Below are 57,671 nucleotides of genomic sequence, written 5' to 3'. Positions count from 1 at the left end.
ACCTGGAGCAGACGCCGATGGCGCAGCTCGACGGCGCCAACATCCTCGACGCGCAGGGCATTCGTAAGATCACCGAACTGACGGCGATCGAGCACGTGCGCACCAACGAGTACCAGCGCACCGAGCAGAAGGAGATCACCCGGCAGAACGTCGACGCCCGCGAGACCATCCTGGAGCTGGAGCGCCGGCAGGCCGAGGCCGAGATCAAGCAGCGACGCGAGGTCGAGACGCTACGGGCCCGCGAGGAGGCGGCGACCGCCCGGGTCCAGGAGGAGGAACGGCTCGGCGCGCAGGCCGCGTTCATCCGCACCGAGGAGCAGCTCGGCATCCAGCGCGAGAACCAGGCGCGGGAGATCGCCGTTGCGCAGAAGAACCGCGAGCGGGTCATCGCCGTGGAGAACGAGCGCATCGAGAAGGACCGGCTGATCGAGGTCATCGGGCGCGAACGGCAGACCGAACTGAACCGGATCGCCGCGACGAAGGAGGTCGAGGCCGAGCGCCGCGAGGTCGCCGATGTGATCCGGGAGCGGATCGCGGTGGACCGGACGGTCGCCGAGCAGGAGGAGTCCATCAAGACGCTGCGGGCGGTCGAGGAGTCGGAGCGCACCCGCAAGTCGGTGATCATCGCGGCCGAGGCGGAGGCCCAGGAGAAGCTGGTCAAGGACATCAAGGCGGCTGAGGCGGCCGAGGCGGCGGCCACGCACCGGGCGGCGGAGCAGTTGACACTCTCCGAGGCCCGGCTGAAGAGCGCGGACCTCGACGCCCGGGCCAAGCTGCGGCTCGCCGAAGGCGTCCAGGCGGAGTCCGCGGCGCCCGGACTTGCCGAGGTGCAGGTACGGGAGGCGGCCGCCGATGTCATCGAGAAGACCGGTCTTGCCGAGGCCGGGGCCGCGGCCGCCCGGCTCAAGGCCGAGGCCGAGGGTGCGCGGCTGAAGGCTCTCGCCACAGCCGAGGGCACGCAGGCGCAGGCCACGGCGGACGCGGCGATGATCGGCGAGAAGCTGAAGGCGGAGGCAGCCGGGCTCACGGAGAAGGCGGCCGCGATGGCGGCGCTGGACGACGCGTCGCGCGGGCACGAGGAGTACCGGCTGCGGCTCGCCGCCGAGAAGGAGATCCGGCTGGCCGGACTCGATGTGCAGCGGCAGGTCGCCGAGGCGCAGGCGACGGTCCTGGCCACCGGTCTGGAGAACGCGGACATCGACATCGTCGGCGGGGATTCGGTCTTCTTCGACCGGCTCGTCTCGTCGATCTCGCTCGGCAGGAGCGTGGACGGGTTCGTGGAGAACTCGGACACCGCGAAGGCACTCGCAGGCCCGTGGCTGAACGGGTCGTCCTCGTTCACGGACGACCTGACGCGGGTGCTCGGGTCGGTCTCGACGGGCGATGTGCAGAACCTGACGGTGTCGGCGCTGCTGATGCGGATGCTGGCCGCTCCGGGAGTGGGTGCGGATGCCGGACAGGTCCGCCAACTCCTCGACTCGGCGCGAAAGCTCGGTCTGGCGGACCTGCCGGTCGGGGCGCCGGCGGATGCCCCTGATGTACCCGTGTCGCGCAACGGGACGCCGGTGGCGTAGGCGCGGCACGTCGAGCCCGGGCGCCGGGGTGGCCGCTCCGTCCCCGGAGGGCGGACGGGCTCGATGGGACGGCCACCTCCCGAGAGCCCACCCGCGCCTCGGGCCCAACCGGTCCGGTTCCGCCCTCGAACGCCGGACGGGCCCGAAAGGGCGACCACTTCGAGCCCGTCCGGCGTTCGAGGACACAGCGCGGCCGGCGGCCGCGCCACCCGACCCACATCTCGCAGGGAGCCGTACGCATGGACACCGACCCCACCTCCACCGTGGACGGCGGCACCTACGACGTACTGCGGCGCCGCCTCACCGCACAGGCCACCGAGCTCACCCACCGCGCCGAAGCACTCAACACCCATCGCACCGAGGAGTTCGGTTCGACCCGCCTCCGTCTCCTGGCCACCGAGCGGATCCGCACGGAGCACGCCTCCGTGCCCCGCGACCTCGTCGCCGTGGGCGGGCAGTTGCTGTTCGGCTTCGAGCGAGGACCGGGCGCACGCGGCGACGCCGAGGTCGGGGACGTACTCACCCTCCACGGACCCGATCTGTCACCGGGCCGGGACGCTCTCCTCGCCGACGAAGCCTTCGTACGCGAATTCACCACCCTGCACCGCTACTACCGCGACGCCCGCCTGCTCCGTCTCCGCCGCGTCGACGGGCGGCTCCTCGCCGTGTTCCGTACCGGCGAGACCGCCGACGACATCCGCGTACTGCGCTGGGCACTCGCCCCGGACGGTTCCCCCGGCGCGTTCCTCGACGCGCGCGGCGAACGCGACCACGTCTTCCCGCCCTCGCACGACTTCACCTGGACCGTGGCGGGCCGCGAGTCGCACATCCCCGGCCGCCACCCGCACATCGCGATCGGCGGCAGCGGCGCGCTCTTCGTCGACACCCTCGGCGGCACCCTGACCGTCAAGACGGCCGACGACACCGACACACCGCACGGGATCTACGAGGAGCCGGTCACCGAACCCCTCCAGTCCCTTGCCGACGCCGACGTCGAATACGCCGAGGTCGGCCCCCTGATCCTGCTGCGGATCCGCCCGTACAACGAGGATGCCTGGCGTCACCTGGTCTTCAACACGCTGCTCTCCACCGTCCAGCGCCTCGACGCCATCGGGCCCGCCTGCCACCGGCTGCCGGAGGACCAGGGGATCATCTTCCCCGGCGGCACGTACCTCACCACCGGCGCCGCCAAGACCTTCGATCTCGCGGAGCCGCTCGCCGACCCCGTCTTCGAGGGGGCCGTCCACTCCCCCAACGGCGAGGACGTCCTCTACCTCTTCCGGTCCCGGGACGGCGGCCGCGGCCTGCTCCTCCCCTACAACCTGATCCGCCAGGAGGTCGCCGCCCCGCTGCTCTGCCGCGGCCACGCGCTGCTCGACGACGGCACCCTCGTCCTCCTCAAGGACACCGCGTCGACCGAGCCGGTCCGTGTGCACACGGTGCAGCGCTGGCAGACCCCGTACGTCTCCGACACCCATGCCGCTTCCCGCCCGGCCGGGACGGGGCCGCTCGCCCGGGTCGGCAACGCCGATCTGGTACGCGGCATCTCCGACTGTCTCGCGCTGGCGAACAGCGCGACGCGGACCACGCCGACGACGGGCGTGTACGCCCGGCTGGTCGACGACTGCATCCGCACCACCGACCGCTACCACTGGCTCACCGACCCCGAACTCGGCTCACTCAGCGGTCCGTTGACCGCCCTCCACGACACCGCGCAGCAGGTCCTCGCCGAGTTCGAGACGGTGCAGGAGCTGACCCGGCAGGCCGCCGAGGCACTCACCGGCGCGGCGGACCACCTCACCGCGCTCGTCCGCCGCATCCGCGGCGAGGCCCCGCGCTCGGCCGCCGCCTGGGTCTCCCAGCTCACCGAACTGCGTCGCGCGCACGGCCGCTTGGCGACGCTCGGCGAGATGCGGTACGCGGACACCGACCGGATCGCCGAGCTGACGGCGGCCACCGCCGCCGATCTCACCTCCGCCGCCCAGCGCGCGGTCGCGTTCCTGAGCCGGGACGACGCATTCGCGGGCTACCACCACGACATCGAGCAGCTCACCGCCGACGCGTCCGCGCTCACCACCGTCGCGGACGCGACCGCGCTCGACGACCGGCTGACCGAGATGACGGACGGGCTCGCGACGGTCACCGACGTCGTCGCCGGGCTCGACATCGGGGACGCGACCGTCCGCACATCGATCCTGGAACGGATCGCCGAGGTCCTCGGCGGTGTGAACCGGGCCCGGGCCACGCTCGACGCGCGCCGCCGTGAGCTCCTCGATCACGAAGGGCGGGCGGAGTTCGCCGCCGAGTTCGCCCTGCTCGGGCAGGCGGTCACGGGTGCGCTGGCCGTCACGGACTCCCCCGACGCGTGCGACGAACAACTGGCCCGGCTCCTGCTTCAGCTGGAGAACCTGGAGTCCCGGTTCGCCGAGTACGACGGATTCCTCGCCGAGCTGGCCGAGCGGCGGACCGAGGTGTACGAGGCGTTCTCGGCCCGTAAGCAGACGTTGCAGGACGACCGCGCCCGCCGCGCCGAACGGCTGGCGGACTCGGCGGCCCGGGTCCTGGAGACCGTCTCCCGGCGGCTGTCCGCCCTCCCGGACCTGGACGCCGTCCACACGTACTTCGCCTCCGACCCGATGGTCGCCAAGGTCCGGCGCACGGCTGACGAACTGCGCGGGCTCGGCGACCCCGTGCGGGCCGAGGAGCTCGACGGACGGCTGAAGGCGGCCCGCCAGGAGGCGGGGCGGGCCCTGCGCGACCGCAGCGAGCTGTACGCGGACGGCGGGTCGACGATCCGGCTCGGCCGGCACCGGTTCGCCGTGAACACCCGGCCGTTCGACCTGACGCTCGTGCCCTCCGGGGACCGGCTCGCGTTCGCCGTCACCGGAACCGACTACCGGGCTCCGGTCACCGACCCGGCGTTCGAGGCGACCCGCCCGTACTGGGACCAGCTGCTGCCCTCGGAGTCCCCGTCCGTCTACCGCGCCGAACACCTCGCAGCCCGCCTCCTGGACGAGCACGGCGCGGATGCCCTGGCCGCCCGCGAACCGGCCGACCTCACCCTGCTCGTACGGGAGTCGGCTGCGGCCGCGTACGACGAGGGATATCAGCGGGGCGTCCACGACGAGGACGCCGCCGCCATCCTGACCACGCTGCTGCGACTGCGGGCCGATGCCGGCCTGCTGCGTGTCCCGCCCTCGGTACGGGCGACGGCGCAGCTCTTCTGGACGTACGACACGGACGACGTCCTCCGCGCCTCCTGGACGCGCCGGGCCGCCTCCCTCGCCCGGGCCCGGGAGACGTTCGGCCTGGCGCCCGCGATCAACGCGCTCCAGGAGGAATGGGCGACCAGGATCGGGACCGATGACGCGCCTGCCGTCGCCGCGTACCTCTTCGAGGAGCTGACCTCGGGCCCCGCCGGGTTCGTCACGAGCGCGACCGCCCGCACCTTCCTGGACAAGTTCCGCCGCACCACCGGAACTTCGGCGTACGACGAGGATCTGGACGCCCTCCGCGACGACCTTCCGGCGCGCCGCCAGCTCGTCGAGGGCTGGCTGACCGCGTACGCCTCCGCGAGCGGAACGGACCTTCCGAGCGGTGATCTCGCCGAGGCGGTCGCCGTCGAACTCTGTCCGGAACCTGAGCTCACCCGATACGACTGCGAGGCACCGCTCTCGGCGACCGTGGACGGCCTGCTGGGCACCCATCCACGCATCGACCGTGGCCGCCTGACCGTCCGTCTCGACGAACTCCTGGCCCGCACACAGCAGTTCCGTGCGAATACCGTCCCGGGCTTCCGTGCCTACCAGCGAACCCGCACCGCCCTCGTCACCGCCGAACGCGCCCGGCTGCGGCTCGACGACCACAGGCCGCGCGTGATGTCCGTGTTCGTCCGCAATCAGCTCCTCGACGAGGTGTACCTGCCGCTGATCGGCGACAGCCTCGCCAAGCAGCTCGGCACGGCCGACGCCGACCGGCGCACCGACTCGCAGGGCCTCCTGCTGCTCGTCTCGCCGCCCGGCTACGGCAAGACGACACTCATGGAGTACGTCGCCGACCGGCTCGGCCTGGTCCTCGTCAAGATCAGCGGCCCGTCGCTCGGCCGCGACGTGACCTCCCTCGACCCCGCGCAGGCACACAGCGCGACAGCCCGCCGGGAGATCGAAAAGATCAACTTCGCACTGGAGGCGGGCAACAACACACTCCTCTACCTGGACGACATCCAGCACACGTCACCCGAACTGCTCCAGAAGTTCATCCCCCTCTGTGACGCCACCCGCTGTATCGAGGGTGTCCGGGACGGCGAGCCGCGCAGCTACGACCTACGGGGCAAGCGGTTCGCGGTGTGCATGGCGGGCAACCCGTACACCGAGTCCGGCGAACAGTTCCGGATCCCGGACATGCTCGCGAACCGCGCCGACGTGTGGAACCTGGGCGAGGTGCTGAGCGGCCGCGACGACATCTTCGCGCTGAGCTTCATCGAGAACGCGTTGACCGCCAACCCGGTGCTGGCACCCCTCGCCGGCCGCTCCCGCGAGGACCTCGCGCGGCTCGTCCGCCTGGCCTCCGGCACGGCCCCTTCCCCAAGCTCCCGACTCCGTCCGAGCGGGGAAGGCCCCCTCGCCCACGCGGACCGTCTCGACCACCCGTACACCCCCGCCGAGCTGGACAGGATCACCGCGGTCCTGCGCCACCTCGTGACGGCCCGCGAGACCGTTCTCGCCGTGAACGCCGCGTACATCGCCTCGGCCGCGCAGACCGACACGACGCGCACCGAGCCGCCCTTCCGGCTGCAGGGCTCGTACCGCAACATGAACAAGATCGCCGAGCGGATCGTCCCCGTGATGAACGACGCCGAACTGGCCGCCGTCATCGACGACCACTACGCGGGCGAGGCCCAGACGCTCACCACGGGCGCCGAGTCCAACCTGCTGAAACTGGCGGCTCTGCGCGGCACCCTCACCGCCGAACAGGCCGACCGATGGGCGGCGATCACCGCCTCGTACGTACGCACCCAGGCGCTCGGCGCCCCGGACGGCACCCCTTTCCCGAACCCTCGCCCCCGTCCGAGCAGCGCAGACACCGCCTCGCGGGCGGTCGCGGCACTGGACCTGCTCTCCGAACGGATCGCGGCGGTCGAGGCGGCGATCGTCCGCGCATCGGACCCACGTCACCCGCTCGCGGGCCCGGAGCAGTCCGCCCGGCACGCGGCTCCACGCACCCCGACGGCACACGAAGATCACTGACCGGCCGGAATGAGTCGAACAACGGGAGGTGTGCAAGGCATGCTGGGATTCGTGTCCACACTTCCCCAGCAGCCCCAACGCTCCCCCCTCAGCGGCCACATGGTCATCTGCGGCGACGACGCACTGGCCCGGCGGCTGGCGGTGGAGCTGCGGTACGTCTACGGGGAGCGGGTCACACTCCTTCTCCCGCCCGGGCGTGATCCGCGCAGACCTGAGCTGCCGCTGACCCAACGCGGCCGCGCGGCGACACTGTTCGGACGGATGTCGGCGGCGATGAACCGCAACCTGGGCAACGGCGGCAACGGCAGCAACGGGACGACCGGCAGCTCCGACGACGACACGAACGCCGGCGTCGAGGCGGTCCGCATCCTGGAGGCTGCGGAGCCGTCCGACGAGGCCTTCGAGGAAGCGGGCGTGGACACCGCCACCGCACTGGCACTCGTCTACGACGACGACGAGCGCAACATCCGCGCCGCGCTGACCGCCCGTCGCCTCAACCCCCGCGTCCGGCTGGTCATCCGTCTCTACAACCGCAAGCTCGGGCAGTACCTGGAGACCCTTCTCGACCAGGCCGCCGCGGTCGCCGTCCCCGGACTCGACCCGACGGCGCTGGACGCGTCCACCACGGTCCTCTCCGACGCCGACACCGCCGCCCCGGCGCTCGCCGCGACCGCGCTCACCGGTTCCAGCAAGGTCGTCCAGGCGGAGGGCCTGCTCCTGCGGGCCGTCGAACGCACCCCGCCCCGGCAGGGCGAGGTCGCCGACCCCGGACTCTGCACGCTCGCCCTGCTCTCCTCCACCACGCACGACCCGGCGGGCGCCGAAGGATCCGACAGCAGCGGCGCCGAAGGACCCCAACTCCTGCCCGATCACGAACAGGTGGCCGCGGCGACCGGGCGCGGCACGGTGGTCCTGGAAGCCATCCGCGAGGCCGCACCGGACGGTCCGAAGCTGCGCATGGGGGGCCGCGGCGCCCCGCTGAGCCAGATCTTCTCGCGCCGTCTGCGCTGGTCGGCGCTGGGGGTCGGCTCGGCGGTCCTGGCCCTCGCCGTCGCCTCCACCCTCACCACGGGCGACCACCCCCTGCACGCCGCGTACCTGACCCTGCTCGACCTCTTCGCGATGGGTGACCCGGCGATCGGCGACCCCACCGCGCGACAGATCATCCAACTGCTGTCCGGAATCGCCGGCCTGATGCTGCTGCCGCTGCTGGTGGCGGGCGTCCTCGAAGCGTTCGGCTCCCTGCGTACGGCGTCGTCCCTGCGCCGCCCGCCGCGCGGACTCTCCGGCCATGTGGTGCTGCTGGGGCTCGGCAAGATCGGTACGAGGGTGCTGGTCCGGCTCCGCGAGCTCGACATCCCCGTGGTGTGCGTGGAGGACGACCCGGACGCACGCGGTATCCCGGTGGCCCGGCGACTGCACGTACCCGTCGTCCTCGGGGATGTCACCCAGGAGGGCGTCCTGGAAGCCGCGAAGATTCAACGGTCCCGCGCCCTTCTCGCCCTGACCAGCATCGACACCACCAACCTGGAGGCGGCGCTCTACGCCCGCTCGGTCAAGCCCGACCTGCGGGTGGCGCTGCGCCTCTTCGACGACGAGTTCGCCACCGCCGTCTACCGCACCCTGCGCACCGCCCACCCGCAGGCCCTGACCCGCTCCCGGTCCGTCTCCCATCTGGCCGCCCCGTCCTTCGCCGTCGCGATGATGGGACGGCAGATCCTGGGCGCGATCCCGGTCGAGCGGAAGGTGATGCTGTTCGCCGCGATCGAGGTGGCGGGCCACCCGCAGTTGGAGGGCCGGACGGTCGAGCAGGCGTTCCGGGCGGGGGCATGGAGAGTGCTGGCCCTGGACGCGACCCCGCGCGAGGACCGCCACCCCGACCTGACGACCGTCGCACCCGCCTCCCCGGACCACCCGTCGGGCCTGATCTGGAACCTGCACCCGGGGTACGTGCTGCGCGCCGAGGACCGCGTGGTGATCGCGGCGACCCGGCGCGGACTCGCGGAACTGCTGCGCCGACGAAGGGCAGTGACGCTGCATTAGGCCGACCGGCACACGGGGGCGGCGTCGGCCTCGAGGGCGTCCACGCCCTGGCCGAGGGTGCCGGTGCGCGCGGGCGAGGGCGTCGGGCGAACGTGCCGGACGCGGGCCGGGGGGACATTGGCCCAGACGGTGCGTACGACCGCCCTGCCGCGCTGCCGGTAGCCGGCGAGCACGGACTCGACGGCTCGGTGACGGGCCGCTTCGCCCACCGAGGCGACGAGTCTGCGCCAGGTCGTCAGGGCGGCGCCGACGACGCCTGGAACATCGCGGCACTGCTCCCGGACGTGTCGGCACGCAACGCCTGCCCCGGAGCCGACCCGGTCCGGCCCGGTCCGGCTGCCCCGACCTGGCCGGAATCGCTACAGCAGGCCCCCCATCACCCCCCGTACCTCCGCCAGCGTGGCCTCGGCGACGGCATTGGCTCGCTCGTTGCCGGCCCGCAGGACCGACCGTACGTACGCCATGTCCTGCGCGTACTCCGCCCGCCGCGCCCGCACCGGCGCCAGCCGCTCGTTGACGGCGTCCGTCACGGTCCGCTTGAGCACGGCGCCACCCCCGTCCCCGATCTCCTCGGCGACCTCGTACGGGTCGCGGTCGAGGCAGAGCGCGGCGAGGAGTACGAGCCCCGACACTTCGGGCCGGGTCTCCGGTTCGTACGTGATGTGCCGGTCGGTGTCCGTCTTCGCCCCGCGGATCATCCGGGCGGTCTCGTCGGCGGTGGCGCCGAGCGCGATGGAGTTGCCCCGGCTCTTGCTCATCTTGCCGCCGTCGGTGCCGAGCAGGAGAGGCGCGGCGGAGAGCAGGGCGTCCGGCTCCGGGAAGACCGTCCCGTACCGCTCGTTGAAGCGGCGGGCGACGCTCCGGGTCACCTCGAGGTGCGGCAGCTGGTCCTGTCCGACGGGGACGAGGTTGCCCTTGCAGAACAGGATGTCGGCGGCCTGATGCACGGGATACGTGAACATCAGCCCGCTGACGGCGGACTGCCGCGAGTGTGCGATCTCGTCCTTGACCGTGGGATTGCGGTTCAGCTCGGCAACGGAGACGAGGCTGAGGAACGGCAGCATCAGCTGGTTCAGCGCGGGCACGGCGCTGTGGTTGAAGATCGTGGTGCGGGCCGGGTCGATGCCGATGGCCAGGTAGTCCAGCAGCATCCCCTCCATGTGCTCGGTGAGCCGGTCGGCGACGTCCCGGTCGGTGAGCACCTGGTAGTCGGCGATGATCACGAAGACGTCCACGCCGAGGTCCTGGAGCCGGACACGGTTGTGGAGGGTCCCGAAGTAGTGCCCGAGGTGCAGTGCCCCGGTGGGCCGGTCCCCGGTCATCACCCGGAACCGCCCGGGATCCTGCTGGATCTGCTGCTCCAGCTCGGCACTGCGGCGCTGGGCGGGGGTGGTGACGGGTGCGGCGGCGGCGATGGCGGTGGCGGTCATGGTCTCTCCTCGCGGGTGCTGGTTGCGTGGAGGACGGCCCGCCGGGAGCGGCATCCGTACCCGTACGAGGGCAGAGAAGAGGGCCGTCCATATCGAACGGCCCTGGTTCCGTGCAGATGAGGCGGCCGCTCCTAAGTGGAGCGCCACCAGTTTCGGCACGGTACGGAGGTCATGCGCCGAGTGTAACGCGGTCGGGCTCCGCCCACCCGGCCTTGGCGGCCCCGTGCCGCTTCCCGTACGGGACAGCCTCGGGCCGAACGCGGGCCCCGTCCCTGTGCACACAGCTCGATGCACCTGTGCGGCATACGGCTGGTGATCGTGTGGTGCCGCCGGGCGGTGGCCATTACCCGCTCCGGGAACCGGAGCCCCTTTGGACATGCCGAGCAACAGGGTCGCCTTCTCCCGGGCTCACCGCCCCGCATGTCGCGAGGGGAACCGTCGGATCCCGAGCCCACGGCGGTGGGGGTTCCTGCCGCCGTCACGGCGAGGGCCCTCGCGGCCGTCGGCGTTCCGCCCGGCGGGCGACTCACTTGTGGGCGTGCTCGCCCACGTAGAACAGCAGGTAGACGAAGCCCGCGAAGAGATGCGTGGCGAAGACGTAGACGAAGACGCGCAGCGCGACACCGCGTTCCTTCCAGCTCTCGCTCTCGCTCACGGGCCCTGCCTCCTTCGGGCCGGCGCGTTGCCGGCCTGTCTCCCCGTCCAGATTACGCACCGCCGGGATCCCCGCTCCGGGCGGCGGAATAGGGAGAACGGGTGCCCCGTTGTAGGGTGTGCCAGGTAGTTCAAGGTTCAACCATCACCCCCACGGAGGCGGGCGCCATGGAGTTCGGGATCTTCACCGTCGGAGACGTCACCACCGACCCCACCACCGGCAGGACACCGACCGAGCACGAGCGGATCAAGGCGACCCTCGCGATCGCCCTGAAGGCCGAGGAAGTGGGCCTGGACGTCTTCGCGACCGGCGAGCACCACAACCCGCCGTTCGTCCCGTCCTCGCCGACGACCACGCTCGGCTACATCGCCGCCCGCACCGAGAACCTGATCCTCTCGACGTCCACGACGCTGATCACCACCAATGACCCGGTGAAGATCGCCGAGGACTACGCGACGCTGCAGCACCTCGCGGACGGCCGGGTCGACCTGATGATGGGGCGCGGGAACACCGGGCCGGTCTACCCGTGGTTCGGCAAGGACATCCGCCAGGGCATCCCGCTCGCCATCGAGAACTACGCCCTGCTGCACAAGCTGTGGCGGGAGGACGTCGTCGACTGGGAGGGCAAGTTCCGTACACCCCTGCAGTCCTTCACCGCGACCCCGCGCCCGCTGGACGGCGTCCCGCCGTTCGTCTGGCACGGTTCCATCCGCTCCCCGGAGATCGCGGAGCAGGCCGCGTACTACGGCGACGGGTTCTTCCACAACAACATCTTCTGGCCCATCGAGCACACCAAGAAGATGGTGAACCTCTACCGGCAGCGGTACGCGCACTACGGGCACGGCACCGCCGAGCAGGCCATCGTCGGCCTCGGCGGCCAGGTGTTCATGCGGAAGAACTCGCAGGACGCGGTACGGGAGTTCCGCCCGTACTTCGACAACGCGCCGGTCTACGGACACGGGCCCTCACTGGAGGACTTCTCGCAGCAGACACCGCTGACCGTCGGCTCCCCGCAGGAGGTCATCGAACGGACCCTGTCGTTCCGTGACGCCGTCGGCGACTACCAGCGCCAGCTGTTCCTGATGGACCACGCCGGACTCCCCCTGAAGACGGTGCTGGAGCAGCTCGACATCCTCGGCGAGGAGGTCGTCCCGGTGCTGCGCAAGGAGTTCGCCAACATGCGGCCGGCCGGAGTGCCGGAGTCCGCCCCCGTCCACCCGGCCGTCGCCGCCCGCACGAAGGAGATCTGACCCACCATGCAGAACGAGGCTCTGAAGATCGTCGCGGTGTCCGCAGGGCTGAGCCAGCCGTCGTCGACCCGGCTCCTGGCCGACCGGCTGGCGGCCGCCGCCCGGGAGCGGCTGGCCGCCGAGCAGGACCGGCCGGTGGAGGTCCGGGTGATCGAGCTGCGCGATCTCGCCGTCGACATCGCGAACCACCTGGTGACGGGGTTCCCGCCGCGGGCGCTGGGCGAGGCGATCGACGCGGTGACGGCGGCGGACGGCCTGATAGCCGTGTCGCCGGTCTTCACCGCCTCGTACAGCGGGCTGTTCAAGTCGTTCTTCGACCTGATCGACAACACGGCGCTGACCGGCAAGCCCGTCCTCGTCGCGGCGACCGGCGGCACCGGCCGGCACTCGCTCGTCCTGGAGCACGCGATGCGGCCGCTCTTCGCCTACCTGCGAGCCACCGTCGTGCCGACGTCCGTGTACGCAGCGTCGGAGGACTGGGGCTCGTCCGGTGACGAGTACACCGAGGGGCTGCCGTCCCGGATCCGGCGCGCGGGCGGCGAACTCGCGGGGATGATCGCGGGCGGCCGGGCGGTCTCCGGGGCGTCCAGGGCACCGGGGCTCGACGACGAGGTGGTGCCGTTCGAGCAGCAACTCGCCGACCTGCGGCTGGACTGACCTGCCGCCGCCCGAGCGGGGCGGACCCACCCGGAGAACCTCTGTCCGGTTTGATTACAGTTATCCGTAAAAGTGCACCGTGAGGTGCATCACGCAGATGTGAGCTGAACCGAGCTGGAGGCAGAGATGGGCAGGATCGTGGTGGGCGTGGACGGCTCCGAGTCGTCGATCAAGGCGCTGCACTGGGCCGTACGCCAGGCCGAGCTGACCGGTGACTCGGTGGAGGCCGTCAACAGCTGGGAGTACCCCGCGACCAGCTGGGCGTCCATGATGCCGGGTATGCCGGAGGACTTCGATCCGCAGGCTCTGGCGACCGTCTCGCTCACCGAAGCGCTGGAGGAGGCCCTCGGCGCCGAGGGCGCGGCCGCGGTCAGCAAGATCGTGGTGATCGGCAACCCCGCACAGGCCCTGCTGGACCGCGCGAAGGGCGCGAACCTGCTGGTCGTCGGGGCACGCGGATACAGCGGCTTCAAGGCGACCCTGCTCGGGTCGGTCAGCCTCCATGTCACCCAGCACGCGCCGTGCCCGGTGACGGTCGTCCGCGACTGACCGGGTGAACTCGAGGAACGAAAAGGAGGGGCGGTCCCGTTCGGGGCCGCCCCTCCTCGAATCCTTTCCTACAGCTCCACCACGTCCGCGACGACACACATCACGTTGTCCGGGGCCCCCGCCACACCCGCCAGGGCGACCAGCTCCCGTACGGCCGTGTCGGGGCCGTCCGCCGCGCCGAGTTCCCGGGCCAGATCCGCACCGTCGACCACCGCCGACAGGCCGTCCGAGCAGAGCAGATAGCGGTCGCCGGACCGGACTTCCCGCAGGTGTACATCCGGGCGCACCGGGGCATGGTCCTGCGCGGTGCCGCCCATCAGGGCGCCCAGCAGCAGGGCGCGCTGCGGATGCGAGGCGGCTTCCTCCTCGGTGAGCGAACCGTCGTCGATCATCGACTGGACCAAGCTGTGGTCGTGCGTGATCCGGAACAGCTCACCACCGCGCAGCAGATACGCCCGCGAGTCCTCGCGTTCCACCGCAGACCTCCTCGTACCGGACGGTCCCGCCCGGCCCCGCCGATGCTGGGGCTTCCCCCGCGGAGAAGGTCAAGGATGAAGGAGGAGACGGGGCGCGGAGTCAGTCCTCCGTCACGTGGAACGCGTAGAAGGCGCACACCCACATCGCGGCTCCCGTCACCAGGGCCAGGACGGAGGACGCGAGCACGCTCTTGTCGGACAGGCTGTACAGGAAGCCGACCGTACCGCCGAACAGCACGCCGTACGCGGTGGCCTTGGTTCCCGTCGGCAGTCGCTTCTGTACCCGGCCGAGGCCGTAGCAGAGCGCCGCCAGCACGGCGCCGGTGATCAGACCGAGCGCGAGCTGCGTGCCGGTGAGCACACCGCCGCCGCGCACGATGGACGTCGCCCACCAGCCCGCGATCACACCGAGGGCGACAGGCATGGCCCAGCTGAGTGTGCTGGGGCGGTGGGGGCGCGCCCGCGTGCGCCGCCGCGTCGGCATCGAAGCGTGTGTCGTCATGGCCGAAAGCTCCTTCCGTCACCCCGTTCACTCCAGGGCACACCCCGTCGTGGGGCCCGGCAACTCGAATGGCGCACCGCCCGGAGCGCACCGCTGCCGTCCGGGATTCCCTTGAGGGGTGCGGACCTCTCTCTCGGTGGCGTTGTCGACGGTTCTGCTTGTGCTGCTCGCCGTCCTCGTCCCGCTGAGTGCGCTGGCCGCCTGGGTCGATCTGGAGATCGACAACACGGACCGATACGTCGCCGCGGTGGAACCGCTCGCCTCCGACCCCGATGTACAGGCCATCGTGGCCGGTCTGATCACCGACGAGGCGATGAAGCAGATCGACGCCGGGCCGCTCCAGGACACCGTGCGGGGCTTCCTGTACGAGGCGGTGCAGTCGTTCGCCACCACCAATGCCTTCCGTATCGCCTGGGACGCCGCCAACCGCACCGCCCACCAGGCGGTCACCGCCGCGCTGAACGGAAACACCGGCGAGGCAGTGACCATCGATCTGGCGCCGGTGTCGGAGCAGGTCAAACACAATCTGCTGGACAGCGGGGTGCCGCTCGCCGACCGGATTCCGGTCCAGCACACCGAGATCACGCTGATCTCCGCCGACCGCGCCGACCAGCTGCGCCACACCTTCCGCCTGCTCCGCGCCGGCAGCATCTGGCCCGCGGTCGGGACCGTGCTGTTCGCTCTCGCGTCCGTGGCCGTCGCGGCGGTGCGTGGCCTGCCGGGACGCCGGGGCGCCGCCCTTTCCGCACTGACGGCCACGGCGCTCGTCGGGCTCGGATTCGCCCTCGGCGCGCTCGTGCTGCGCGCACTGATCGCGATCGCCCGGAACCGGGTGCTGGCCGGGGTGCCGGGCAGCGACCACGACGCGGCGGCGGCGGTCTACGACGCGCTGACGGCTTCGCTCCGTACGACGGTGTGGATCGTTCTCGGTGCGGGGCTGGCAGTGGCGCTGTGTGCGATGGTCGCGCGGGGATGGACGGGGCGGGGATCCGCCGTACGGGCTTGATCCGGCACGCCCCGCCCCGGGAGAGGATGCGGGCAGCCCTCTGCCCGGTCCTCGCGAAAGGCCCCCTGTGAACAGCACCGAACCCGCCGGTACGGCTATACGCAGGCGACCCGCGCTCTGGGGTGCGGCTCTCACGCTGGTGGTGGTGAGCGTCGTCGTCGGGTTCAGGGCAGTCGGCGCCGACGGTATGACGCCCGTGCCGCAGGCTCTCGCCTTCCTGCCCTGGCTGCTGGTGCCGGGCGGGGTCGGCCTGGGGCTCGCCGCACTGGCCCGGTGGCGTACGGGAATGGTGTGGGCGGCCGTCGTGCTCGCCCTGATCGTGTGGTTCCTGCGCCCCTACGGGCCCGGTTCCACGGGCGCGCACGGTCCGGTCCTCGCCCGGCTGAGCGTGCTCACCTCCAATGTGGAGTTCGGTGGCGCCACCGACGCACTGATCACCACGGTCCGCCGTGCACGGCCCGACATCGTCTTCGTCGAGGAGTGCGACTTCCACTGCGCCGACGCCCTCGCCGCCCGGGTCCCGCACACCGCGTACCCGTACCGCAATGTCGTCCGGCTCGACGGCTCGCTCGGTTCGGCGATCCTCAGCCGTCATCCGCTGCGCTTGACGGGCGGGATCGACGGGGTGATGGCGATGCCGGGTTCGGTGGCCGTCGTGGCGGGCCAGGACGTCCGGTTGCAGCTCGCGCATCCGATGCCACCGATCCCCGGCATGGTCGGCGGGTGGCGCACGGAACTCGGCCGGGTCCGGGACTTCGCGGCAGGCTCGAAGGGGAGCCCCACCATCGTGGCGGGTGACTTCAACGCCTCCCAGGACCATGCCGCGTTCCGCGCCGTCCTCGACGCGGGCGGCCTCCACGACAGCGCCCGCGTCGCCGGCGCCTCCCGTACGTACTCCTGGCCCGCGGACCGCTCCACCCCACTGCGCACCCAGATCGACCATGTGCTGGTCAGCGACGACTTCTCGGTACGGTCCGCCCGCTTCCTGCGCCTCGACGGCACCGACCACCGGGCGCTCCACGTCGGGCTCGACCTGCACGCCGGCTGAGCGCCGGGCGCCGCGCCCGGTTCGACGTGCGGCGTCGAGCGGGCCGGGCAAGAGTGGAGTCCAGGACTGCGTGACCGTCGGGGTCGACTGAGAGGTCTTCCGTATGCGAGCCATAGCCGTCAGCGCGTTCCGGGCCGATCCTTCACTGATCGAGCTTCCCAAGCCGGATCCCCGGGCCGGCGAGGTGCGGGTGAAGATCGTGTACGCCGCGCTCAACCCGTGCGACTGGCAGATCGCGGACAACGCCCGGGAAGGTTCTGCGGAGCCGGTGTTCCCGCTGGTCGTCGGCGTGGACTACGCAGGCCGGGTGGACATGATCGGCAGCGGCGAGAACCGCTTCCGGGTCGGCGACGAGGTCTTCGGCCGGGTGAGCGGATCACCGGCCGGCGCGGGCACGTACTGCGACTACGTGTCCGTCCCGCAGGACTCCACGATCACCCTGGTCCCGGACGGTCTCCCGCTCCGGACCGCTGCGGCGCTGCCGTCCGCCGGGATGGCCGCGGCGCAGCTCCTGGAGACCGTGGTGCTCCGCGGCCACGAGAGTCTGCTCGTCATCGGGGCGGCGGGCGGCGTCGGCAGCTATCTGACCCAGCTCGCGTCCGCCCGGGACCTGCGCGTCCTCGCCGCCGTGCGCGGCGAGGAGCGCGGGCGGATGAGGGCGCTCGGCGCCGCGGTCACGATCGACACGACGGCCCTTCCGCTCGAAGCGGCGGTGCGGGAGGCGTGCCCGGAAGGCGTCGACGCGCTCGTCGACCTGGTGTCCACCACCCCGGACGGCTTCGTGGCGCATGCGGCACTGGTACGGGCCGGGGGTGTGGCCGTCTCCACACGGGGCGTCGCCTGGCGGGCCGCCCTTCCCGCCGGTGTCAGCGGTATCGACTTCCACCTGGAGCCGACACCTGTGCTGCTCGACGTCCTGGCGACGGGGGCCCTGGAGGGCGTACTCAAGGTGCCCATCGACATCGAACTCCCGCTGGAGAAGGCCCCGCAGGCGCTCGACCGGAACCGCACGGGCGGCGCCCGTGGCAAGACCCTGTTCGCGCTCTGACCCGCGTTCAGAATTTCCGGGGGGAGACGACAGGGACGGGCAGGAGATCTTCGACAACATCGGCGGCCTGATCTCCGAGGAGCGGACCCTTCGCGAACGCTCCACCCGGAACGGGGCCTCCGGGCCCACGAGAGGTCGCGCCTGCGTACCGTGGAGGTCCAACTCGATCAGTACTGGGACCTGCTGCGGCAGCGTCGCGCCCTCGGCGAGTTCGGCGACGACCCGAACGCGGCAAGGATCCGTCCCGCCGACGAAGCAGAGGGCTACCAGAGCTGACCGTACGTCGTCGTAGGGGGAGCCCGTTGACAGAGGCCGAGGCGGAACGGAAGCGTGCCGCACCACCGAGCTGGCTGCTGAGCGGGCTCCGTCCGCTCTCCGCTCCCATCCCGTGGGCCGCCGCCGTCCGCGCCTCCATCGCCATGGCCGGACCACTGGCCGTCGGCTTCGCGCTCGACCGGCCGGCCTACGGCGCGCTCGTCTCCATGGGCGCGCTCTCCGGTGTCATCGGCGACACCGCCGACGCGTACCGGATGCGAGTCCTGAACATCGCCGTGCCCCAGCTGTTCGGAGCGGTCGGCATCATGCTCGGCACGCTGGTGTACGGGACCGGCTGGGCCGCCGTCGCCGTGCTGACCGCCGTCGGGCTGCTCTCCGGGATGATGTCGACGATCGGCGCGGTCGCGTCCGTTTCAGGGCTGCTGCTCCTGCTCAACTCGGTCGTCGGAGCCGGACTGCCCCTGCCGGCCCCCTGGTGGGTGGCGCCGCTGCTGCTGACACTCGGTGGACTGTTCGTGCTCGCCCTGACGCTGCTGGCCTGGCCGATGCGGCGGAAACTGCCGGAGCGGGTCGCGGTCGCGGACACGTACCTCGCCGTCGCCGATCTGCTGGCCGCCGCGGGCACCGACGCGTACGAGAAGCGGCGGCAGGCGGTCACCCAGTCGCTGAACACCTCGTACGACCTGATCCTCGCCCGCCGGGCCCGCTACCACGGGCGCAGCGGCGCGATGGTGCGGCTGCTCGCCCAGCTCAATGTGGTCATCCCGCTCGTCGAGGCGGCGCCCGCGGTGCATGTGCGGCGGTCCCGGCTGCCCGACGCGATCCCGGCGGCGGTACGGGAACTGGCGGCGGCCGTCGAGGAGAGCCGCACCGGGGGCGCCGAACCGGAGCTGCCCGCGCCCGACTCGCCCGCCACCCGGGCCGTGGACGGCGCGCTGCGTCACGCGGCGGCCGTCGTGCACAACGCCGACGTCGATCCGTACAACGTCGACGACCGGCTCGGACGCCCCGCCGCGCTGGGGGTACGAATGCGGCGGGCGACCCGGACCGTGCTGTTCTCCAGGACGTCCTGGCGGTACGGACTGCGACTGGCCCTCTGCATCGGCCTGGCCCAGGCGCTGACCTCGCTGGTCGCCGTGGACCGCTCCTACTGGGTGGCACTGACCGTCACGTTCGTGCTGAAGCCGGACTTCGGCTCGGTCTTCTCGCGTGCGGTGCTGCGCGCCGTGGGCACGGCGGCCGGTCTCGTCATCGCCACGCCGATCCTCGCCGCGGTGCCGATCGGGTGGTGGGACGTGCTCGTGATGGTGGTGCTGGCCGCGCTGATCCCGGCGTTCACGGCCAAGGGGTACGCATTCCAGACCGCGGCCATCACGCCGGTCATCCTGCTGCTGTCCGACGTGCTGAACCACCAGGGCGTCGCCCTGGTCGAGCCGCGCCTGGTGGACAGTCTCCTCGGCTGCGCGATCGTGCTCGTGGCGGGTTATCTGCTGTGGCCGGAGAGCTGGCACACCCGGATCGGACACCGGCTCGCCAACGCGGTCACGGACATCGCCGACTATGTGGCGTGCGCCTTCGACCCCGGCAGTGACGGTCGCGGGGGCGAGCGGACATCCCCCGTCGACCAGGCGGAACGGGTACGGGCGCGGCGGCGCATCTACCGCGATCTGTCCTCCGTACGGTCCGAGTTCCAGCGCGCCCTCACGGAACCGCCCCCGGTCGGCACCCGGGCCGCCGCCTGGTGGCCCCTGGTCGTCGCGGTCGAGCGAATCGTGGACGCGGCGACGGCGGCACGGGTCCGGGTCGACCACGGTGCACCGGAACCGGCACCGGAGGAAGTGGCCGAGATCCAGCAGCAGCTCCGCGAATTGGCGGAGGGGCTGCGGGCGAGCGAGGACCTGGTGAGCGTACGGACCGAGCTGCCGGGCGACGAGGAGGGAGTGCTTGCGCCGCTGCGCCAGGAGGTCGCGGCGGCGCGGGCGATCGCCTCCCCGCAGCCGTAGACGCAGGCGGACGCGGGCTCGGACGAACGCGTCACGCCCGCCGTCCGGGGGGACGGGAGGCTCAGGCCGGCCGGTCCCCGTGGCCGCGGCTCTGCAGGCGTTCCATCTCGCGGCGGTCGCGCTTGGTCGGGCGGCCCGTGCCGCGGTCGCGGACCGGCACCTGGATGACCGCTTCGCGCGGCGGTGGGGGCGGGCTGTTGTCGACGAAGCACTCCGCCGCAACCGGCGGGCCGACCCGCTTCTTCACGATCCTGGACACGACGACGATCCGGTCGCGGCCGGCGTGCCGGAGCCGTACCTCGTCCCCCACATGCAGGTTCTGCGCCGGCTTGGCACGGTCCCCGTTGACCTTGACGTGCCCCGCGCGGCAGGCGGCAGCGGCCTGCGAGCGGGTCTTGGTCAGCCGTACCGACCAGATCCAGCTGTCGACGCGGACGCTTCCCTCCGCCTGCGGTGCCTCACCCGAAACCATGTCTCCGACTGTAGGCCTTCCGCCCGAACTCTGAACCTCGTACGGGAGTCACGTAACACTCGTACCGCTCAAGCCGACACAGCTGTAACCACGGGACTACGATGCGGACGATCTTCTCGAACGGACCGACCACATCCGTTCGGAGTTTCGGAGATCTGTTTCTGACATGCCGCCACATGTCGTGCCGCTGAAGGATGTACGGGGACTCCGCCGGGCACGCCGTACCTCCGGAAGCAGTTGAGACATCGATGCACAGCACGCCCGCCCGGCCCGGCCGTGGGCTCCAGCCCAATGTCCTCGGTACGTTCAACACGATCGTGATGGCGGTCGCGGGCAGCGCCCCCGCCTATTCGCTGGCCGCCACCAGTGCCGTGCTCGTCGGCACGGTCGGTCTCGGCGCGCCCGCCGCCCTGCTGTACTGCGCGATACCGATGCTCGGCATCGCCCTCGCCTACCGGCAGCTCGGCCGGATCGATGTCAACGCGGGCGCCGGCTACTCCTGGGTCGGCAGGACCCTGCACCCGTTCCTCGGTTTCCTCAGCGGCTGGGCGCTGGTCGTCGCGGCGACCCTGTTCATGGTCGCCGGATCGCTGCCCGCGGGGACGATGACGCTGACCGTCATCGACTCGCGCTTCGCCGACAACACGACACTCGCCACCCTCATCGGGGCGGGCTGGTTCCTGCTGATGCTGCTCGTCGTGCTCGGCGGTGCCCGGCTCAGCGCCCGAACGCAGCTGCTCATCTCCGGCGTCGAGCTGGTGATCCTGCTGCTCTTCGCGGTCGTCGCGCTGGTCCGCGGCTCCTCGGGCACCGGGGCCGGTGCCGCACATGCCTTCGAATGGTCCTGGCTCGGCTTCGGGCACTTCGACGGGGTCTCCGGCTTCGCCTCCGGCGCGCTGATCGCCGCGTTCTACTACTGGGGCTGGGACGTCACCGGCAACCTCAGCGAGGAGACCCGCGACAGCCGCCGCACCGCGGGGCTGGCCGGGATCATCGGCGTGCTCACCGTCTTCGCGCTCGTCGAAGTGTTCGCGATCGCGGTGAACGTGATCCTCTCCGTCGACGACATCCAGCAGCACAGCGCCAACGTGCTGACCGTGCTCGGGGAGCAGGTGTGGCCCGGCGTCGGCGGAAAGCTCCTGGTGGTGGCGGTGATGCTGTCCACCGTCGCGACCCTGCAGACCACGCTCATCCAGGTCACGCGCTCCCTGTTCGCGATGGGCCGCGACCGCACGATGCCCGCCGCGTTCGGCCGGGTGCACCGCAGCTGGAACACGCCGTGGGTGGCTGTCGCTGCCGTGGGCGGGGTCGCCCTCGTCCTGATTCTCTCCTCGCTCGCCCTCGGCCGCGTGCAACGGATCCTGGGGGTGGCCGTGCAGGCCATCGGGCTGCAGATCGCCGTGTACTACGGGCTCGCGGGGCTGGCCGCCGTCGTCGCGTACCGCAAACTGCTCCTCCGCTCGGTCCCGGACTTCGTCCTCGGCGGGCTCTGGCCGCTGACCGGCTCGCTCTTCATGTTCTGGATCTTCTTCGAGGCGCTCGGCGACTTCAGCAGAACGGCGCTCACGCTCGGCCTCGGCGGTCTTGCCGTGGGTGTCGTCCCGATGCTCCGGTACCGGCGGCGCGGCAGCTCGTACTACCGTCCGGCGAAACTCGATGCCTCACGGACCGTGCAGGCCGAGGATTCGTCCGGCTACACCGATTCCGCCACGATCGTCACCGACTTCTGATCCCCGGCCCCTCTCCCCACCAGCCCCGAGAGGAGACGACTCTCCGAGCATGGCTGCACGCCGACGTCGCACCCCCCCACCCGTGCGCTTCGACCCGGATTTCGGCGACCGGTCGCTCACCGCGGCCCGCCAGGACATCGTCATCGGCCGCTGGCAGGGCGTACGCGATCTGCTGCAGACCACCGGCAACGCGTGGGCCCTGCGCACCCACCGGACCCGGCTGCTCGCCCACGCCGCCGCGGGCAGCTCCACCGTGGAGACCTGGCTCGCCGCAGAACCGAAGAACGCCGACGCGCACGTGCTGAAGGCGGCGACCGACGTCGTACGGCTCTTCGGGCGGGCCGTCATGGCGGGCCGCGGCATCGCCGTCGACCAGGACCGGGTGGACCGGGTCGTCCGGTGCTGCCTGCGGGCCACCGAGGCCTGCCCGTCCGACCCGATGCCGTGGGCTTCACTGCTGACCGTGGCGCGGCTGTACGAGGACGGGGCCCGGTGCCGGATCACGCAGTGGTGGGACGAACTGCTGCGCCGCGACCCCCACCACATGGAGGGGCATACACAGCTGCTGCGCTACTACTCGGCGCGCTGGCACGGCACCCACGGCACCATGTACGACTTCGCGCGCGACGCGGCGGGCGCGGCGCCGCCCGGTTCGTCGCTTCCGGTGCTGGTGCAGGTCGCCAGGGTCGAGGAGTACCGGTACGTCTCCGATGCCACGCACGGGCGGCCCGTCGTGGCGCCGCGCACCGGGCAGCAGCACTGGGACCACGAGCTTGCGGTGACCGAGGTGTGCCGCACCTGGGAGCGGTGGCTCGGGATGCGCGCGGCGGGGCCGGTGCCCCCCGAGGAGGTCGGTGAGCTGAACTACCTGGCGCACGCGGCCTGTTACGCGGGACGGCCCGCGGAGGCCGCGGACGCGTTCCGGCTGCTGGACGGGCGGGCGGTGCGGGTGCCGTGGTCCTACACGGGGGACGCGGAGGCGCAGTTCACGCGGTGGCGCCGCCAGGTCGCCACCGCGTGAACGCTTGCGCGGGTGGGGCTCAGACGCCGATGTCGCGGCCGTCGTTGCGCCAGACAGCGACGACCGACGGGCGCACGATCCTGCCCGGGCCGTCCGGCCAGCTGCTCGCCGGCTTCTCGACGGACGCTCCGTCGATCTCGCCCGGGTGCTGCACCGCGACGAGCACGCGGCGGTCCTGCACCACCGGACCGCAGGTCTCGGCACCGCTCGGCACGGTCAGGAACTGCTTGAGCTCACCACACCGCTCGCCCTGGGTGGCAACCCCGAACAGGCCGTCGTGCGAGCCGAGCTGGTTGCCGTCCGTGGCGATCCACAGGTTGCCGTGCGGGTCGAACGCCACGTTGTCCGGGCAGGAGATGGGGCTGACCTTCTCCTTGGGGAAGCCGGAGAAGTACGTCGCCGGGTCGTTCGGGTCGCCCGCGACGAGGAACAGCCGCCAGGCGAACCCGTCGCCCGCCGGGTCGTCCCCGTACTCCGCGAGCTCCAGGATCTGGCCGTGCTTGTTCAGGTTGCGCGGGTTCGCCTCGTCGACGCCCGCCTTGCCCGGCTTGCCGCGGTCGGTGTTGTTCGTCAGCACGACATAGACCCGGCCGGTGCGCGGCGACGGCTCGACGTCCTCGGGGCGGTCCATCTTCGTGGCGCCGACCTTGTCACCGGCCAGCCGCGTGAAGACGTACACCTCCTCGGCGGTCATCCCGGGCACGTGGGAGGTGTTGCCCGTCGCCAGTGGGATCCAGACGCCACTGCCGTCGAACTCACCGTCGGAGGGAAGCTTCCCGGTGCCGTCGATCTCGGCGGCCGGGGAGTCGCCGGTCAACCTGGCGACGTACAGAGTCCCCTCGTCCAGGAGGGTGAGGTTGTGCTCGCGGGCGGCCCGCGAGTTCCCCTTCTTCATCCTCTTCGACGATACGAACTTGTAGAAGTAGTCGAAGCGTTCGTCGTCGCCCATGTAGACGACCGGCCGGCCGTCGGCGGTCAGGCGGGGCTGTGCGGCCTCGTGCTTGAAGCGGCCCAGCGCGGTGCGCTTGCGCGGCGTCGCGTCCGGGTCGTACGGGTCGAGCTCGACCACATAGCCGAAGCGGTGCGCCTCGTTCGGCTCCTGCGCCAGGTCGAACCGCTTGTCGAAACGCTCCCACTTGCGCTCGGTGGCACCGGCCGCGATGCCGTACCGCTTGTCGGTGTCGCTGGAGCCGTTGGCGAAGTACTGGTTGAAGTTCTCCTCGCCGTGCAGCGTGGTGCCCCACGGGGTCGTGCCGCCCGCGCAGTTGTTGAGCGTGCCGAGCACCTTGCGGCCGGTGCGGTCGGCGGACGTACGGAGCAGGGGACTGCCCGCGGCCGGGCCGGTGACCTCGAACTCACTGGTCGCGGTGAGGCGGCGGTTCAGCGGGTGGCGGCTGACCGGCGACAGCTTGCCGGTGCGGCTCTCGTCCTGGACGACGACTACGGACAGTCCGTGCGCGGCCCAGGCGATCTCGACCTGCTCGCGGGTCGGGTTGGCCGGATCGTAGCCACGGAACATGAGGTTCTCGTCCGTGTACTCATGATTGGCGACCAGGACCTGGCGGCCGTGCTCACCGCGGAGCGGGAGCAGGGAGAGGAAGTCGTTGTTGTAACCGAACTGGCCCGCCTGCGCCTTCGCGGACTGCTTGTCCGGGTCGAAGGCGGGCGCACCGCGCAGAATCGGCTCGCCCCAACGGATCACGACGTTCTGGCCGTAGCCGTCAGGGACGGTGACCTTGTCGTCCTTGTTCGGCGCGACGGGCGCGAAGCGCAGGCCACGGGCGCCGGAGGCGGCGGGATTCGTCGACCCGTCCGGCGTGTGCCCCTGGCCCGCGAGCGCGGCGGCCTCGGCCTGCGGCGCGGCCGGGCCGGCCAGAACGGTCGTCCCGGCGGCCGCGGCAACGGTCACCACGGCTGCGGCACGCATCATCGAACGGCGCGAAAGGGCACCGGCGATGACATCGCCGACGTATTCGTTGTCGCTGGTGTTCGGAATCTCCTGGAAGCAGGCGTCGCCACAGCGGTAGCGGCAGGTCATCGCAGAGCGCCCGCCCGGGTGCGAACTGATGAGCGGCAGCAGGTTGCGCACGTGTTTTCCCTCCATATGTGTGTCTCGCGTGACGGTAGGTGCGCAGTCACGCTGTAGGAGGGACTCCTCATGAACGGGGAGTGAAGTCAGGGCCACCGCTGCCCGTTTGACACGGGTGCGGGCCGCACCAACGAACGGCGGGATCCGGCCGCTAACCTTACGTATCCGCCCTGGCCAGGGATAAATTCCCGCAGTACGGACATTCATCGCACCCAACTCATGCGAAAGGCCTCGCCCATGGGCATTCGGAGCTTGCTGCGCAAGGTGTTCGGCCGCGACCGCGCGGAGCAGGACGAACCGACGACGGCCACGGTCCCGCCCCAGACGGAGCGCACCGGGCCGACGGAGTCGGAGCCCGTCGCGGTGACGGTGACGGCGGACGAGACGGTGGCGGCGTCCACCCCGCCCGCCAAGGTCTCGGTGCCCGCTCCCGCCTCACGCCGGTCCACCTCGCCCGAGAGCGGGCTGGCGGCGGACCTGGTGGCGGAGGCCTTCGACAAGGCATCGGCCCCCACCCCGAAGTCCACGCCCACCGTCCCGGCCCAGGGCTCGGCCCCGGAGCCGGCCGCGGCCCCGGTGGAGCCGGCCGCGGAGGCAATCGCTGCGGAGCCGGAGGTGGAGCCGGTCGCTGCCGAGGTCGAGGTCGAGCCGGTCGCCGCCGCAGCGGAGCCGGTTGTTGTCGTGCCCGAAGCCGAGCAGGTCGCCGCCGAGGCCGAGCCCGTTGCTGCCGAGGTGGAAGTCGAAGCCGAGCCGGTCGCCGCCGAGGCCATGCCGGGGGACGCCGCGGAGGTCGAGCCGGTCGCCGCCGAAGTTGAGCCGGAGGCTGCTGCCGAGGCTGCGGTGGAGCCGGAAGCGGAGGCGGTCACTGCGGTGCCCGAGGCCGAGCCGGCCACCGCCAAGGCTGAGCCGGTCGCCGCGGAGGCCACGGTCGAGGCCGAGCCGGTCGCCGCGGAGGCCACGGTCGAGGCCGAGCCTGCCGCAGCCGAGTTCGGGGCCGAGGTCGAGCCGGTCACTGCCAAGGGCGAGGACGAGGTCGCGCCGGCCGCAGCCGAGGCTCAGCAGGAGGCCACCGCCGAGACCGAGCCGGTCGCCGCCGAGGCCCAGCCCGAACCCGAGGCCGAGCCGGTCGCCGTGGCCGAGGTTGAGCCCGCGCCTGCTGCAACCGAGGTCGAGCCCGCGGCCGAGCCGGTCGCCGTGGCCGCCGCGCCGGAGACGCCCGCCGAGCCCGAGCCGACCGCACCGGAGACCCCGGCCGAGCCGGAGACGGTCGTCGTGGCGGCCGTGGCCGAGCCGGAGACGCCGGCCGACAGCGAGCCGACCGCTCCCGCCTCCGCACCCGAGCCCGCACCGGTTGCCGCCGCGGTCGACCCAGAGCCCGCACCGGAACCGGCCGCAGAGGCCCCCGTCACCGACACGCCCGCCGAGGCCCCCGCACCCGCCTCCGACGGGCCCACGCCCGCCCTCCCCCTCGCCCGGGTCGCGTCCAGTGCGCCTGCGCTCGCCGAGCCGTACAAGGCTGCCCAGGCCGCGCTGGAGGCGCACGGGCTGACCGGCCTCCGCGCCACCGTCTATCTGGTGCTCGACCGTTCCGGCTCCATGCGGCCGTTCTACAAGGACGGCAGCGCCCAGCACCTGGGCGACCGCACGCTCGCGCTCGCCGCGCACCTGGACGAGAACGCGACCGTGCCCGTCGTCTTCTTCTCGACCGACATCGACGGCACGGGCACGGTCGATCTCACCGCTCACGAGGGCCGGATCGACGAACTGCACGCGGGACTCGGCCGCCTGGGCCGTACCAGCTACCACCGCGCCGTCGAGGAGGTCGTCGCGCACTACGAGAAGTCGGAGGCCACCGGCCCCGCCCTGGTGATCTTCCAGACGGACGGCCCGCCGGACACCAAGCAGCCCGCCAAGCAGGCGCTCGTCGAGGCCGCGCGGCTGCCGCTGTTCTTCCAGTTCGTCGCGTTCGGCGAGGAGGACGCGAAGGGCTTCGGCTTCCTGCGGAAGCTGGACGCCCCGAACGCCGCGTTCTTCCACGCGGGCCCCGCCCCGCGCGAGGTGCCGGACGCCACGCTCTACCAGGAGCTGCTTGCCGCGCTCCCCGCCTGGCTCGCCTCCCGCGAGGTCTCCGCCGACAAGGGCTGACCAGGCAGTTCGACCGGCAGACGTACGGTCACGGCGAGCCCGCCCCCGGGGCGCGGCACCGCCGTGACCGTGCCGTCGTGCGCCACCGCTATGGAACGCACGATCGAAAGACCGAGTCCGGAGCCCGGACCCATCCGGTCGCGGCCCTCGCCCCGCCGGAACGGCTCGAAGAACCCCGGGATGTCCGTCTCCGCCACCACCGGCCCGGTGTTGCGCACCTCCAGGACCCCCTCACCGGCCCCGCCCCGCGCGAGGGACACCTCCACCGTCCCGTCGGGCACGTTGTACGTCACCGCGTTGGCCAGCAGGTTGGCCACCAGCTGGGCCAGCAGCAGCCGGTTCCCCCGTATCCCGCACGGCTGCGCGGAGACCTGCACACTCGGATAACGGGCCGCCTCCTCCGCCACCACCTGCGCGAGATCGACCGCGTCCCGCTCGCCCGCCGCGAGCCCCCGCTCGCTGCGCGCCAGCACCAGCAGCCCCTCGATGAGCCGCTCGCTGCGCCGGTTGTTGGCGAGGAGCGTCTCCCGGGTCCGTACAAGATCCTCAGGGGTCGGGTCGTCCAGTCCGATCTGGATCGCGGCCCGCTGGGTGGCCAGCGGTGTCCGCAACTCGTGCGAGGCGTTGGCGATGAACCGCCGCTGGCTGTCGAAGGCCTTCTGCAGCCGGGCCAGCAGCGCGTCCAGCGTGTCGCCGAGCTCCTTCAGCTCGTCGTCGGGTCCGCTCGACGCGATCCGTTCGTGCAGCGTGTGCTCGGAGAGGCGGCGCGCCTTCGCGGTCATCGCGTGGACGGGCCGCAGCACCCGCCCCGCGGTCCACCAGCCCACCCCGACCGCGCACGCCGTCATCACGAGCAGCGCGGCCGCGGACCAGATCAGCAGTTGGTGGCCGGCCGCGTCGCTGACGTGGTCGGTGAGGTCGTAGACGGTGGGCGGGCCGAGGCTCCGCCGGGTGATGAGCGGACCGTTCACCGCGTAACCCGGCTGGATGACGGCGGCGGTGGCGGCGATCGCGCGGGCCTGGGCGTCCGTACCGGCGCGGGAGGCAAGGTTGACGGTGACGAGCAGCGCGGTCCCGAGAACCAGGAACACCCCGCCGTACACGAGCGCGATCCGCGTCCGGATGGTGGCGTGCCGGACGGCCCATGGTCGCTTCACAGGGCGTACCCCACGCCCTGCACCGTACGGATCAGGGCGGGCTCCCCGAGCTTCCCGCGCAGCTTGCTCATGCAGACGCGGACGGCGCCGGTGAACGGGTCGGCATTGGCGTCCCAGGCGCGCTCCAGGAGCTCCTCCGCGCTGACCGTCCCGCCGTCCGCCTCCAGCAGCAGTTGCAGCACGGTGAACTCCTTCGGTGAGAGATCCAGCTCCCGGCCGTCACGGGACGCGGTGCGCCGTACGGAGTCGAGCCGCACTCCGTACCGCTGCAGCTGCGGCGGCACCGGCCGGGCACTGCGCCGCCGCAGCGCCCGTACCCGCGACACCAGCTCCGGGAACTCGAAGGGCTTGCCCAGATAGTCGTCCGCGCCTAGGTCGAGACCCGAGACGCGGTCCTCCATGGAACCGGCAGCGGTGAGCATCAGGATCCGGGTGCGCGAGCCGGAGGCGACGAGTCCGCGCGCCACGTCGTCACCGTGCACCCGAGGCAGATCACGGTCGAGCACGACGACGTCGTAGTCGTGGAGCCCCAGGTAGGCGACGGCCGCGTCCCCGCTGTAGACGGTGTCGACGGCGAAACCCGCCCGCCGCAGACCGGTGGCGACGAGCTCCGCAAGGATCTCCTCGTCCTCGGCGACCAGTACCCGCATCGTGATGTCCCCTGCCTCGTACATGCGTGTCCACTCCCTCCCAGGATGGGACATTGCTACCGGAAGGCATGTTTCGCAAAGGTCTCCACCGACCGGGCGCCCGTTATCGGTGTGAGTGGATCACCCTCGGGCCGTTAGGATTTCGACCATGGCGGCCACTGGATCCGAGAAGCAGGGGGCGACGGCGTACTACGTCTCGACCCCCATTTACTACGTCAACGACGCTCCTCACCTGGGCCACGCCTACACGACCGTCGCAGGCGACGTGCTCTCCCGCTGGCACCGCCAGCGCGGCGAGAAGGTGTGGTACCTCACCGGCACGGACGAGCACGGTCAGAAGATCATGCGCACTGCCGAGGCGAACAACGTCACCCCGCAGGAATGGTGCGACAAGCTCGTCGAGGAGGCCTGGAAGCCCCTCTGGGAGCACCTGAACATCGCGAACGACGACTTCATCCGGACGACGGAGAAGCGGCACACCGACCGGGTTCAGGAGTTCGTGCAGGACCTGTACGACAAGGACGAGATCTACAAGGGCGGGTACGAAGGCCCGTACTGCGTGGGCTGCGAGGAGTACAAGCTCCCCGGCGACCTCATCGAGGCCGAGGACGGCACGAAACTGTGCGCGGTCCACAAGAAGCCGGTGGAGATCCTCAAGGAGGAGAACTACTTCTTCAAGCTGAGCGAGTACGGTCCGAGGCTGCTGGAGTTCTACGCGAACAACCCCGGCTTCATCCAGCCCGAGTCCGCCCGCAACGAGGTCGTGAACTTCGTCAGGCAGGGGCTGCAGGACCTGTCGATCTCGCGCTCGACCTTCGACTGGGGCGTCCCGGTGCCGTGGGACGAGAAGCACGTCATCTACGTATGGGTCGACGCGCTGCTCAACTACGCGACGGCGGTCGGCTACGGCGCCAACCAGGAGAAGTTCGACGAGACGTTCCCGGCCAATGTGCACCTGGTCGGCAAGGACATCCTCCGCTTCCACGCCGTCATCTGGCCCGCGATGCTGATGGCGCAGGGTCTGCCGCTGCCCGGCAGGGTCGCGGCCAACGGCTGGCTGATGGTCGGCGGCGAGAAGATGTCGAAGTCGAACCTGACCGGCATCAAGCCGCAGGACCTGACCTCGCACTTCGGTGTGGACGCGTATCGCTGGTACTTCCTGCGGGCGATCGCGTTCGGCAGCGACGGCTCGTTCTCCTGGGAGGACTTCACCGCCCGCTACACCTCCGAGCTCGCCAACGACTACGGCAACCTCGCCTCGCGCGTCGCCGCCATGGTCGGCAAGTACTTCGGCGGGGCGCTGCCGGAGGCCACGGCCACCGGTGAGGCCGAGAAGGCCGTCCAGGAGGGTCTCGCGAAGGCCGCCGCCACGGCCGACCGGAAGATCGGCGAGGAGCTGGACTTCCAGGCCGGCATCCTGGCGATCTTCGACTTCGTGAAGCAGGTCAACGGCTACATCACGGAGCAGGAGCCGTGGAAGGTCGCCAAGGACGAGTCCCCCGAGGGCCGGGCCCGCCTCGCGACGATCCTGTACACGGCCGCCGAGGCGCTGCGCGGTGTCGCGGTCCTGCTCAACTCGGTGATGCCGGAGACCTCGCAGAAGCTGTGGGAGTCCCTCGGCGCCGAGGCGTCCCTGGGTGCTCTGCCCGACCAGCTCGTGCAGGACGCGGGCAACTGGGGTCAGCTGCCGGCGGGCGCGACGGTGACGAAGGGTGCGGTGCTGTTCCCGCGCCTGGAGGAGAAGCCCGCGTAGGTCTCGCGACGTAGCAGAGGGGCCCGGACCGGTGACGGTGCGGGCCCCTCGCGCATGCGGGCCCCTCGGGTGCCTGGTGCCGTGACCGGAGGTCTCCGCCCCGTGAGGAGCGTCGTCCGGTGCGTGCGATCGCACGGCTGAGGGTCGTCCTCGTACCGGACGTACTCGGGCGAGCCCGACAACGCAGCGAGCGTGCGTGCCGGGCGTCGCGGGGCAGGCGGGACTTCCGACACACGCCCTGGGTCGTCAGCGGGCCAGGGCCGCGGCGTCGCCCATCACGACCACCGGCACCTTTGCCGGGTCGAGGGCGCGCAGCAGTTCTCTCATCCGGTCCGCGGGGAGCGAGATGCAGCCCTGGGTCGGTCCGCCGTGGTCGACATGGAGCCAGATGCCGCCTCCCCGCTCCTCGCCGAGCGGGCGGGTCGGGTCCAGCGGGGAGGCGCCGGGAATGCGGTTGTAGTCGATGGCGATGACGTAGTCGAAGGACCCCTCCAGAGAGTCCCCCTGGAACCCTTCTCCGCTGACTTTGAAGAGCGGGTTCTGCTCGTACGGGAACGCGGTGCCCGGGGCGGCGAGCAGACCGCCCGCGGCCGTCAGCCCGTAGACCCCGATGGGGGTCCGGAGGTCACCCGCCCGGTGCTCGTCGGTCCAGCCCTTAAGGGCGTTGTGGGCGGGCCACGGGCCCATGGCCTGCTGCCAGCCCGCCATGGGGTCCTCACGGGTGTAGAGGACGGCGGTGGCCAGGCTGGAGTCGGCCGAGTCCCCGGTGACGACCAGTGCCTGCAGGGAAACGGCCGGGATCGCCGCCCTGATCCCCTGCCCCAGCAACCGGATCCCGCGAGGACGCGTGGGGGCGGCCGGTCCACGGGCGGCGGCGACCGGGCCCGCCGCACCGGTGGTACCGGGGGACGCGGGGGCTCGGGAGCCGGCGCCGGGGACAGCGGTGGGTCCGGTGCCTGAGACACCGCACCCGGTCAACACGAGGAACAGTGCGGCACAGACGGCGTACGGCGGACGTCTGGACCTGCGTGGACGTGACACACGTTCGGGCACGGGGGTCTCCTAGGGGGCGGTGTCGAAGGCGGCGGAGGCGAGTCCCCGCGCCGAAGTCCCCGAGCCAGTCTTTGCCGACTCCGATCCCGACTAATCAGACAAAGCGGCCATCCGGCCGCACCCGATCAGGTTCTCTCTGTCGCCACGGGCGTGTCCCGCTGTTCAGATGCCGTCGCTCAGGCACGGCAGGGCCCGGAACCGTGCCCTGCCGAACCGGTTCCGGGCCCTTCCACTCCGCGGAGGAACGGAGAGTCAGAGGTCTGTGCCGTCGTGCGTCTCGTCCGGGTCCACACCCATCGTGATCGAGCCGACGACGCCACGCGCCATGTGGTTCTTGCGGTACGAGAGCTTCATCAGCCCGCCCGTGACACCGCTCTGGTCGTAGATCGTGTCCTCGGTGAGGGTCGTACGCGTGGTCGTGCTGGTCGAATACGGCGCGACCTTCGCCGAGTCGAGCACCGCGGACTCCGCGAAGAAGAACTGACCGGTGTGACAGGTGCGCCCGCCCTCGTATCCGGCGTCGGTCATCTTGCCGCCGACGTGGACCTTGGTGTGGATGTGCACACAGCGGCCCTGGTACCAGCCCGGGAAGATCGTCTTGAATTCCACGTACCCGTGCTTGTCGGTGAGCTGGGTACCCCGCAGGTAGCGCTTGTCGTCGGTGGGCTCCGAGTGCCCGCCACCACCACCGGGACCTCCGGACGGGGGCGTGCCGGTCGGGGCGTCGGTGGGAACGCCGGTCGGGGCATCCGTCGGAGCACCGCTCGGCGGGGTGCCGCCGCCGGGGCCGCCCGAGCTCATGGACTCGTAACCGGAGTAGATGCCCAGCGCGTCGCAGTGCCAGATGTCGACGGCCGCGTGCTTCAGCGGCTTGCAGGTGTCCGAGTCGATCACCTTGAGGCGGAGGGTCATCGGGATGCCCTCCCTGTCCTCGGTGATGTCCTTCCTGATCTTGTCGGCATCGATGTAGTACGGCCCCTCGGTGGTCTCCGAGGTCAGGCGGTAGCACTCCTCGCCCTGCCCGCCGGCGGACTTCTTCCCGGTGCCGCTGCTCGTGGTCTCGGCCGAGGCGCTGGCGACGACGCCCGCCCCGACACCGGCGGCGATGATGGCCGCACCACCGGCGAGGACCGCCCGGCGACGCGTCATGTCCTTCTTGTGTGCAGGTCCCTGAGTCTCTGTCATGGAGAGTGAGGCTAGGCAGGGGAGCTGGCAGGGGCGTGTGTGTGAGCTGTGCGTTGCTGTGCAGGACTGCCGACCAGGGGCAGAACGCGGCACAGCCCCCGGCCGGTGGCCGGGGGCTGTTTCACGTGGAACGGAAGCGGACCTCGGTGGTCCGGGACCGGCCTACTTCTCGGTCTTGTCCTTCGCTGCCGCGACGGGCTTGCGCAGCTGGATGTTCAGCTCACGCAGACGACCCTCGTCCAGCTCGGTGGGCGCGCCCATCATCAGGTCCTGCGCGTTGCCGTTGAGCGGGAAGGCGATCGTCTCGCGGATGTTCGGCTCGTCTGCCAGCAGCATCACGATGCGGTCGACGCCGGGCGCGATGCCACCGTGCGGCGGGGCGCCGAGACGGAACGCGCGGAGCATGCCCGCGAACTCGTGCTCGACGGTCTCACGGTCGTAACCGGCGATCTCGAACGCCTTGAGCATCAGCTCGGGCTCGTGGTTACGGATGGCACCGGAGGACAGCTCGATGCCGTTGCAGACGATGTCGTACTGCCAGGCGAGGATGTCCAGCGGGTCCTTCGTCTCCAGGTCCTCCAGGCCTCCCTGGGGCATGGAGAACGGGTTGTGCGAGAAGTCGATCTTGCCGGTCTCCTCGTCCTTCTCGTACATCGGGAAGTCGACGATCCAGCAGAACCGGAAGACGCCCTCCTCGAAGTGGCCGGCGCGCTTGGCGGCCTCGACACGGACGGCCGACATGATCTTGGAAACCTCGTCGAACTCGCCGGCGCCGAAGAAGACGGCGTGGCCCGGAACGAGCGACAGGCGCTCGGTGAGGGTCTTGATGTCCGCCTCGGTGAGGAACTTGGCGATCGGACCGGCGAGGGTGCCGTCCTCGCCGACGCGGACCCAGGCGAGACCCTTGGCACCGTGCTCGACGGCGTACTCACCCAGACCGTCGAAGAACTTGCGGGACTGGCCCGCGGTGTCCGGCACCGGAAGGGCGCGGACGTGCTTGCCGGCGAACGCCTTGAACTCCGAGTCCGCGAAGACGTCGGAGATGTCGACGAGCTCCAGCTTGGCGCGCAGGTCCGGCTTGTCGTTGCCGTACTTCAGCATCGACTCGCGGAACGGGATCCGCGGGAACGGCGACGTGACGTGGCGGCCGTTGCCGAACTCCTCGAAGAGCTCGGTCATCAGCTTCTCGATCGGCCGGAAGACGTCCTCCTGCTCGACGAACGACATCTCGACGTCGAGCTGGTAGAACTCGCCGGGGGAGCGGTCGGCGCGGGCGTCCTCGTCGCGGAAGCACGGCGCGATCTGGAAGTAGCGGTCGAAGCCGGAGATCATCAGCAGCTGCTTGAACTGCTGCGGGGCCTGCGGCAGCGCGTAGAACTTGCCGGGGTTCAGCCGGGACGGGACGACGAAGTCACGGGCGCCCTCGGGGGAGGTCGCGGTGAGGATCGGGGTCGCCATCTCGTTGAAGCCGAGGGCCACCATCTTCGAGCGGATCGAGGCGATGACGGCGGAGCGCAGCATGATGTTGCGGTGCATGCGCTCGCGACGCAGGTCGAGGAAGCGGTACTCCAGGCGCCGCTCCTCGTTGACCCCGTCCTCGGTGTTGATCGTGAAGGGCAGCGGCGCTGCCTCGCCGAGCACCTCGACCTCGGCGACCTCGATCTCGATCTCGCCGGTCGGGAGCTCCGGGTTGACGTTGTCGGCGCCGCGCGCGGAGACCTTGCCGTCGATCCGGACGACGGTCTCCTTGGTGAGCTTCGACAGGGCTTCGTTGCCGGGCGTGCCGGGACGGGCGACGAGCTGCACCAGACCGTAGTGGTCGCGCAGATCGATGAAGAGGATGCCGCCCAGGTCTCGACGATTGTGCAGCCAGCCGCTCAGCCGGACGTCGGTGCCGACGTCAGAGGCGCGGAGCTCGCCGCAGGTGTGGGACCTGTACCGATGCATCGTCGTTCATCCAGTCTTCGCGGTTGGGGTGGATTCAGCCTCCCCAGGCTACCGCCCAAGCCCGCACCACTTCATTGCCATAACCCCAGGCAAGATCATCCGGTGTGGTCGGGCGCTGCGCGGGAGCCCGCCGGCGGCCGTCCTCGGTGGCGTCAGCCGAGTACATCTTCCTAAAGTAGGGCAATGCGCACCGAGGACGTCCTGGCCGCGACGGCGACCGGCCTGTGGCGCTGGGACAGCGGAGCCGGGACCGTCACGCTCGATGCGGAGGCGGCCCGGCTGCTGGAGCTGCCCGCCGAAGCCGGCGTCTTCCGGGAGGCGGCGGTGCGCGCGCGTTTCCATCCGGTCGACTGGAACGAGATCTACGGGGTGGTGAACCTCGCGGTCCTCGAGGGCACCCTGGCCGAGGCTCGGCTGCGGATCGTGGACGACCGCGGGCGGGTGCTCCGTACCGTACGCAGCCGTTCCAAACCACTGCCGACCGGCAGCGAGGGCTACCTGCTGGTCGGCACGCTCCAGGAGGTCGCCGAGCCGCAGCCGGGCACCACCGGCGCGCACACCCCCATCACCGGGGACTGGCGCCGCTCCCGGGAGGCATTCCTCCTGGACGCGGGGAGGGCGCTGGCCGAGGCCCGGTCGACCGCCGAGGTGCTGCGGGTCGCCGCGTCGCTCTCCATGCCCGGGTTCTCGCCGGACGGGCTCGCCGTCTTCGGTGTCGCGGGCGACCGCCTGACGATCATCGGGCACCACGGGCACACCATGGGCGACGAGGACCCGTTCACCGACATGACGCTGGAGACGGACTATCCGGCCGCGGAGGTCGTACGGACGGGGCGGGCGATCTATCTCCCCTCACCGGAGGAGTACCACCGCCGCTTCCCGGCCACCTGGCCGCTCGCCAGCCGCTTCGGACGCCGCTCCTGGGCCTTTCTCCCGCTGATCGTGTCGGGCCGCACGATAGGCGCCTGGATGGCAGGGTTCCGGCACCCGGTGTCGTTCTCCCCGGACGAGCGGTCGGTGCTGACGACCGTCGCCAGGATGCTCGCCCAGGCTCTGGCACGGGCCGGGGTGGCCGAGACCGAGCGGGAGCTCTCGCAGGGGCTCCAGCGGTCGATGATGCCGTCTCTGGGCCCCGACATCCCCGGCATGACGGTCGCCGCCCGGTACGTACCGACCGGCGGCGGGCTCCAGGTGGGCGGCGACTGGTACGACATGATCCCGCTCCCCAACGGCCGTATCGCCCTGGTCATCGGCGACGTCCAGGGCCATGACGTGCGGGCGGCCGGGCTGATGGGGCAGTTGCGGATCGCTCTGCGCGCGTACGCCTCCGAAGGGCACCGCCCGGACGCGGTGCTCTCCCGCGCCTCCCGGTTCCTCTCCGGGCTCACCGACGCGTACGACGACGGGGAGGAGACCGGGCCGCGCTTCGCGACGTGTCTGTACGCGGAGGCCGACCCCGAGACCGGCACGCTCGACATCGCCCGGGCCGGACACCCCGACCCGGTGGTGATCAGCGCGGACGGGACCGCGGTGATCCGGCAGACCGGCGGCGGGCTGCCGCTCGGCGTCGAGACGGACGCCGACTATCCGACGACCCAGATCGTCCTGGAGACCGGCGAGACGATCATGTTGTGCACGGACGGGCTGATCGAGACCGGTGGCCACGACATGGCGACCGGCTGGGTGCGGCTCCGGCCGGTCCTGGAGGAGCAGACCGGCGACCTGGAGAAGCTCGCCGACGCGCTGGTGCAGGCGGTGCACGGCCCGGGCTCGCACTACACGACAGGTCCGCTCGTCGACCGCCGCGAGGACGACATCGCGGTGCTGCTGCTGCGGCGCGAGTCGGGTGCCCCGCGGCAGGCGGCGCCGCGCCGCGCCGCACTGACCATCGCGCAGGCCGAGCCCGAGCGGATCGCGGCGGCCCGGCAACAGCTGCGGGAGCTGCTGCACGACTGGTCGGACCCGGAGCAGGTCGATGCGGCGGTGCTGATGATCTCCGAGATGGCGACCAACGTGCTCCTTCACACGGACGGGGACGCGCTGGTGGTCGCCGAGGCGACCGGAGAGCGGGGAAAACGGCGGCTGCGGGTGGATGTGGCGGACGGCAGCGACGAGCTGCCGCACATGCGGCGGCCCGGCGAGATGGCCTCCAGTGGGCGGGGGCTGGTGCTGATGGAGATGCTGGCCGACGCGTGGGGGGTGGATCCGCAGGGCGCCGGGAAGTCGATCTGGTTCGAGTTGTACGAGGCCGAGCCGGTGAATGCGGCCGGGGCCTAGGGCATGTGCCGTTCCGTCCTCAGTCGCCGGACGGGTCCGGCGGGGCGGACGGGCTCGGTGGGGCTGATGGCGGTTCGTCCGGGGCGTGGCGCGTGCGGAGTTCGCCGAGGACGCCGAACGCCGCCGCGCACACCGGTACCGCCAGCAGCATGCCGAGCACGCCCGCCACACTCGCGCCCGCGGTCAGCGCGATCATGATCATGGCCGGGTGCATCTGGACCGTACGGCTCTGGATCAACGGCTGGAGCACGTGCCCCTCCAGCACCTGGACCGCGAGCACCACCCCGAGCGCCCAGAGCGCGATCACGACCCCCCGGTCGGCGAGCGCCACCAGAACGGCGACGGCACCCGAGATGAACGCCCCGAGGTACGGGATGTACGCGCCGACGAAGACCAGCGCCCCCAGCCCCACCGCCCCGGGCACCCGCAGGATCAGCAGACCCACGGTGATGCAGATGGCATCGATCAGCGCGATGAACGTCGTGCCGCGCATGAATCCCTCGACCGCTTCGAACGCCCGCCGGCCCATCGCCTCGACCAGGTCACCGGTGCCGCGCGGGGCGACGGAGTGCGCGAAGTTCGCGGCCCGGTCCGAGTCGCGCAGGAAGAAGAAGGTCAGCAACAGGGCGAGAACGCCGGTCGCGATGAGTGAGCCGATCAGGCTGATCCCGGTGAGCACTCCGCCCGCGGCGCTCGCGCCGAATTTCTCGACGAGCTTCCGGGCATTGGCGACGAGGTCGTTCACATTGGTGTTCCGGGCGATCCCGAAGTGGTCGACGACCCACTGCCCGGCGTCCTTCAGTGAATGGATGATCTGGTCGCCGGTGTCGATGAATGCGGTGACGACGATGTACCCGGCGCCGCCTCCGATCGCGACGAGCAGCACGCAGGTGAGCCCGGCGGCCACCGACCGGTTCACCCCTCGGGCGGCCAGCCAGCGGTGGACGGGACCGAGCAGCGCCGTACCGAGCAGTGCGAGCAGCACCGGGGTGACGGCCGTCTTGAAGATGATGCACAGCCAGATGGCGACCGCGGCTACGCCGGTGACCAGCAGAAGCACCGCGCACCAGGCAGCTGTTCGCCGGGCAGTGTCGGGCAGGAGGGGTTTCCGGGTATCCACCCTCCCACCCGATCACGGTGCGGGAGCCATGTCCCGCTTGTACGACCGAACGGGTGACGGGCCGTCAGGGCGGCCCGTCACGCAGATCACTCACCCATGCCGTGGACTGCGGGCACGGTGCCGAGGCGGCCGGCCTGGAAGTCCTCGAAGGCCTGCTTCAGTTCGGCCTGGCTGTTCATGACGAACGGCCCGTAGTGCGCCATCGGCTCCCGGATCGGGCGGCCGCCGAGCAGGACGACCTCCAGGTCCGGGGTGTGGCCGTCCTGCTTCTCGTCCGCACGGACGGTCAGCGAGGAGCCGGTGCCGAAGACGGCGGTCTGCCCCATGTGGATGGGACGGCGCTCCTGACCGACCGTGCCGCGACCGGCCAGCACGTACGCGAGTCCGTTGAAGTCCTCGCGCCACGGCAGGGTCACCTCGGCGCCGGGGCGCACGGTGGCGTGGACCATCGTGATCGGGGTGTGGGTGACGCCCGGGCCCTCGTGCCCGTCGAGCTCACCGGCGATGACGCGGAGCAGCGCGCCGCCGTCCGGGGAGGCGAGGAGCTGGACCTGGCCGCCGCGGATGTCCTGGTAGCGGGGGGCCATCATCTTGTCGGCCTTGGGCAGGTTCACCCAGAGCTGGAGGCCGTGGAAGAGGCCGCCCGACATGACGAGGGACTCCGGCGGGGCCTCGATGTGGAGGAGGCCGGATCCGGCCGTCATCCACTGGGTGTCACCGTTGCGGATGGTGCCGCCGCCACCGTTGCTGTCCTGGTGGATGAAGGTGCCGTCGATGATGTACGTGACGGTCTCGAAGCCGCGGTGGGGGTGCCAGGGAGTGCCCTTGGGCTCGCCCGGCGCGTACTCCACCTCGCCCATCTGGTCCATCATGATGAACGGGTCGAGGTACTTGTAGTTGATCCCGGCGAACGCACGGCGAACCGGGAAGCCTTCGCCCTCGAATCCGCTCGGCGCCGTCGTGACGGTGAGAACGGGGCGGGCCGTGGCGTCGCCGGAGACGGCGACCTTGGGCAGGGTCAGCGGGTTTTCGACGGTCACTGCGGGCATGGGAGCCACCTCCGGGATTGTCCTGATCTCAATTTAGTTGAACAGTGAACATCTTGCAAGGGCTGCGGCATTCCCGCACCGCCGCACCCCCTCCCCGGACAACGGGAAGGGGTCCGCACCCGACAGGCACGGACCCCTTCTCGAAGGCCAGGAATCAGACAGCTGCGAAGCAAAGGCGTCTAGTGCCCCTCCCGGCAAGCTTTGCCCCGTCGCACCGCCCGGCACGCGCTCCCCCAAGGCCTCAAGGGCCAGGGGGGACCCCCTTCCGCGTTGGCCAAAAGCCCTGGTAGCTCCTTCCCCAAGCTCTCAACTCCGTTCGAGCAGGGGAGACCCCATCCAAGGACTTCCGGCCGCCTTGCGATCACACGCACCGGACGGCGCTCCTCATGGGGCAAACATTGCCGGTCAAGGCACTAGCCGTACATGCGACGCATCGCAAAGTCGACCATCTGCTCCACGGCCTTGGCATCGAAGACCATGCGGTGCTCGCCCTCCATGTCGAGGACGAAGCCGTAGCCGGTCGGCAGCAGATCGATCACCTCGGCACCGGTGATCACGAAGTACTTGGACTCCTTGCCCGCGTAGAGCCGCAGCTCCTTGAGCGTGGTGAACATGGGGATCACCGGTTGCTGGGTGTTGTGCAGGGCGAGGAAGCCGGGGTTGTCGCCGCGCGGGCAGTAGACCTTCGACGACGCGAAGATCTGCTGGAAGTCCTCGGCGGACAGAGAACCCGTGGTGAAGGCCCGTACCGCATCACCGAGGGAGGGCGGCGAGGGCTCGGGATACAGCGGCTGCCCGCCGTAGCCGCCACCCATCTGCTGCTGTGCGCCCTGGTTCTGGTCGTAGCCGTACATGCCGCAAAGAGTAATCGGACACATCAGGCCCTTGAGGGGTTGCGTCTTATTACTGACGGGTAGCATCATCGGGGAGGTCAGCTGATATACGGACCGCCAGCTCGTCGCCCGCCCGGCCCTCACCCCTCCCCGGGGCGCTGTGCGCCACTGCTATTGATTACGGAGCCTTCCCATGGGGCACTACAAGTCGAATCTCCGCGACATCGAGTTCAACCTCTTCGAGGTCCTCGGGCGCGACAAGCTGTACGGCACCGGACCGTTCGCGGAGATGGACGTCGAGACCGCGAAGAGCATCCTCGACGAGGTCAACCGCCTCGCGGAGAACGAGCTCGCCGACTCGTTCGCCGACGCCGACCGCAACCCGCCGGTCTTCGACCCGGAGACCAACACCGCACCGGTCCCGGCCTCCTTCAAGAAGTCCTACCAGGCCTTCATGGACTCCGAGTACTGGCGCCTGGGCCTGCCCGAGGAGATCGGCGGCACCACCTCGCCGCGCTCCCTGATCTGGGCCTACGCGGAGCTGCTCCTGGGCTCGAACCCGGCCGTGTGGATGTACTCCTCCGGTCCGGCGTTCGCCGGAATCCTCTTCGAGGAGGGCAATGAGGCGCAGAAGAAGATCGCCGAGATCGCCGTCGAGAAGCAGTGGGGCTCGACGATGGTGCTGACCGAGCCGGACGCCGGTTCGGACGTCGGCGCAGGCCGCACGAAGGCCGTCGAGCAGGAGGACGGCTCCTGGCACATCGAGGGCGTGAAGCGCTTCATCACCTCGGGCGAGCACGACATGTCCGAGAACATCATTCACTACGTGCTGGCCCGCCCCGAGGGCGCAGGCCCCGGCACGAAGGGCCTGTCGCTCTTCATGGTCCCGAAGTTCCACTTCGACTGGACCACCGGCGAGTTGGGCGAGCGCAACGGCGTGTACGCGACGAACGTCGAGCACAAGATGGGCCTCAAGGCGTCCAACACGTGCGAGATGACGTTCGGCGACCAGCACCCCGCCAAGGGCTGGCTGATCGGTGACAGGCACGACGGCATCCGCCAGATGTTCCGCATCATCGAGTTCGCCCGGATGATGGTCGGCACGAAGGCCATCGCCACCCTCTCGACGGGTTACCTGAACGCGCTGGAGTACGCCAAGGAGCGCGTCCAGGGCACCGACCTGGCGAACTTCATGGACAAGACCGCGCCGAAGGTCACCATCACGCACCACCCCGACGTGCGCCGTTCGCTGATGACGCAGAAGGCGTACGCGGAGGGCATGCGCTCCCTGGTGCTGTACACCGCCTCCGTCCAGGACGCGATCCAGGAGAAGGAGGCCGCGGGCGAGGACGCGAAGGCGCTGCACGGCCTCAACGACCTGCTGCTCCCGATCGTGAAGGGCTACGGCTCGGAGAAGTCGTACGAGCAGCTGGCGCAGTCGCTCCAGACGTTCGGCGGCTCCGGGTACCTCCAGGAGTACCCGATCGAGCAGTACATCCGGGACGCCAAGATCGACACCCTCTACGAGGGCACGACGGCCATCCAGGGCCAGGACTTCTTCTTCCGGAAGATCGTCCGTGACCAGGGTGCCTCGCTCAACGCGCTGTCCGAGGAGATCAAGAAGTTCCTCGCGGGCGCCCAGGGCAACGAGGAGCTGTCCAGCGCGCTGGACTCGCTCGCCAAGGCGGCCGTCGACCTGGAGGCGATAGTCGGCACGATGATCACCGACCTCACCGCGACCGGCGAGGACGTCAAGAACATCTACAAGGTGGGCCTCAACACCACCCGCCTGCTGCTGGCCTCCGGCGATGTCGTCGTCGGCTACCTGCTGCTGAAGGGCGCGGCCGTGGCGGCCGAGAAGCTGCCGACCGCCTCCACGAAGGACGTCGCCTTCTACCAGGGCAAGATCGCCGCCGCGAAGTTCTTCGCCGCGAACGTCCTGCCGGGCGTCTCGGCCGAGCGCGCGCTCGCCGAGGCGGTCGACGGTTCGCTGATGGAGCTGGACGAGGCCGCGTTCTAGTGCCTTGACCGGCAATGTTTGCCCCATGAGGAGCGTCGTCCGGTGCGTGCGATCGCAAGGCGGCCGGAGCTGCCAGGGCTTTTGGCCGATGCGGCGGACGGGCGTGCCGGGCGGTGCGACAGAGCAAGGCTCGCCGGTAGGGGCATTGGCCTTCGGCCCGCAGCACTGGTCGACGAGGCGCCGCCACTCGAATTCGTTCGGGTGGCGGCGCTGTCGTGTCAGCGGCGAGGAGCCGACCGCGGTGCGGGCGTCCGTACCGCCCGCGGGACAGCCACACGCCGGGGCGGCGGTACCCCGGATTTCTACCGCGCCATCGTCGTTACAGTGAAGAACATGAGTTCTTCCCTCCGCTTCGACCGCGGTCACACCGACGACCTGATGGCCTTCCTGATGGCCAGCCCCTCCCCGTACCACGCCGTGGCCACCGCCGCGGCGCGGCTGGAGAAGGCCGGCTTCCGGCAGGTCCAGGAGACCGCGGCCTGGGACGCTTCCACCGGTGGGAAGTACGTGCTGCGCGGCGGGGCGATCGTCGCCTGGTACGTGCCGGAGGGCGCCGGGGCGCACACCCCGTTCCGGATCGCCGGGGCGCACACCGACTCGCCGAATCTGCGGGTGAAGCCACTGCCCGACACGGGCTCGTACGGCTGGCGGCAGATCGCCGTCGAGGTGTACGGCGGCACGCTGCTCAACACCTGGCTGGACCGGGACCTCGGTCTCGCGGGCCGGATCAGCCTGCGCGACGGCACGCACCGGCTGGTCAACATCGACCGGCCGCTGCTGCGCGTGCCTCAGCTGGCCGTGCATCTGGACCGGTCGGCCAACACCGACGGCCTCAAGCTCGACCGGCAGAAGCACATGCAGCCGATCTGGGGGCTCGGGGACGTCGAGGAGGGCGACCTGATCCGGTTCGTCGCCGAGGAGGCGGGTGTCGCCGCCGACGACGTGACCGGCTGGGACCTGATGCCGCACGCCGTGGAGCCGCCGGCCTACCTGGGCCGGGACCGCGAGCTGCTGGCCGGGCCGCGGATGGACAACCTGCTCTCCGTGCACGCGGCGACGGCCGCGCTCGCCGCCGTCGCAGGACAGCCGGACGACCAGATTCCGTACATCCCGGTGCTGGCCGCGTTCGACCACGAGGAGAACGGTTCGCAGTCCGACACCGGCGCCGACGGCCCGCTGCTCGGCACGGTGCTGGAGCGCTCCGTCTTCGCCCGCGGCGGTACGTACGAGGACCGCGCCCGGGCGTTCGCGGGGACCGTCTGCCTCTCCTCCGACACCGGTCACGCGATCCACCCCAACTACGGTGAGCGCCACGACCCGACGCACCACCCGGTGGCGAACGGCGGGCCGATCCTCAAGGTCAACGTCAATATGCGGTACGCGACGGACGGCAGCGGCCGGGCCGTGTTCGCGGCGGCGTGCGAGAAGGCGGGCGTGCCGTGGCAGACGTTCGTCTCCAACAACTCGATGCCGTGCGGCACGACGATCGGCCCGATCACCGCGGCCCGGCACGGCATCCAGACCGTGGACGTCGGCGTCGCGATCCTGTCGATGCACAGTGCGCGTGAGCTGTGCGGCGCGGACGACCCGTATCTGCTGGCGAACGCGCTGGCATCGTTCCTGGCGGGCTGATCGGCCTCCACACATGGTTGTTGCCGGGCCGGGTACGCGATCCGTACACCGGCCCGGAGCCTCCGGGCCGCCGAGGAGGCGTGACCCATGGGACTCGGAGGATGCATCATCCTCGTCGCCGTCGGGGCGGTACTCACCTTCGCCACCGACTGGAAGACGGACACCGTCAATGTCGACCTGGTCGGCTGGATCATGATGATCGTCGGCGTCATCGGCGTCTTCGTCTACGCGAGCATCGCGCGGCGCCGCCGACTGGTCGTACCGCCCAGCACCACGGTCGTGTCCGACGACGACCGCCGCGGCCTCTGAACCGATTCCGGCCTCTTTTCTGTTGCGGCGCAGCTCACAGCGGTTCCTCGTAACCCGGGCGGTAATCTCAGTTCTTTGCCCGGGGAGGAGTATCAGTGGAGTTCCGCCTGCTCGGTGCGGTGTCCGTAGCCACCGAAACCGGTGATCTGCCGCTCGGCCCCGCCAAGCGCCGCAGTCTGCTCGCCACGCTGCTCCTGCACCCCAACACCCCCGTCCCCATGAGCCACTTCATGGACGCCCTGTGGGAGGACGAACCACCGGCACATGCCCGCACGGTCGTACAGGGGCATGTCTCGCGGCTGCGCGCCCTGCTCACCGGCGACCGTGCGGACGAGTACGGGGTCGTCCTGGACACTCACGGGTCCTCGTACGTCCTGCGGATGCCGGAAAGTCTGCTGGACGCCCACCGGTTCGAGGAACTGCTCATGCTGGCGCGGGAGCAGCGCAGCCCCGCCGACGCCATAGTGATGCTGAAGGAGGCGCTGTCGCTGTGGCAGGGGCCCGCGCTCACCGGCGCGTTCCCCAGTCCACCGCTGCAGGCGGCCGCACAGGCGATGGAGGAGTCGCGGCTGGCGGCGGTCGAGCACATGGCGCGCGCGTACGCCACGCTGGGCGAACACCACCGGGCCGCCGCCGTGCTGAAGGCCCAGGCCGTGATGCATCCGATGCGGGAATCGTTGGCTGCGGCCCTGATGACGGCGCTGTACCGGGCAGGACGGCAGTCGGAGGCGCTGGACTGGTTCCACCGCACACGGCGGCTGCTCGCCGACGAGCTGGGGGTCGACCCGGGGCGGGAACTGGCCGACGCGTACACGCTGATCCTGCAGGGCGAGATGCCTGCGGAGGATGTCGGGACGGATCGACCGACCGGCCGTGACAGGCCGCCGGCAGCCGGCACGGCCGGGCGGCCGGCCCGGAACGGTGATCAGCCCCCCGCCCCGGCCCGGGACCTGGACCGTGCCACCCCCGGCGGCGGGTCCGTCCCCGTCCCTGCGGTGGCCGAGACCCTGCAAGGCACCGGCCGGACCGGCAGGCACCCCCTGACCGTGACGCACCACACGGATCTGCTGCCCCGCGCGCCCCGCGGCTTCCACGGGCGCGTCGCCGAACTGGCCGCGCTCTCCCGGGCCACGGCGGGCGAGGCACCGGTCTGCCTGATCACCGGACCCGCCGGGGTGGGGAAGACCGCGCTGGCCCTGCAGTGGGCGCACCGCAGCCCCGGGGCCTTCACGGACGGACGGCTCTTCGCCGACCTGCGCGGGTTCAGCGACACCGGCGAGCCCACCCCCCTCGAAGTCCTCCGTGAGTTCCTGCTCACGCTCGGCGTCGCACCACGCCGCATCCCCGAGTCCGTCGCGGCCGCCGCCGCGCTCTTCCGTTCCCTGACCGACCGGCGCCGTCTGCTCGTCATCCTCGACAACGTCCGTGAATCCGCCCAGATCCGGCCACTGCTGCCGGGCGGCACCGACTGCGTCACGGTCGTCACCAGCCGGAACAGGCTGGAGGGCCTCATCGCCTCGGACGCGGCCCGTCCCGTCCCGCTGAACGTTCTCGGGTCCCCGGACAGCACGGCCCTGCTCGCCGGTGTTCTCGGGGAGGAGCGGGTCCTCGCGGAACCCGTGGCGGCCAAGCGGCTCGCCGAACTCTGCGGCGGGCTGCCGCTCGCCCTGCGGGTCACGGCGGCCCGGCTGGCAGGACGTCCGCAGTGGACGCTCGCCCGGATGGCCACCGAACTGGCCGACGAGCGCAGCAGGCTGAGCTACCTCGATGTGGAGGACACCGGGGTCTCGGCGGCGCTGCGACTGACCGTGCAGCAACTGCCGCCCGACGCGGTCCACCAGTTCACCCGGCTCGGCCACCATCCCGGCAGCCACTTCGACCAGTACTCCGCGGCTGCTCTCGCCGGTACGGACCCGGTCACGGCCGCCGCCGCGCTGGAACGGCTCGCCGCCGCCCATCTCGTCACCGAAACGGCGCCCGGGCGCTGGGGGTTGCACGACCTGGTACGCCTCTACGCCCGTGGTCTCGATCCCGCGTCCGGAACCGAGGCCCTCGTCGGTGTTCTCGACCACTACATCGCCACCGCGCTCGCCGCCGCCGACACGGCCGAACCCGGCGGTGAGCCCTGCTTCGTCCTGCCGGACGACTACCACCACCCCGCCGCCGTAAGGGATTTCACCGACCGGGCGGCGGCGATGCACTGGCTGGCCACCGAACGCGACGATCTGGCGCACGCGGCCGTCGCGGCCCGGACCGCCGGGTTCGACGACCGGGCCTGGCGGATCATCCTGCTCCAGTGGCCCCAAGTGGTCTGGCGGGTCCGGGACAGCTGGACACCGCTCCTGGAGCTCGCGCTGGACGCCGCTCGTACCCGCAGCGATCCGTACGCCGAGTCACGGGTGATCAACCTGCTGGGCTGGGTGCTGACCGAGGAGGGCAGGACCGCCGAGGCCCTCGCCCTGCTGGAACGCTCTCCCGGCCTCGCCCGGCAGGCAGGTGACCGGCTCGGTGAGGCGACCGCACTGATCAACCTGGCCGTCGTCCAGGCCGAACAAGGCGGACTCGAAGCGGCGTTGGAGGACTGCGAGAGGGCCGTCGGCCTGGCCCGTGAGGAGCGCGACGCGCACACCGAGATGCTCGCCCTGCAACACCTCGCCCGGATGCAGCTCGACGCGAACCGCCCGCAGGACGCCCTCGACTCCGCGCGGACGGCGCTCGACCTGGGGCCCGAGCACGAGGAGGCCGCACGCCGGGTACTGCTGCTGACCGTCAGCGGCCGGGCGCGCCTGGCCCTCGGCGAGGAGAGCGACGGCATCCGGCTGCTCGACCGGGCGGCCGACGAGGCGGAGCGCGCCGGTTACGACGAGGGCGCGGTACGGGCCCTCGAAGCGCTGCTGCGGGTGACGGCGGAGACGGAGTACCGCGAACGCCACGAGCGGGCGGTACAACGGCTCAGCGACGACGGGTGAACGCGCGTCGCAGGGCACGGCAGCGCGTTCCCGAGGCGGGCGGCGCACCCCGCGCCGGGGCAGGGCGCGGACGTCAGCGGGACGTTAGCGGCGCGGCAGCGGAACGTGAGCGCCAGGCGGAAGACTGAGGGATGTCAGCAGGTCAGGGGCGGTTCGCCGCAGGAATCCCGGCCTTCGCATCACTGTCGTATTCGGGGGAATCTCCATGCGTACGTTCCGCAGCCGCACCACGGTCCTCGGCGCCGCCGCCACCGCCGTGCTCGCCCTGGCACTCACCGCCTGCGGCGGGGAGGACACCGGCACGAAGTCCGCCGGCCCGGCGGACAACTCCGCACCGGCCGCGGAATCGGCGGGGTCCTCGCAGTCCACCGGCACCGCGAGGACCAGTGGTGCCGTGAAGGACGCCGCCGCGAAGGGAACCGGCAGCGCGAAGGGAAGTGCCGCGAAGGGATCCACCGGCACGTCCTCCTCGTCCGCCGCCACGTGCACCACCAAGGACGTGACCATCAGCGCCGCCTACCAGGGCGGCCCGCCCTACACACACATCGTCCTGACCGCGAAGAACACCTCGGGTCACAGCTGCCGGCTGAACGGCTTCCCGGAGATCCAGTTCCTGGAGAGCCACAAGGAGAACGTGCCGGCGGTCGCCAAGAGCAAGCCGGCCGCGCCCGTCGTGCTCACCTCCGGCGCCCCCGCCTATGCGCTGGTGAAGCTGTCGGACGGCGGCGTCGACGAGGACAACGAGCCCGTGACCGCGTTCTCCGTCACGCTCACGGGAGGCGGCGGCACGGCCGCCGTGAAGGCGCCCGGCAGCGAGGGCATCGCCGTCGACCCGGCGAAGTCGGCGACCGGCTACTGGACGTACGAGCTGCGCAACGGCGCGGACGACTTCTGAGCCCGTCAGCCCGTCAGGCCTGCTCGTCCATTCCCGCGAGCACCAGCGGCAGCCGCGGCGTTCCCTGCGCACTCACGCGGACGGGGACGCCCCAGTCCTGCTGGTGGACGTGGCAGGCCGGGTACTCGTTCTCCGGGTCGTCGTCGCAGGACGCGGCCATGGCGGACACATGCAGGACACCTTCGGTGACGCCGTCGGCCAGGACCAGGTCGCGGAAGAGATCGGTGCCGGGCCCCGCACCCTCCGCCAGCAGCTCGGGCGGGGTCGACGAGACCAGCAGCCGGGTCGAGGGACCGTACCGGGTGTCCAGCTTCTGCCCGGCGGGCGCCTGGAAGACCACGTCGAGCCGGAGCGTGCCGGGGGAGATCTCGGTGGCCGCGCGCTGGGTGCGGTGCGCCTGGTCGGCGACGCGCACGGCTTCCTCGGGCAGCCGCAGCCGGGTCAGCCGGTGCCGGGCGGATTCGACGACGACGAGATCGCCGTCGACCAGCACCGCGTCACTCGGCTCGCGCAGATCCGTGGCCAGCGTGGTGACCTCGCCACGGGCGGGGTCGTAACGGCGCAGGGCATGGTTGTACGTGTCGCTGATGGCGACGGACCCGTCCGGCAGCGCGGTGACGCCCAGCGGGTGCTGGAAGAGCGCCTGGCCGGCGGCGCCGTCGCGATGGCCGAAGTCGAAGAGTCCGGTGCCGACGGCGGTGTGCACGGTCCCGTCCCGGTCCACGTACCGCAGCGCGGACGTCTCCGAGTCGGCGACCCAGAGCCGGTCGCCGTCGGCCGAGGCGGCAAGTCCGGACGGCTGGGCGAACCAGGCCTCGTCGGCCGGACCGTCGACCAGTCCTTCGTTGGTCGTGCCCGCGGCGACCTGCACCGTTCCGGACCCGGGGTCGTACGACCACAGCTGGTGCACGCCCGCCATGGCGATCCACAGCCGGTCCGCGAACCAGGCGACGTCCCACGGGGAGGAGAGGGCGACCTCGTGGGCCGGGCCGGACGTCGGGGAGCCCTGCCACCACTGGCGGCCGGTACCGGCGAGGGTCGTCGTCACCCCGGTCGTGAGGTCGAGGGCGCGGAGGGAGTGGTTGACGGTGTCGGCGACCGCGATCCGGCCGTCGGGCAGCACGGCCAGCCCCTGCGGCTCGCTGAACCGGACCTCGTCGGGCCCGCCGTCCGCGAACCCGCGGTCCCCGGTGCCGAAGTGGCGGCGCACCGTTTCACCGTCGGGGTCGAGCTCGACGAGGCGGTGCCGGGTGGTGTCGGAGACCAGGAAGCCGCCGTCGGCCAGCAGCAGGGCCTTGCCGGGGAAGCGCAGATGCGTGGCGACGGGCTCGGGCGCCACGTACGGGCCGTCGCCGCGGCGCAGCGTGCCCTTCGCGGCGTGCTCGGCCTCCAGCTCCTCGACGAGCTTCTCGATGGCGTGCGCATGGCCCTCGCCGGCGTGCTGGGCGACGACATAGCCCTCGGGATCGATGACGACGAGCGTCGGCCAGGCCCGTACGGCGTACTGCTTCCAGGTGGCGAGTTCGGGGTCGTCGAGGACGGGGTGGTGGACCTCGTACCGCTCGACGGCGTCGACGACGGCCTGGTGCTCGGCCTCGTGGACGAACTTCGGCGAGTGCACGCCGATGATCACCACGGTGTCGCGGTGCTTCTCCTCCAGCTCGCGCAGCTCATCGAGGACATGCAGACAGTTCACACAGCAGAACGTCCAAAAATCCAGAATGACGATGCGCCCTCGCAGGTCAGCGAGGGTGTACTGCTGATCGCCGGTATTGAGCCAGCCGCCCTTGCCGACCAGCTCGGGGGCCCTGACGCGCGCACGTGTTGCCATGTGAACAGTCAACATCACCGTGGTGCGTCCGCATTCCGGAGGGTCGTGGGGGAATCTGTGAGTCATGAGATTCCTGGTGCGTGAGCGACTGTTCGCCGTCGGCGACGACTACTGGATCGAGGATGCGGACGGGCGCAAGATCTTCCTCGTCGACGGCAAGGCGATGCGGGTGCGCGACACCTTCGAGTTGAAGGACGCGCAGGGCCGGACCCTGGTAGAGATCCGGCAGAAGCTGCTCAGCCTGCGCGACACGATGCTCATCGAGCGCGACGGCGAGCAGCTCGCCAGGGTCAAGCGGAAGCGGCTCTCGCTGCTGCGCAACCATTACCGGGTGACGCTGGTCGACGGCACCGAGCTCGATGTCAGCGGCAAGATCCTGGACCGCGAGTTCGCCATCGACTACGACGGCGAACTCCTGGCCCAGATCTCACGGCGTTGGCTGACCGTACGGGACACGTACGGCATCGATGTCGTACGGGAGGACGCCGACGCGGCACTGCTCATCGCCGTCTCGGTGTGCGTCATCGTGCTCGCGGACAAGGAGCACGACGACTGACCGGGACGTTTCACGTGAAACCGGACCGCGCCCGAAGGTGGGGCGAGGCCCGGTTCGACGGATACGCCGGCGGACGCCCGGCGGTGGCGCGAAGTCGGTCCGACCGATGCGTCAGCCGCCGCTCGGCGGCGGGGCGAGACCGAGCCGCCGGTCCTTGAGTGCCGGGAACTGCTCGCGGGTGGCGACGACCTTCGCCGGGTCGAACTCCACGGTGAGCACCTCCTCGTCCGCGCCCGCCTCGGCGAGCACCTCGCCCCACGGGTCGACGGCGATGCTGTGCCCGGCCTGCTGGACCCCGGCATGGGTGCCGGCGGTGCCGACGGCCAGGACATACGCCTGGTTCTCCACGGCACGCGCCTGGGCGAGCAGCGTCCAGTGGGCGCGGCGCCGCTCCGGCCACCCCGCCGGGACGACGAGCGTCTGCGCACCGGCGTCGACAAGGCCGCGGAACAGTTCGGGGAAGCGCAGGTCGTAGCAGGTGGCGAGGCCGAGCGTGGTCTGCGGCAGGGCGACCGTGACCAGGTCCTCGCCGGCGCCCATCATCACCGCCTCGCCCTTGTCGAAGCCGAAGCGGTGAATCTTGCGGTACGCGGCAGCGCGCTCGCCCTCGGGCGTGAAGACCAGCGAGGTGTTGTAGAGCGTGCCGTCGTCGGCGCGCTCCACGAAGGAGCCCGCGTGCAGCCAGACCCCGGCGTCGGCCGCGGCCTTCGCCATCAGGTCATGGGTGGGCCCCTGGAGCGGTTCCGCCTCGTCGGCGAAGGCGGTGTACGCGAACGCGCCGACCGGCCAGAGCTCGGGAAGGACCACCAGATCGGCACCGCGCTGACCCGCGACCAGGGAAGCGGCTCGGTCCCTGCGGGAATTGACGGATTCGTCCGGGTCTACTGCGATCTGGATGAGGGAGGCGCGCACACTACCACCGTCCTGGCATTCGAGTCGTCAACACGGGCCTACGATCGTCACACGAAAGCACTGCCGGGGTGCCTGCTCGCAGCGTAACTTAGCGATCGAACCTCCCACGCAGCCCGCAGCCGCCGCCCGCCGACCGCGCCAGCAGTCCAGCCCATGCACCGCAGAACCGCACGAGGGGTCCCGTGACCGTCCATCCCAGCCTCCAGACCTACGCCGATGCCTGGACCCACTCCATCGAGTCGATAGCCGAGCTGGTGACGCCGCTCGCCGAGGGGGAGTGGAATCGCCGTACACCGTGCCCCGGTTGGTCGGTGCGCGACATCGTCTCGCACATCATCGGCATGGAGTGCGAGCAGCTCGGCGATCCGCGGCCGATCCACACGCTGCCGCGCGATCTCTACCACGTACAGAACGACTTCACCCGCTACATGGAGATGCAGGTCGATGTGCGGCGCCACCACACCGCACCCGAGATGACCTCCGAGCTGGAGTACACGATCATCCGCCGCTCGCGTCAGCTGCGGAACGAGTCGCGTGCCCCGGAGACCATGACCCGCGCGCCGCTCGGCGCCGAGCAGACCCTCGAACTGGCACTGCGGATGCGGGCCGTCGACGTCTGGGTGCACGAGCAGGATCTGCGTACGGCGCTGGGCAGGCCCGGCAATCTCGACTCCCCCGGCGCCACCATCACCCGGGACACGCTCCTCGACGCGCTGCCGAAGGTGGTCGCCAAGGACGCGGGCGCACCGCCGAATTCGGCGATCGTGCTCGATGTGCACGGACCGATGGAGTTCCTGCGCACGGTCAGGGTCGACGCGGACGGCCGTGGTTCGGTGGACGGTTCGCCGTCGCTGGGGCCCGCGGTGACGCTGGCGATGGACTGGGAGACGTACGTCCGGCTGGCCTGTGGGCGGGTCCGGGCGACGGCGGTCGAGGACCGGATCAAGGTCGAGGGCGACCAGGAGCTGGCGACGGCGATCCTGCAGAACTTCGCCGTCACGCCGTAACGGCACGGTCGGCGGCGCCCGTCCTCGTGGGATGAAGAGACGGGCGCGCCGCCGGGCCGGCCGCGGCAGGTGTCACGCGGGCACGTGCACGGCCTCCACGCGGCTGACCACATGGTGGTTCCGCTCGCGAAGCGTGGCGCGGGCATGCAACCGCAGGATCTGTACGACCCCGAGCGCCTCCAGGACGAAGACCGAGGCGAACGCGATGCGGTAGTTGTCCCCCGTCGCGTCGAGCAGCACACCGACGGCGAACAATGTCGTCATCGAGGCGATGAAGCCACCCATGTTGACGATCCCCGATGCGGTGCCCTGGCGCTGCGGCGGGTTGGCCGGGCGTGCGAAGTCGAAGCCGATCATCGAAGCGGGTCCGCAGGCGCCGAGCACCGCGCAGAGCGTGATCAGCAGCCACATCGGCGCATGGTCGCCCGGGTACAGGATCGTCGACGCCCACGCGACGGCCGTCACCGCGACCGTGCCGAGGGCGAGTGGGGCGCGCGCGGCGTGGTGGCGGGCGATGACCTGTCCGTAGACGAGGCCGACGGCCATGTTGGAGAGCACCACCAGGGTGAGCAGCTCCCCGGCGGTGGACCGGCTCAGCCCCTGTGCCTCCACCAGGAACGGCATCCCCCACAGCAGCAGGAACACCATCGCCGGGAACTGCGTGGTGAAGTGCACCCACATCCCGAGCCGGGTGCCGGGCTCCCTCCACGAGGCGGCGATCTGCTTGCGTACGTAGGCGGCGCCCGCGTGTTCGACGGGCGGCGGCTCGTGCCCTTCGGGGTGGTCCTTCAGGAAGAGGAGGAGCAGGACGAGGACCACGCCCCCGGCGGCCGCGCTGCCCGCGAACGTGGCGGTCCAGCCGAACCCGTGCAGGGCGCGGGCGATGAAGAGTGTGGAGACGAGGTTGCCCGCCATGCCGAAGAGCGCGGCGATCTGGCCGATCAGCGGTCCGCGCCGGGCCGGGAACCAGCGGGCGCCGAGCCGCAGCACGCTGATGAACGTCATGGCGTCGCCGCAGCCGAGCAGGGCCCGGGAGGCCAGCGCCATGCCGTACGACGGGGAGAGCGCGAAACCGAGCTGCCCGACGGTGAACAGGACGGCCCCGAGGGTGAGGACCTTCTTGGTGCCGAGCCGGTCGACCATCAGGCCGACAGGTATCTGCATGCCCGCGTAGACGAGCAGCTGAAGGATGGAGAACGTCGACAGCGCGGAGGCGTTGACGTCGAACCGGTCGGCGGCGTCGAGACCGGCGACCCCGAGGCTCGTACGGAAGATGATGGCGACGAAGTAGACGGCGACGCCGATGCCCCAGACCCAGGCGGCCCGTCGGCCGCCGGGCGGGTCACCGGGCAGGGACAGGGTGGGAGCGGCGGCGGAACTCACCGGTCCTCACCCCGGACCAGCACCTTGACCCGGCTGACATGGCGTCGTACGACCTGCGCGGCACCGTCCGCGTCCCCGGCCCTGATGGCCTCCAGCAGTTCGGTGTGCTCGGTGATGTTGGCGGCGATCCTGCCGGGATGCGCCTCCATCACGGCGACGCCCATCCGCAACTGCCGGTCGCGCAGCTGGTCGTAGAGGCGCGACAGGATCTCGTTGCCCGCGTTGCGGACGATCTCGGCGTGGAAGCAGCGGTCCGCGACCGACACGGCGGCCAGATCCCCGGCCGCCACCTGCCGCCGCTGCTCGTCGAGCAGTTCCTCCAGGCGGGCGATCAGCTTCGCCGAGGCGGGCACTGCCTTGCGGGCGGCGAACTCCTCCACGAGCAGCCGGGTCTCCACCACGTCCGCGATCTCCTGCGCGGAGACGGCGAGCACCAGGGCCCCCTTCTTCGGATAGAGCTTGATCAGCCCTTCGACCTCCAGCCGCAGCAGCGCCTCGCGCACGGGTGTACGGGAGACGCCGACGGCCTCCGCGAGGTCGCCCTCGGTGAGGAGCGTGCCCCCCTCGTAACGGCGGTCGAGGACCGCCTGCTTGATGTGGGTGTAGACGCGTTCGGCGGCGGGCGGCTGCTTGGCGGGCGGGTGTGTCACGGCAGGGGGTGCGGCAGGCATGCACACAGCATAGATACAACATGCACGCATGCGTGGCACCGTCCGGAATCTGGACGGTAAAACCCCGGAAATTACCGCGGGATTCGGCACATCCATTCACGCACCTCGTGAGTCTCACCACCGAGCGGCACCGTCATGCGGCCGCATTCCAGGGGCATTTGGAGCGTTCAAGTTGAAAATCGGCATTAAGGGCATAAACCGCGTTTCCGCCACTGCCACCGTGGCCCTCACCGCGGGTGCCGTCATCGCGGGCAGCGTCTTCGCCTCCGGGGCGCAGGCTGCCACGCTGCCCGTCCCCACGATCGCCGCCAAGGGCGGCTACGTGATGAACAACGGAACCGCGAAGACCCTCTACTCGAAGGCTGCGGACACCCGTCGCGCCACCGGCTCGACCACCAAGATCATGACGGCCAAGGTGGTACTGGCTCAGGCGAACCTCAACCTGGATTCCAAGGTCACGATCCAGAAGGCGTACAGCGACTACATCGTCGCCAAGGGCGCCTCGTCGGCACGCCTGATCGTCGGGGACAAGGTCACCGTCCGCCAGCTCCTCTACGGTCTGATGCTGCCGTCCGGCTGCGACGCCGCGTACGCGCTCGCCGACAAGTTCGGCACCGGCACCACCCGCGCGGCCCGTGTGAAGTCGTTCATCGGGAAGATGAACGCCTCCGCCAAGTCCCTCGGTCTGACGAACACCCACTTCGACTCGTTCGACGGCATAAGCAATGGCTCGAACTACTCGACGCCGCGCGACCTGACGAAGATCGCCAGCAGTGCGATGAAGAACTCCACGTTCCGCGCGGTCGTGAAGACCAAGTCGACCACGCAGAAGGTCACCACGAGCAACGGTGGCTACCGCTACATGTCGTGGACCAACACCAACAAGCTGCTCGGCAGCTACACCGGTGCGATCGGTGTGAAGACCGGTTCCGGTCCGACGGCCGGGTACTGCCTGGTGTTCGCCGCGACCCGTGACGGCAAGACGGTCATCGGCACCGTCCTGGCGTCCACCTCCGAGACGACCCGGACGGCGGACGCGAAGAAGCTCATGGACTACGGCTTCTCGAAGTAGTTCCCCGCCCCGCTCCCGGGGCCACGAGGAGGGGTCCGCCGCACAGTACGGCGGGCCCCTTCCTGCGCCCGGCAGCGGATCCCCCTGCCACTCGGCCTGAAAGGGCAACGCACAGTTGAGCACCATGTCCCGCGGGCGGCTCCGCTCCCTCGCCGCGCTGTCGGTCGCCGCGACCTCCTGCAGTCTGCTCACCGCCGTGAGTGCCACGCCCGCTGCTGCGGCGACCAGTTGCGCCTCGCCGGTCTTCAAGCGGCAGTTCTTCGCGAACACGTCGTTCTCCGGTACGCCGAAGAAGACCGACTGCGACTCGGTCATCGACCAGAACTGGGGCACCGGCGCCCCCGCCTCCGGCCTGCCGAAGGACAACTTCGGTGTCCGCTGGTCGATGACCCGGGACTTCGGCTCCGGCGGCCCCTTCGCGTTCACCGTGGCGACCCGTGACGGCATTCGCGTCTACGTCGACGGGGCGCGCAAGGTCGACATCTGGAAGAACGTCTCCACCACCCAGAAGAAGACGGTCAACGTCACCGTCCCTGCCGGGAAGCACTCCCTGCGCATCGACTTCGTCAACTGGACGGGCTCGGCCGACGTCAAGTTCGGTTACGCACCGAGGACGTCGGCCACCGTCGACAAGGTCAAGCCGCTCAGCCCGGTCGGCGTGAAGGCGGTTCTCGACAACGCCACGGCGAACGCCAAGGTGACCTGGTCCGCGAACAAGGAGATGGACCTCGCCGGCTACCGCGTCTACCGCCGGCTCAAGGGGTCCAGCACCTTCGCCCTCGTGAAGACGACCACCGCAACCTCGTACGCGGGGGTCCCGCCCGAGGGCGGGAAGACGTACTACTTCGAGGTCCGCGCCTATGACAAGGCCGGGAACGTCTCCACGGGCAGTACGGACATACCGCTGACCACCATCGCCGTCATCCCCCCGGCGGACTTCGCTGCGAAGGGCATCGACACCGGGATCGCGCTGACCTGGAAGCCGGTCCCGGGCGCGGTCCGCTACAACCTGAAGCGCGACGACCGGCACGGTCACGTGTCGGTCCGTTCCGTCACCGCCACGGCCTTCACCGACACCACGGTGAAGCGCTCCGAGAAGTGGACCTACCAGGTGGCCGCCGTGGACGGCGCCGGGCGCGCCTCCGCGTACGGCCCCGCCGTCGCGGCCTACCGTCCGGTCGCGGCGCCGCGGGACATCGTCGCGACGCCGGGGATCAGCAGTGCGACCTTCACCTGGACCACCGATCACTCCGTCGACGGCGATGTGTACGACTTCCACGTCTACCGTTCCGAGACGCTCCCCGTGGACACCTCGGCCACGCCGATCCGCTGCAGCACCACCTGGAAGACGCTCGGCGACGGGCGGCTCCAGTACACCTGCACCGACACCTCCCCGGCCGACGGCCTCACCTACCACTACGTGATCAAGGCCTACGACAACTCGGGCAGGGAGTCGGTCCCTTCGGCCACGGTCGAGGTCACCACGCTCGCCAGGGACGTGACCCCGCCCGCGCCGGTCACCGGGCTCACCGCCGAGGCCACCGAGTACGGCATCGAGCTGCACTGGAACGCCAACACCGAGCCCGATCTCAAGCGGTACGTGGTGTACCGCGGAGAGCTGATCGACGGCGAGGACGAGCGGGTCTGCTACGGCACCTCGTCCGAGTACCTCGACGCGGCCACCACGTCCTACACCGACGAGCGGCTGCCCGACGGTGAGGAGCGGTGCTACTTCATCGACGTCGAGGACACCTCCGGCAACTCCAGCTTCCGGATGACGCACAGCGCCGAGATCGCCGTCGTCACCGAGCTGGACCTGACCCCGTCCGTCGAGACCCCGGCGGGCTCCCCGCTCACGCTCACCGCGACCCGGGGCACCGCCGGCACCTCGGTGGACCTGTCCTGGAACACGGTCGCCGACGCGACGGGCTACCTGGTCGAACGGTGGGACCCGGCCACGGGCGCGTACGAGAAGCTGACCGCCGGCCCCGTCACGGACGTGTCGTACACGGACACCACCGCTCCGACCGGCACCACCCACTTCTACCGGGTGACCGCCGTGTACGCCGACGACACCCGGTCGGCGCCCGCCGCGGACTGGGTGATCCTGGCCCCCGCCGAGTGACCTGACCCGACAGAGAGAAGCGGGCCTGCGCGGAAGGAATCCCCG

43 protein-coding genes and 1 pseudogene (1 of these 44 running past the window's edge) are annotated in these 57,671 nt (G+C 70.9%); 25 read left to right on the top strand and 19 right to left on the bottom strand.

Features of this window, described 5'->3' with window-relative positions; all coding sequences use genetic code 11:
• From ACFU6I_RS12555 to ACFU6I_RS12545, 3 genes are all read left to right on the top strand, one after another.
• A protein-coding gene (locus tag ACFU6I_RS12555; protein ID WP_384364437.1) for a flotillin family protein crosses the window boundary here: on the top strand, positions 1-1,574 show its 3' portion. It extends 541 nt beyond the left edge of the window; 1,574 of the gene's 2,115 nt are visible here — the last part of the coding sequence; the start codon falls outside the window, past its left edge; its stop codon occupies positions 1,572-1,574.
• 239 nt (positions 1,575-1,813) lie between these two features.
• A complete protein-coding gene (locus ACFU6I_RS12550) occupies positions 1,814-6,820 on the top strand; it encodes a DNA repair ATPase (RefSeq protein ID WP_384364434.1) in 5,007 nt (1,668 codons plus the stop codon).
• Positions 6,821-6,859: 39 nt separating this feature from the next.
• Positions 6,860-8,863, top strand: a complete 2,004-nt coding sequence (locus ACFU6I_RS12545) for an NAD-binding protein (protein ID WP_384364431.1) — start codon at positions 6,860-6,862, stop codon at positions 8,861-8,863.
• Here ACFU6I_RS12545 and ACFU6I_RS12540 read toward each other — a convergent pair.
• The 3 genes from ACFU6I_RS12540 to ACFU6I_RS12530 all read right to left on the bottom strand — a co-directional run bounded on the left by ACFU6I_RS12540 (position 8,860) and on the right by ACFU6I_RS12530 (position 10,948).
• Positions 8,860-9,072 carry a hypothetical protein gene (locus tag ACFU6I_RS12540; RefSeq protein ID WP_384364428.1) on the bottom strand — a complete coding sequence of 71 codons (213 nt, stop codon included), beginning with the start codon at positions 9,070-9,072 and terminating at the stop codon, positions 8,860-8,862. The genes ACFU6I_RS12545 and ACFU6I_RS12540 overlap by 4 nt on opposite strands.
• A gap of 150 nt (positions 9,073-9,222) precedes the next feature.
• The gene (gene trpS / locus ACFU6I_RS12535) at positions 9,223-10,293 is read right to left on the bottom strand and encodes a tryptophan--tRNA ligase (protein ID WP_384364425.1); all 1,071 of its coding nucleotides are present in this window, start codon (positions 10,291-10,293) and stop codon (positions 9,223-9,225) included.
• Between the two features lie 526 nt (positions 10,294-10,819).
• Positions 10,820-10,948 carry a DUF6126 family protein gene (locus ACFU6I_RS12530; protein WP_234432866.1) on the bottom strand — a complete coding sequence of 43 codons (129 nt, stop codon included), beginning with the start codon at positions 10,946-10,948 and terminating at the stop codon, positions 10,820-10,822.
• Between the two features lie 167 nt (positions 10,949-11,115).
• On the opposite strand from ACFU6I_RS12530, the gene ACFU6I_RS12525 reads away from it, so the two are divergent.
• The 3 genes from ACFU6I_RS12525 (at position 11,116) to ACFU6I_RS12515 (ending at position 13,404) form a co-directional block, all read left to right on the top strand.
• On the top strand, positions 11,116-12,198 hold the full coding sequence (locus ACFU6I_RS12525; RefSeq protein ID WP_345517276.1) for an LLM class flavin-dependent oxidoreductase: 1,083 nt from the start codon (positions 11,116-11,118) through the stop codon (positions 12,196-12,198).
• A 6-nt stretch (positions 12,199-12,204) separates the two neighbouring features.
• Positions 12,205-12,855 carry an FMN reductase gene (locus ACFU6I_RS12520; RefSeq protein WP_345517275.1) on the top strand — a complete coding sequence of 217 codons (651 nt, stop codon included), beginning with the start codon at positions 12,205-12,207 and terminating at the stop codon, positions 12,853-12,855.
• A gap of 126 nt (positions 12,856-12,981) precedes the next feature.
• Positions 12,982-13,404: a universal stress protein gene (locus ACFU6I_RS12515; RefSeq protein ID WP_358860868.1), complete on the top strand. Its 423-nt coding sequence runs from the start codon at positions 12,982-12,984 to the stop codon at positions 13,402-13,404.
• Positions 13,405-13,472: 68 nt separating this feature from the next.
• On the opposite strand, the pseudogene ACFU6I_RS12510 reads toward ACFU6I_RS12515, so the two are convergent.
• Positions 13,473-13,898: pseudogene (locus ACFU6I_RS12510) on the bottom strand (PP2C family protein-serine/threonine phosphatase); the annotation flags it as partial.
• A gap of 82 nt (positions 13,899-13,980) precedes the next feature.
• On the bottom strand, positions 13,981-14,382 hold the full coding sequence (locus tag ACFU6I_RS12505; protein WP_327245491.1) for a hypothetical protein: 402 nt from the start codon (positions 14,380-14,382) through the stop codon (positions 13,981-13,983).
• A 118-nt stretch (positions 14,383-14,500) separates the two neighbouring features.
• Between ACFU6I_RS12505 and ACFU6I_RS12500 the strand changes: the two genes are divergently transcribed.
• The 5 genes from ACFU6I_RS12500 to ACFU6I_RS12480 all read left to right on the top strand — a co-directional run bounded on the left by ACFU6I_RS12500 (position 14,501) and on the right by ACFU6I_RS12480 (position 19,763).
• A complete protein-coding gene (locus tag ACFU6I_RS12500; protein WP_384364423.1) occupies positions 14,501-15,388 on the top strand; it encodes a hypothetical protein in 888 nt (295 codons plus the stop codon).
• Positions 15,389-15,455: 67 nt separating this feature from the next.
• Positions 15,456-16,436, top strand: coding sequence for an endonuclease/exonuclease/phosphatase family protein (locus ACFU6I_RS12495; protein ID WP_384364421.1), 981 nt, complete (start codon positions 15,456-15,458; stop codon positions 16,434-16,436).
• 103 nt (positions 16,437-16,539) lie between these two features.
• Complete coding sequence (locus tag ACFU6I_RS12490) at positions 16,540-17,484, top strand: NADP-dependent oxidoreductase (RefSeq protein WP_384364419.1); 945 nt, start codon at positions 16,540-16,542, stop codon at positions 17,482-17,484.
• A 150-nt stretch (positions 17,485-17,634) separates the two neighbouring features.
• A complete protein-coding gene (locus ACFU6I_RS12485; protein ID WP_384364417.1) occupies positions 17,635-17,760 on the top strand; it encodes a DUF2630 family protein in 126 nt (41 codons plus the stop codon).
• A 26-nt stretch (positions 17,761-17,786) separates the two neighbouring features.
• Positions 17,787-19,763 carry an FUSC family protein gene (locus ACFU6I_RS12480; protein ID WP_384364415.1) on the top strand — a complete coding sequence of 659 codons (1,977 nt, stop codon included), beginning with the start codon at positions 17,787-17,789 and terminating at the stop codon, positions 19,761-19,763.
• Between the two features lie 61 nt (positions 19,764-19,824).
• Here the strand turns inward: ACFU6I_RS12480 and ACFU6I_RS12475 are convergent, their stop codons facing one another.
• A complete protein-coding gene (locus ACFU6I_RS12475) occupies positions 19,825-20,235 on the bottom strand; it encodes an RNA-binding S4 domain-containing protein (protein WP_384364413.1) in 411 nt (136 codons plus the stop codon).
• Positions 20,236-20,483: 248 nt separating this feature from the next.
• Here ACFU6I_RS12475 and ACFU6I_RS12470 point away from each other — a divergent pair, with 248 nt between their 5' ends.
• Complete coding sequence (locus tag ACFU6I_RS12470) at positions 20,484-21,965, top strand: APC family permease (RefSeq protein WP_384364411.1); 1,482 nt, start codon at positions 20,484-20,486, stop codon at positions 21,963-21,965.
• Positions 21,966-22,014: 49 nt separating this feature from the next.
• Positions 22,015-22,986, top strand: coding sequence for a hypothetical protein (locus ACFU6I_RS12465; RefSeq protein WP_384364409.1), 972 nt, complete (start codon positions 22,015-22,017; stop codon positions 22,984-22,986).
• Between the two features lie 19 nt (positions 22,987-23,005).
• Here the strand turns inward: ACFU6I_RS12465 and ACFU6I_RS12460 are convergent, their stop codons facing one another.
• Entirely contained in the window at positions 23,006-25,075 is a 2,070-nt protein-coding gene (locus ACFU6I_RS12460; RefSeq protein ID WP_384364407.1) for a PhoX family protein, read from the bottom strand.
• A 237-nt stretch (positions 25,076-25,312) separates the two neighbouring features.
• Here ACFU6I_RS12460 and ACFU6I_RS12455 point away from each other — a divergent pair, with 237 nt between their 5' ends.
• Positions 25,313-27,220 (top strand): VWA domain-containing protein, encoded by a 1,908-nt coding sequence (locus ACFU6I_RS12455; protein WP_384364405.1) that lies wholly within the window; start codon positions 25,313-25,315, stop codon positions 27,218-27,220.
• Here ACFU6I_RS12455 and ACFU6I_RS12450 read toward each other — a convergent pair.
• On the bottom strand, positions 27,151-28,377 hold the full coding sequence (locus ACFU6I_RS12450; RefSeq protein WP_384364403.1) for a sensor histidine kinase: 1,227 nt from the start codon (positions 28,375-28,377) through the stop codon (positions 27,151-27,153). The genes ACFU6I_RS12455 and ACFU6I_RS12450 overlap by 70 nt on opposite strands.
• On the bottom strand, positions 28,374-29,027 hold the full coding sequence (locus ACFU6I_RS12445; RefSeq protein WP_384364532.1) for a response regulator transcription factor: 654 nt from the start codon (positions 29,025-29,027) through the stop codon (positions 28,374-28,376). The genes ACFU6I_RS12450 and ACFU6I_RS12445 overlap by 4 nt, the downstream gene beginning before the upstream one ends.
• Positions 29,028-29,175: 148 nt before the next feature.
• Between ACFU6I_RS12445 and metG the strand changes: the two genes are divergently transcribed.
• A complete protein-coding gene (metG, locus tag ACFU6I_RS12440; protein WP_384364401.1) occupies positions 29,176-30,780 on the top strand; it encodes a methionine--tRNA ligase in 1,605 nt (534 codons plus the stop codon).
• A 246-nt stretch (positions 30,781-31,026) separates the two neighbouring features.
• Here metG and ACFU6I_RS12435 read toward each other — a convergent pair whose 3' ends face one another.
• The 3 genes from ACFU6I_RS12435 to aspS all read right to left on the bottom strand — a co-directional run bounded on the left by ACFU6I_RS12435 (position 31,027) and on the right by aspS (position 34,965).
• Complete coding sequence (locus tag ACFU6I_RS12435; RefSeq protein WP_384364529.1) at positions 31,027-31,821, bottom strand: L,D-transpeptidase family protein; 795 nt, start codon at positions 31,819-31,821, stop codon at positions 31,027-31,029.
• 264 nt (positions 31,822-32,085) lie between these two features.
• Positions 32,086-33,018 carry an intradiol ring-cleavage dioxygenase gene (locus ACFU6I_RS12430; protein WP_384364399.1) on the bottom strand — a complete coding sequence of 311 codons (933 nt, stop codon included), beginning with the start codon at positions 33,016-33,018 and terminating at the stop codon, positions 32,086-32,088.
• A gap of 162 nt (positions 33,019-33,180) precedes the next feature.
• A complete protein-coding gene (gene aspS, locus ACFU6I_RS12425; protein ID WP_345517259.1) occupies positions 33,181-34,965 on the bottom strand; it encodes an aspartate--tRNA ligase in 1,785 nt (594 codons plus the stop codon).
• 183 nt (positions 34,966-35,148) lie between these two features.
• On the opposite strand from aspS, the gene ACFU6I_RS12420 reads away from it, so the two are divergent.
• Complete coding sequence (locus ACFU6I_RS12420; protein ID WP_384364397.1) at positions 35,149-37,242, top strand: SpoIIE family protein phosphatase; 2,094 nt, start codon at positions 35,149-35,151, stop codon at positions 37,240-37,242.
• A 19-nt stretch (positions 37,243-37,261) separates the two neighbouring features.
• Here the strand turns inward: ACFU6I_RS12420 and ACFU6I_RS12415 are convergent, their stop codons facing one another.
• The 3 genes from ACFU6I_RS12415 to ACFU6I_RS12405 form a co-directional block, all read right to left on the bottom strand.
• Positions 37,262-38,362, bottom strand: a complete 1,101-nt coding sequence (locus ACFU6I_RS12415) for an AI-2E family transporter (RefSeq protein ID WP_384364395.1) — start codon at positions 38,360-38,362, stop codon at positions 37,262-37,264.
• Positions 38,363-38,448: 86 nt separating this feature from the next.
• A complete protein-coding gene (locus tag ACFU6I_RS12410) occupies positions 38,449-39,411 on the bottom strand; it encodes a pirin family protein (protein ID WP_384364393.1) in 963 nt (320 codons plus the stop codon).
• A 413-nt stretch (positions 39,412-39,824) separates the two neighbouring features.
• Positions 39,825-40,265, bottom strand: a complete 441-nt coding sequence (locus ACFU6I_RS12405) for an SseB family protein (protein WP_345517256.1) — start codon at positions 40,263-40,265, stop codon at positions 39,825-39,827.
• A 172-nt stretch (positions 40,266-40,437) separates the two neighbouring features.
• Here ACFU6I_RS12405 and ACFU6I_RS12400 point away from each other — a divergent pair, with 172 nt between their 5' ends.
• The 5 genes from ACFU6I_RS12400 (at position 40,438) to ACFU6I_RS12380 (ending at position 48,069) form a co-directional block, all read left to right on the top strand.
• Positions 40,438-42,264 (top strand): acyl-CoA dehydrogenase, encoded by a 1,827-nt coding sequence (locus tag ACFU6I_RS12400; protein WP_384364391.1) that lies wholly within the window; start codon positions 40,438-40,440, stop codon positions 42,262-42,264.
• A gap of 333 nt (positions 42,265-42,597) precedes the next feature.
• Positions 42,598-43,896, top strand: a complete 1,299-nt coding sequence (locus ACFU6I_RS12395; protein WP_345517254.1) for a M18 family aminopeptidase — start codon at positions 42,598-42,600, stop codon at positions 43,894-43,896.
• Between the two features lie 87 nt (positions 43,897-43,983).
• The gene (locus tag ACFU6I_RS12390; protein ID WP_384364389.1) at positions 43,984-44,205 is read left to right on the top strand and encodes a DUF6458 family protein; all 222 of its coding nucleotides are present in this window, start codon (positions 43,984-43,986) and stop codon (positions 44,203-44,205) included.
• Between the two features lie 95 nt (positions 44,206-44,300).
• Entirely contained in the window at positions 44,301-47,174 is a 2,874-nt protein-coding gene (locus ACFU6I_RS12385) for a BTAD domain-containing putative transcriptional regulator (RefSeq protein ID WP_384364387.1), read from the top strand.
• Between the two features lie 205 nt (positions 47,175-47,379).
• Positions 47,380-48,069 carry a DUF4232 domain-containing protein gene (locus ACFU6I_RS12380; RefSeq protein WP_384364385.1) on the top strand — a complete coding sequence of 230 codons (690 nt, stop codon included), beginning with the start codon at positions 47,380-47,382 and terminating at the stop codon, positions 48,067-48,069.
• A 13-nt stretch (positions 48,070-48,082) separates the two neighbouring features.
• Here ACFU6I_RS12380 and ACFU6I_RS12375 read toward each other — a convergent pair whose 3' ends face one another.
• Entirely contained in the window at positions 48,083-49,900 is a 1,818-nt protein-coding gene (locus ACFU6I_RS12375) for an NHL domain-containing thioredoxin family protein (protein WP_384364383.1), read from the bottom strand.
• Between the two features lie 64 nt (positions 49,901-49,964).
• Between ACFU6I_RS12375 and ACFU6I_RS12370 the strand changes: the two genes are divergently transcribed.
• Entirely contained in the window at positions 49,965-50,456 is a 492-nt protein-coding gene (locus ACFU6I_RS12370) for an LURP-one-related/scramblase family protein (protein WP_384364381.1), read from the top strand.
• A gap of 111 nt (positions 50,457-50,567) precedes the next feature.
• On the opposite strand, the gene ACFU6I_RS12365 is transcribed toward ACFU6I_RS12370, so the two are convergent.
• Positions 50,568-51,368 (bottom strand): carbon-nitrogen family hydrolase, encoded by an 801-nt coding sequence (locus ACFU6I_RS12365; RefSeq protein ID WP_384364379.1) that lies wholly within the window; start codon positions 51,366-51,368, stop codon positions 50,568-50,570.
• A 182-nt stretch (positions 51,369-51,550) separates the two neighbouring features.
• On the opposite strand from ACFU6I_RS12365, the gene ACFU6I_RS12360 reads away from it, so the two are divergent.
• Entirely contained in the window at positions 51,551-52,375 is an 825-nt protein-coding gene (locus tag ACFU6I_RS12360) for a maleylpyruvate isomerase family mycothiol-dependent enzyme (protein WP_384364377.1), read from the top strand.
• A gap of 72 nt (positions 52,376-52,447) precedes the next feature.
• On the opposite strand, the gene ACFU6I_RS12355 is transcribed toward ACFU6I_RS12360, so the two are convergent.
• Complete coding sequence (locus tag ACFU6I_RS12355; RefSeq protein ID WP_384364375.1) at positions 52,448-53,758, bottom strand: nitrate/nitrite transporter; 1,311 nt, start codon at positions 53,756-53,758, stop codon at positions 52,448-52,450.
• Positions 53,755-54,429, bottom strand: a complete 675-nt coding sequence (locus tag ACFU6I_RS12350; protein ID WP_384364373.1) for a GntR family transcriptional regulator — start codon at positions 54,427-54,429, stop codon at positions 53,755-53,757. Before ACFU6I_RS12350 ends, ACFU6I_RS12355 begins: the two co-directional genes overlap by 4 nt.
• 172 nt (positions 54,430-54,601) lie before the next feature.
• Here ACFU6I_RS12350 and ACFU6I_RS12345 point away from each other — a divergent pair, with 172 nt between their 5' ends.
• Both ACFU6I_RS12345 and ACFU6I_RS12340 read left to right on the top strand, forming a co-directional pair.
• Positions 54,602-55,501: a D-alanyl-D-alanine carboxypeptidase family protein gene (locus ACFU6I_RS12345; RefSeq protein ID WP_384364371.1), complete on the top strand. Its 900-nt coding sequence runs from the start codon at positions 54,602-54,604 to the stop codon at positions 55,499-55,501.
• A 124-nt stretch (positions 55,502-55,625) separates the two neighbouring features.
• Positions 55,626-57,626, top strand: a complete 2,001-nt coding sequence (locus ACFU6I_RS12340; RefSeq protein ID WP_384364369.1) for a PA14 domain-containing protein — start codon at positions 55,626-55,628, stop codon at positions 57,624-57,626.
• The last annotated feature ends 45 nt before the right edge of the window (positions 57,627-57,671 follow it).

Origin of the sequence: Streptomyces sp. NPDC057486 (assembly GCF_042802415.1) — a bacterium.
GTDB classification, from domain to species: domain Bacteria; phylum Actinomycetota; class Actinomycetes; order Streptomycetales; family Streptomycetaceae; genus Streptomyces; species Streptomyces yanii.
This window is presented reverse-complemented; position numbering and strand designations above follow the sequence as displayed.

Coding starts and splice junctions, on each gene's coding strand:
- ACFU6I_RS12410 (WP_384364393.1), bottom strand. CDS start 39,411: ATGCCCGCAGTGACCGTCGAAAACCCGCTGACCCTGCCCAAGGTCGCC.
- ACFU6I_RS12390 (WP_384364389.1), top strand. CDS start 43,984: ATGGGACTCGGAGGATGCATCATCCTCGTCGCCGTCGGGGCGGTACTC.
- ACFU6I_RS12370 (WP_384364381.1), top strand. CDS start 49,965: ATGAGATTCCTGGTGCGTGAGCGACTGTTCGCCGTCGGCGACGACTAC.
- ACFU6I_RS12375 (WP_384364383.1), bottom strand. CDS start 49,900: ATGGCAACACGTGCGCGCGTCAGGGCCCCCGAGCTGGTCGGCAAGGGC.
- ACFU6I_RS12420 (WP_384364397.1), top strand. CDS start 35,149: ATGCGCACCGAGGACGTCCTGGCCGCGACGGCGACCGGCCTGTGGCGC.
- ACFU6I_RS12340 (WP_384364369.1), top strand. CDS start 55,626: ATGTCCCGCGGGCGGCTCCGCTCCCTCGCCGCGCTGTCGGTCGCCGCG.
- ACFU6I_RS12470 (WP_384364411.1), top strand. CDS start 20,484: ATGCACAGCACGCCCGCCCGGCCCGGCCGTGGGCTCCAGCCCAATGTC.
- ACFU6I_RS12455 (WP_384364405.1), top strand. CDS start 25,313: ATGGGCATTCGGAGCTTGCTGCGCAAGGTGTTCGGCCGCGACCGCGCG.
- ACFU6I_RS12525 (WP_345517276.1), top strand. CDS start 11,116: ATGGAGTTCGGGATCTTCACCGTCGGAGACGTCACCACCGACCCCACC.
- ACFU6I_RS12520 (WP_345517275.1), top strand. CDS start 12,205: ATGCAGAACGAGGCTCTGAAGATCGTCGCGGTGTCCGCAGGGCTGAGC.
- metG (WP_384364401.1), top strand. CDS start 29,176: ATGGCGGCCACTGGATCCGAGAAGCAGGGGGCGACGGCGTACTACGTC.
- ACFU6I_RS12430 (WP_384364399.1), bottom strand. CDS start 33,018: ATGACAGAGACTCAGGGACCTGCACACAAGAAGGACATGACGCGTCGC.
- ACFU6I_RS12550 (WP_384364434.1), top strand. CDS start 1,814: ATGGACACCGACCCCACCTCCACCGTGGACGGCGGCACCTACGACGTA.
- ACFU6I_RS12400 (WP_384364391.1), top strand. CDS start 40,438: ATGGGGCACTACAAGTCGAATCTCCGCGACATCGAGTTCAACCTCTTC.
- ACFU6I_RS12445 (WP_384364532.1), bottom strand. CDS start 29,027: ATGCGGGTACTGGTCGCCGAGGACGAGGAGATCCTTGCGGAGCTCGTC.
- ACFU6I_RS12505 (WP_327245491.1), bottom strand. CDS start 14,382: ATGACGACACACGCTTCGATGCCGACGCGGCGGCGCACGCGGGCGCGC.
- ACFU6I_RS12380 (WP_384364385.1), top strand. CDS start 47,380: ATGCGTACGTTCCGCAGCCGCACCACGGTCCTCGGCGCCGCCGCCACC.
- ACFU6I_RS12405 (WP_345517256.1), bottom strand. CDS start 40,265: ATGTACGGCTACGACCAGAACCAGGGCGCACAGCAGCAGATGGGTGGC.
- ACFU6I_RS12350 (WP_384364373.1), bottom strand. CDS start 54,429: ATGCCTGCCGCACCCCCTGCCGTGACACACCCGCCCGCCAAGCAGCCG.
- aspS (WP_345517259.1), bottom strand. CDS start 34,965: ATGCATCGGTACAGGTCCCACACCTGCGGCGAGCTCCGCGCCTCTGAC.
- trpS (WP_384364425.1), bottom strand. CDS start 10,293: ATGACCGCCACCGCCATCGCCGCCGCCGCACCCGTCACCACCCCCGCC.
- ACFU6I_RS12515 (WP_358860868.1), top strand. CDS start 12,982: ATGGGCAGGATCGTGGTGGGCGTGGACGGCTCCGAGTCGTCGATCAAG.
- ACFU6I_RS12490 (WP_384364419.1), top strand. CDS start 16,540: ATGCGAGCCATAGCCGTCAGCGCGTTCCGGGCCGATCCTTCACTGATC.
- ACFU6I_RS12465 (WP_384364409.1), top strand. CDS start 22,015: ATGGCTGCACGCCGACGTCGCACCCCCCCACCCGTGCGCTTCGACCCG.
- ACFU6I_RS12475 (WP_384364413.1), bottom strand. CDS start 20,235: ATGGTTTCGGGTGAGGCACCGCAGGCGGAGGGAAGCGTCCGCGTCGAC.
- ACFU6I_RS12395 (WP_345517254.1), top strand. CDS start 42,598: ATGAGTTCTTCCCTCCGCTTCGACCGCGGTCACACCGACGACCTGATG.
- ACFU6I_RS12545 (WP_384364431.1), top strand. CDS start 6,860: ATGCTGGGATTCGTGTCCACACTTCCCCAGCAGCCCCAACGCTCCCCC.